This window comes from Azospirillum sp. (assembly GCF_050789165.1).
Genome location: NZ_JBOZRT010000054.1, coordinates 53,276 through 109,137 on the forward strand (window position 1 = coordinate 53,276; position 55,862 = coordinate 109,137).

The 55,862-nt window shown below is 70.1% G+C and carries 51 protein-coding genes (2 of these 51 running past the window's edge); 23 read left to right on the plus strand and 28 right to left on the minus strand.

The genetic code is table 11. From position 1 onward, the window contains the following. Positions 1-207: the 5' portion of a hypothetical protein gene (locus ACRWK7_RS13020; protein ID WP_431856659.1), read on the minus strand. Its footprint begins 57 nt before the window's first position; only the first 207 of its 264 coding nucleotides appear in the window; its start codon is at positions 205-207; its stop codon lies off the left edge, out of view. Between the two features lie 126 nt (positions 208-333). On the opposite strand from ACRWK7_RS13020, the gene ACRWK7_RS13025 reads away from it, so the two are divergent. Next, the gene (locus ACRWK7_RS13025) at positions 334-1,353 is read left to right on the plus strand and encodes an aspartate-semialdehyde dehydrogenase (protein WP_431856661.1); all 1,020 of its coding nucleotides are present in this window, start codon (positions 334-336) and stop codon (positions 1,351-1,353) included. Positions 1,354-1,389: 36 nt separating this feature from the next. Here the strand turns inward: ACRWK7_RS13025 and ACRWK7_RS13030 are convergent, their stop codons facing one another. Then, positions 1,390-2,268, minus strand: coding sequence for an NAD(P)-dependent oxidoreductase (locus ACRWK7_RS13030; protein ID WP_431856662.1), 879 nt, complete (start codon positions 2,266-2,268; stop codon positions 1,390-1,392). A gap of 3 nt (positions 2,269-2,271) precedes the next feature. Then, positions 2,272-2,676, minus strand: a complete 405-nt coding sequence (locus ACRWK7_RS13035; protein WP_431856663.1) for a tellurite resistance TerB family protein — start codon at positions 2,674-2,676, stop codon at positions 2,272-2,274. Between the two features lie 116 nt (positions 2,677-2,792). On the opposite strand from ACRWK7_RS13035, the gene ACRWK7_RS13040 reads away from it, so the two are divergent. Both ACRWK7_RS13040 and ACRWK7_RS13045 read left to right on the plus strand, forming a co-directional pair. Then, a complete protein-coding gene (locus ACRWK7_RS13040) occupies positions 2,793-3,737 on the plus strand; it encodes an AEC family transporter (protein WP_431856664.1) in 945 nt (314 codons plus the stop codon). A 303-nt stretch (positions 3,738-4,040) separates the two neighbouring features. Next, the gene (locus tag ACRWK7_RS13045) at positions 4,041-5,726 is read left to right on the plus strand and encodes a methyl-accepting chemotaxis protein (protein ID WP_431856666.1); all 1,686 of its coding nucleotides are present in this window, start codon (positions 4,041-4,043) and stop codon (positions 5,724-5,726) included. A gap of 103 nt (positions 5,727-5,829) precedes the next feature. Here ACRWK7_RS13045 and ACRWK7_RS13050 read toward each other — a convergent pair whose 3' ends face one another. Then, a complete protein-coding gene (locus ACRWK7_RS13050; protein WP_431856667.1) occupies positions 5,830-8,625 on the minus strand; it encodes an ATP-dependent DNA helicase in 2,796 nt (931 codons plus the stop codon). 118 nt (positions 8,626-8,743) lie between these two features. Here ACRWK7_RS13050 and mtgA point away from each other — a divergent pair, with 118 nt between their 5' ends. Beyond that, positions 8,744-9,415, plus strand: a complete 672-nt coding sequence (gene mtgA / locus ACRWK7_RS13055) for a monofunctional biosynthetic peptidoglycan transglycosylase (RefSeq protein WP_431856669.1) — start codon at positions 8,744-8,746, stop codon at positions 9,413-9,415. A 143-nt stretch (positions 9,416-9,558) separates the two neighbouring features. On the opposite strand, the gene ACRWK7_RS13060 is transcribed toward mtgA, so the two are convergent. From ACRWK7_RS13060 to ACRWK7_RS13070, 3 genes are all read right to left on the minus strand, one after another. Beyond that, complete coding sequence (locus ACRWK7_RS13060; protein ID WP_431856670.1) at positions 9,559-11,373, minus strand: right-handed parallel beta-helix repeat-containing protein; 1,815 nt, start codon at positions 11,371-11,373, stop codon at positions 9,559-9,561. A 119-nt stretch (positions 11,374-11,492) separates the two neighbouring features. Then, on the minus strand, positions 11,493-11,675 hold the full coding sequence (locus ACRWK7_RS13065) for a hypothetical protein (protein WP_431856671.1): 183 nt from the start codon (positions 11,673-11,675) through the stop codon (positions 11,493-11,495). A gap of 2 nt (positions 11,676-11,677) precedes the next feature. Further along, a complete protein-coding gene (locus ACRWK7_RS13070; protein ID WP_431856672.1) occupies positions 11,678-12,001 on the minus strand; it encodes a DMT family transporter in 324 nt (107 codons plus the stop codon). A 125-nt stretch (positions 12,002-12,126) separates the two neighbouring features. Here ACRWK7_RS13070 and ACRWK7_RS13075 point away from each other — a divergent pair, with 125 nt between their 5' ends. The 5 genes from ACRWK7_RS13075 (at position 12,127) to ACRWK7_RS13095 (ending at position 18,450) form a co-directional block, all read left to right on the plus strand. Beyond that, entirely contained in the window at positions 12,127-13,692 is a 1,566-nt protein-coding gene (locus ACRWK7_RS13075; protein WP_431856673.1) for a lysine--tRNA ligase, read from the plus strand. Positions 13,693-13,971: 279 nt separating this feature from the next. Then, positions 13,972-14,913, plus strand: coding sequence for a hypothetical protein (locus tag ACRWK7_RS13080; protein WP_431856674.1), 942 nt, complete (start codon positions 13,972-13,974; stop codon positions 14,911-14,913). A 119-nt stretch (positions 14,914-15,032) separates the two neighbouring features. Next, a complete protein-coding gene (locus tag ACRWK7_RS13085) occupies positions 15,033-16,223 on the plus strand; it encodes a DUF2336 domain-containing protein (protein WP_431856675.1) in 1,191 nt (396 codons plus the stop codon). A 67-nt stretch (positions 16,224-16,290) separates the two neighbouring features. Next, positions 16,291-17,337 (plus strand): phytanoyl-CoA dioxygenase family protein, encoded by a 1,047-nt coding sequence (locus ACRWK7_RS13090; RefSeq protein ID WP_431856676.1) that lies wholly within the window; start codon positions 16,291-16,293, stop codon positions 17,335-17,337. Between the two features lie 318 nt (positions 17,338-17,655). Then, positions 17,656-18,450 (plus strand): hypothetical protein, encoded by a 795-nt coding sequence (locus tag ACRWK7_RS13095; RefSeq protein WP_431856678.1) that lies wholly within the window; start codon positions 17,656-17,658, stop codon positions 18,448-18,450. Between the two features lie 304 nt (positions 18,451-18,754). On the opposite strand, the gene ACRWK7_RS13100 is transcribed toward ACRWK7_RS13095, so the two are convergent. Next, complete coding sequence (locus ACRWK7_RS13100; RefSeq protein ID WP_431856679.1) at positions 18,755-19,204, minus strand: hypothetical protein; 450 nt, start codon at positions 19,202-19,204, stop codon at positions 18,755-18,757. Between the two features lie 237 nt (positions 19,205-19,441). Between ACRWK7_RS13100 and mdh the strand changes: the two genes are divergently transcribed. From mdh to ACRWK7_RS13130, 6 genes are all read left to right on the plus strand, one after another. Then, positions 19,442-20,410 (plus strand): malate dehydrogenase, encoded by a 969-nt coding sequence (mdh, locus tag ACRWK7_RS13105; RefSeq protein ID WP_431856680.1) that lies wholly within the window; start codon positions 19,442-19,444, stop codon positions 20,408-20,410. Positions 20,411-20,609: 199 nt separating this feature from the next. Further along, positions 20,610-21,806, plus strand: coding sequence for an ADP-forming succinate--CoA ligase subunit beta (gene sucC / locus ACRWK7_RS13110; RefSeq protein WP_431856681.1), 1,197 nt, complete (start codon positions 20,610-20,612; stop codon positions 21,804-21,806). A 1-nt stretch (position 21,807) separates the two neighbouring features. Then, complete coding sequence (gene sucD / locus ACRWK7_RS13115) at positions 21,808-22,683, plus strand: succinate--CoA ligase subunit alpha (protein ID WP_431856683.1); 876 nt, start codon at positions 21,808-21,810, stop codon at positions 22,681-22,683. Positions 22,684-22,937: 254 nt separating this feature from the next. Beyond that, positions 22,938-25,847, plus strand: coding sequence for a 2-oxoglutarate dehydrogenase E1 component (locus ACRWK7_RS13120; RefSeq protein ID WP_431856684.1), 2,910 nt, complete (start codon positions 22,938-22,940; stop codon positions 25,845-25,847). Positions 25,848-25,883: 36 nt separating this feature from the next. Next, positions 25,884-27,119 (plus strand): 2-oxoglutarate dehydrogenase complex dihydrolipoyllysine-residue succinyltransferase, encoded by a 1,236-nt coding sequence (gene odhB / locus ACRWK7_RS13125; protein ID WP_431856685.1) that lies wholly within the window; start codon positions 25,884-25,886, stop codon positions 27,117-27,119. Between the two features lie 154 nt (positions 27,120-27,273). After that, positions 27,274-27,810: an HD domain-containing protein gene (locus ACRWK7_RS13130; protein ID WP_431856686.1), complete on the plus strand. Its 537-nt coding sequence runs from the start codon at positions 27,274-27,276 to the stop codon at positions 27,808-27,810. A 10-nt stretch (positions 27,811-27,820) separates the two neighbouring features. On the opposite strand, the gene ACRWK7_RS13135 is transcribed toward ACRWK7_RS13130, so the two are convergent. Beyond that, entirely contained in the window at positions 27,821-28,702 is an 882-nt protein-coding gene (locus ACRWK7_RS13135; RefSeq protein ID WP_431856687.1) for a LysR family transcriptional regulator, read from the minus strand. Between the two features lie 91 nt (positions 28,703-28,793). Here ACRWK7_RS13135 and ACRWK7_RS13140 point away from each other — a divergent pair, with 91 nt between their 5' ends. Further along, entirely contained in the window at positions 28,794-29,543 is a 750-nt protein-coding gene (locus ACRWK7_RS13140) for a sulfite exporter TauE/SafE family protein (RefSeq protein WP_431856688.1), read from the plus strand. 109 nt (positions 29,544-29,652) lie between these two features. Here ACRWK7_RS13140 and ACRWK7_RS13145 read toward each other — a convergent pair whose 3' ends face one another. The 6 genes from ACRWK7_RS13145 to ACRWK7_RS13170 form a co-directional block, all read right to left on the minus strand. Beyond that, positions 29,653-30,474 carry a ferritin-like domain-containing protein gene (locus tag ACRWK7_RS13145; RefSeq protein ID WP_431856689.1) on the minus strand — a complete coding sequence of 274 codons (822 nt, stop codon included), beginning with the start codon at positions 30,472-30,474 and terminating at the stop codon, positions 29,653-29,655. 155 nt (positions 30,475-30,629) lie between these two features. Continuing rightward, positions 30,630-31,049: a F0F1 ATP synthase subunit epsilon gene (locus tag ACRWK7_RS13150; RefSeq protein ID WP_431856690.1), complete on the minus strand. Its 420-nt coding sequence runs from the start codon at positions 31,047-31,049 to the stop codon at positions 30,630-30,632. A gap of 83 nt (positions 31,050-31,132) precedes the next feature. Further along, positions 31,133-32,578 (minus strand): F0F1 ATP synthase subunit beta, encoded by a 1,446-nt coding sequence (gene atpD, locus ACRWK7_RS13155; protein ID WP_431856691.1) that lies wholly within the window; start codon positions 32,576-32,578, stop codon positions 31,133-31,135. A 59-nt stretch (positions 32,579-32,637) separates the two neighbouring features. Further along, the gene (locus tag ACRWK7_RS13160; protein WP_431856692.1) at positions 32,638-33,528 is read right to left on the minus strand and encodes a F0F1 ATP synthase subunit gamma; all 891 of its coding nucleotides are present in this window, start codon (positions 33,526-33,528) and stop codon (positions 32,638-32,640) included. Between the two features lie 74 nt (positions 33,529-33,602). Then, on the minus strand, positions 33,603-35,132 hold the full coding sequence (gene atpA, locus ACRWK7_RS13165) for a F0F1 ATP synthase subunit alpha (protein ID WP_431856693.1): 1,530 nt from the start codon (positions 35,130-35,132) through the stop codon (positions 33,603-33,605). Further along, positions 35,132-35,701 (minus strand): F0F1 ATP synthase subunit delta, encoded by a 570-nt coding sequence (locus ACRWK7_RS13170; RefSeq protein ID WP_431856694.1) that lies wholly within the window; start codon positions 35,699-35,701, stop codon positions 35,132-35,134. The genes atpA and ACRWK7_RS13170 overlap by 1 nt, the downstream gene beginning before the upstream one ends. Before the next feature lie 318 nt (positions 35,702-36,019). Here ACRWK7_RS13170 and ACRWK7_RS13175 point away from each other — a divergent pair, with 318 nt between their 5' ends. After that, the gene (locus ACRWK7_RS13175; RefSeq protein ID WP_431856695.1) at positions 36,020-36,343 is read left to right on the plus strand and encodes a hypothetical protein; all 324 of its coding nucleotides are present in this window, start codon (positions 36,020-36,022) and stop codon (positions 36,341-36,343) included. A 45-nt stretch (positions 36,344-36,388) separates the two neighbouring features. Here the strand turns inward: ACRWK7_RS13175 and ACRWK7_RS13180 are convergent, their stop codons facing one another. Both ACRWK7_RS13180 and ACRWK7_RS13185 read right to left on the minus strand, forming a co-directional pair. Beyond that, a complete protein-coding gene (locus ACRWK7_RS13180) occupies positions 36,389-38,416 on the minus strand; it encodes a methyl-accepting chemotaxis protein (protein ID WP_431856697.1) in 2,028 nt (675 codons plus the stop codon). Between the two features lie 344 nt (positions 38,417-38,760). Continuing rightward, positions 38,761-41,004 (minus strand): primosomal protein N', encoded by a 2,244-nt coding sequence (locus ACRWK7_RS13185; RefSeq protein WP_431856698.1) that lies wholly within the window; start codon positions 41,002-41,004, stop codon positions 38,761-38,763. A 103-nt stretch (positions 41,005-41,107) separates the two neighbouring features. On the opposite strand from ACRWK7_RS13185, the gene fsa reads away from it, so the two are divergent. The 4 genes from fsa to ACRWK7_RS13205 all read left to right on the plus strand — a co-directional run bounded on the left by fsa (position 41,108) and on the right by ACRWK7_RS13205 (position 45,358). Further along, the gene (gene fsa / locus ACRWK7_RS13190; RefSeq protein WP_431856699.1) at positions 41,108-41,764 is read left to right on the plus strand and encodes a fructose-6-phosphate aldolase; all 657 of its coding nucleotides are present in this window, start codon (positions 41,108-41,110) and stop codon (positions 41,762-41,764) included. A 16-nt stretch (positions 41,765-41,780) separates the two neighbouring features. Then, positions 41,781-42,494, plus strand: coding sequence for a DUF484 family protein (locus ACRWK7_RS13195; RefSeq protein WP_431856700.1), 714 nt, complete (start codon positions 41,781-41,783; stop codon positions 42,492-42,494). 10 nt (positions 42,495-42,504) lie between these two features. Next, the gene (locus ACRWK7_RS13200) at positions 42,505-43,461 is read left to right on the plus strand and encodes a tyrosine recombinase XerC (protein WP_431856701.1); all 957 of its coding nucleotides are present in this window, start codon (positions 42,505-42,507) and stop codon (positions 43,459-43,461) included. 133 nt (positions 43,462-43,594) lie between these two features. After that, positions 43,595-45,358: a sensor histidine kinase gene (locus ACRWK7_RS13205; RefSeq protein WP_431856702.1), complete on the plus strand. Its 1,764-nt coding sequence runs from the start codon at positions 43,595-43,597 to the stop codon at positions 45,356-45,358. A gap of 118 nt (positions 45,359-45,476) precedes the next feature. Here the strand turns inward: ACRWK7_RS13205 and ACRWK7_RS13210 are convergent, their stop codons facing one another. From ACRWK7_RS13210 to rmuC, 8 genes are all read right to left on the minus strand, one after another. Then, positions 45,477-46,616 (minus strand): branched-chain amino acid ABC transporter permease, encoded by a 1,140-nt coding sequence (locus ACRWK7_RS13210; RefSeq protein WP_431856703.1) that lies wholly within the window; start codon positions 46,614-46,616, stop codon positions 45,477-45,479. A gap of 182 nt (positions 46,617-46,798) precedes the next feature. After that, positions 46,799-47,116, minus strand: coding sequence for an EF-hand domain-containing protein (locus ACRWK7_RS13215; RefSeq protein ID WP_431856704.1), 318 nt, complete (start codon positions 47,114-47,116; stop codon positions 46,799-46,801). A gap of 67 nt (positions 47,117-47,183) precedes the next feature. Continuing rightward, entirely contained in the window at positions 47,184-47,930 is a 747-nt protein-coding gene (gene truA, locus ACRWK7_RS13220; protein WP_431856705.1) for a tRNA pseudouridine(38-40) synthase TruA, read from the minus strand. A 1-nt stretch (position 47,931) separates the two neighbouring features. Then, the gene (gene fmt, locus ACRWK7_RS13225; protein WP_431856706.1) at positions 47,932-48,909 is read right to left on the minus strand and encodes a methionyl-tRNA formyltransferase; all 978 of its coding nucleotides are present in this window, start codon (positions 48,907-48,909) and stop codon (positions 47,932-47,934) included. Between the two features lie 7 nt (positions 48,910-48,916). After that, positions 48,917-49,435: a peptide deformylase gene (gene def, locus ACRWK7_RS13230; RefSeq protein ID WP_431856707.1), complete on the minus strand. Its 519-nt coding sequence runs from the start codon at positions 49,433-49,435 to the stop codon at positions 48,917-48,919. Between the two features lie 82 nt (positions 49,436-49,517). Further along, a complete protein-coding gene (locus ACRWK7_RS13235; RefSeq protein ID WP_431856709.1) occupies positions 49,518-49,874 on the minus strand; it encodes a helix-turn-helix domain-containing protein in 357 nt (118 codons plus the stop codon). Next, complete coding sequence (locus ACRWK7_RS13240; protein WP_431856710.1) at positions 49,871-50,137, minus strand: type II toxin-antitoxin system RelE family toxin; 267 nt, start codon at positions 50,135-50,137, stop codon at positions 49,871-49,873. The genes ACRWK7_RS13235 and ACRWK7_RS13240 overlap by 4 nt, the downstream gene beginning before the upstream one ends. A gap of 32 nt (positions 50,138-50,169) precedes the next feature. Beyond that, positions 50,170-51,591 carry a DNA recombination protein RmuC gene (gene rmuC / locus ACRWK7_RS13245; RefSeq protein WP_431856711.1) on the minus strand — a complete coding sequence of 474 codons (1,422 nt, stop codon included), beginning with the start codon at positions 51,589-51,591 and terminating at the stop codon, positions 50,170-50,172. Positions 51,592-51,715: 124 nt separating this feature from the next. On the opposite strand from rmuC, the gene ACRWK7_RS13250 reads away from it, so the two are divergent. Continuing rightward, a complete protein-coding gene (locus ACRWK7_RS13250; RefSeq protein WP_431856713.1) occupies positions 51,716-52,285 on the plus strand; it encodes an NUDIX domain-containing protein in 570 nt (189 codons plus the stop codon). A gap of 14 nt (positions 52,286-52,299) precedes the next feature. Here the strand turns inward: ACRWK7_RS13250 and ACRWK7_RS13255 are convergent, their stop codons facing one another. Beyond that, entirely contained in the window at positions 52,300-53,520 is a 1,221-nt protein-coding gene (locus ACRWK7_RS13255; RefSeq protein ID WP_431856714.1) for a ChaN family lipoprotein, read from the minus strand. 128 nt (positions 53,521-53,648) lie between these two features. Between ACRWK7_RS13255 and ACRWK7_RS13260 the strand changes: the two genes are divergently transcribed. Further along, a complete protein-coding gene (locus tag ACRWK7_RS13260; RefSeq protein ID WP_431856715.1) occupies positions 53,649-54,386 on the plus strand; it encodes an SDR family NAD(P)-dependent oxidoreductase in 738 nt (245 codons plus the stop codon). 134 nt (positions 54,387-54,520) lie between these two features. On the opposite strand, the gene ACRWK7_RS13265 is transcribed toward ACRWK7_RS13260, so the two are convergent. Both ACRWK7_RS13265 and ACRWK7_RS13270 read right to left on the minus strand, forming a co-directional pair. Next, positions 54,521-55,297, minus strand: coding sequence for an Hpt domain-containing protein (locus ACRWK7_RS13265; RefSeq protein WP_431856716.1), 777 nt, complete (start codon positions 55,295-55,297; stop codon positions 54,521-54,523). Positions 55,298-55,419: 122 nt separating this feature from the next. Next, positions 55,420-55,862 carry the 3' portion of a hypothetical protein gene (locus ACRWK7_RS13270; RefSeq protein ID WP_431856718.1) on the minus strand. Its footprint extends 103 nt past the window's final position, so 443 of the gene's 546 nt are visible here — the last part of the coding sequence; its start codon lies off the right edge, out of view — the gene reads right to left on this strand; it ends in the stop codon at positions 55,420-55,422.

The window sequence follows — 55,862 nt, forward strand, 5'->3', positions numbered from 1 at the left end:
CTCGGTCGGGCGCAGGCGGCCGAAGGGGATGTTGTCCTTGGCCCACTCCACCAGCCCGGGGGGCGGCTTGACGGGCGCCACCTCGTAACCGGCCTTCTTCAGCGCGGCCATCACCGCGCGCGCCTGCTTGGTGTAGTCCTCGTTGAAGATGGACTTGTCGGCGTCCTTGATCGCCTTGGCGATGATGTCCTCGAGCGGAATGGCCATACGTCGCTGCAAGATTCTGATGGAACGGTGCGAAGTCCACCGTCGCACAGCGCGCCGCCCGTTGCAATTCCGACGCAAAGCGCATAGGTCAAGCGCTCTTGCACTTCCATCACAGGACCTTCCGCCATGGGCTACAGAGTTGCCGTCGTCGGCGCCACCGGCAATGTGGGACGCGAGATGCTGGCCACGCTCGCCGCCCGCAACTTCCCCGCCGACGAGGTCGTGGCGCTTGCCTCCGAGAAGTCGGTGGGCCGCGAGGTGTCGTTCGGCGACACCGACATCCTCAAGGTGCGCGACCTCGCCAAGTTCGACTTCGCGGGCACCGACATCGTGCTGTCCTCGCCGGGATCCAAGGTCTCGGCGCAGTTCGCGCCGAAGGCGGCGGCCGCCGGCGCGGTGGTGATCGACAACACGTCCTATTGGCGCATGGACCCCGACGTGCCGCTGGTGGTGCCGGAGGTCAACCCGCAGGCGCTGGGCGGCTGGCGGAAGAAGGGCATCGTCGCCAACCCGAACTGCTCGACCATCCAGCTGGTGACGGCGCTGAAGCCGCTGCACGACATCGCCACCATCACCCGCGTGGTGGTGGCCACCTACCAGTCGGTGTCCGGCGCCGGCAAGGAGGCGATGGACGAGCTGTTCGCGCAGACCCGCGCCATCTACGTCGCCGACCCGATCGAGGAGAAGGTGTTCCCCAAGCAGATCGCCTTCAACGTCATCCCGCAGATCGACGTCTTCATGGACGACGGCTCCACCAAGGAAGAGTGGAAGATGGTGGTCGAGACCAAGAAGATCCTCGACCCGAAGATCCGCGTGGTCGCGACCTGCGTGCGCGTGCCGGTCTTCATCGGCCATTCCGAGGCGGTGACGGTGGAGTTCGCCGACCCGATCTCCGCCGACGAGGCGCGCCGCGCGCTGCGCAAGGCACCGGGGGTGACGGTGATGGACCGGCACGAGCCCGGCGGCTACATCACGCCGGTCGAGGTGGCGGGCGACGACCCGGTCTTCGTCAGCCGCCTCCGCGAGGACCCGACGGTGGACAACGGCCTGTCCTTCTGGTGCGTCGCCGACAACCTGCGCAAGGGCGCGGCGCTCAACGCCGTGCAGATCGCCGAGCTGCTGGTGGCGGAGCATCTGACGGAGTAGGCGGAGAACAACCCTCTCCCGCCCCGGGAGAGGGACCTACGAGAACAGCCGGTACAGCGCCGCGTGGTCCAGGCCGTCGTCGCCCTTGTCGACCAGCAGCTCGTAAAGCTCCTTGCACAGCGACACCGCCGGCAGGTCGATGCCGGCGTCCTCGGCCAGTGCCTCGGCCTGCGTCAGGTCCTTGAGCTGCGTCGTCGCCCGCGCGCCCGGCGTGAAGTCGCCGGACACCATCCGCCCACCGTGCAGCTCCAGGATGCGCGATTCCGCGAAGCCGCCGCGGATCGCCTCGCGCACCTTGGCCGGGTCGGCGCCCGCCGCCTTGGCCAGAGCCAGCGCCTCGGCCACGGCGCCGATGGTCAGGCCGACGATCACCTGGTTGGCGGTCTTGGCGATCTGCCCGGCGCCGGTGTCGCCGACGTGCGTGATGCGGCGGCCCAGCGCCTGGAACAGCGGCAAGGCCCGCGCGAACGCCGCCTCCGTGCCGCCGGCCATGATGGTGAGCGTCGCCGCCTCGGCCGCCACCTGGCCGCCGGAGACCGGCGCGTCCACCCACTCGGCGCCGGCGGCGCGCACGCGCTCGGCCAGCCGCCGGGTGGCGCCGACAGCGGTCGTGCCCATGTCGATGACCAGATGGCCGGCCGTCAACGCACCCAGCAGCGCGTCGGTCACCGCCTCCACCGCCGGGGTGTCGGTCAGCATCAGGATCAGCGTGTCGGCGGCCTGCGCCGCGCCGGCCGGGTCGGCGGCGGGAACCATGCCCTCCGCCGCCAGCTCGTCCACCGGGCCGCGGCTGCGGTTGTGGACGACGACGCGCACCCCGGCGCGCGCCAGGTTGCGCGCCATCGGCCGGCCCATCAGGCCGAGGCCGATGAGCCCGACCGTGCGGCCGGACAGGTCGGGGCGTTCGTCCGTCATGGGTCAGAGCCGCATGTGCCGGGCGCGCGCCCCGCGCTCGATGGCGGCGGCGCACAGGCGGTCGACGCCCAGCTTGTGGCGCAGCAGCTCCAGCAGGCGCAGCTCCTCCTGGGTCGCGGTGGCGTCGGCGGCGGCGATGTCGCAGGCGACGGCGTAGGCGGTCTCGCACAGCTTGGGCGGCAGCCAGGCCTTGATCTGCTCCAGCGTCTTGTCCAGGCCGTTCGGGTCGTCCAGCAGCTTGGTGCACTCGCCGGCCACGGCGAACAGCCGGTCGGTCTCGAAATCCTTGAAGATCGGCAGGTAGCGGACGTTCTCCGCGATGGCCTCCAGCTCAAGGTCCGTCATGTCGGCGTCCGACGCCGAGACGAGGACCATGACATAGATGAGCGCGCGGTGATGGTCGTGCATGACAGCTCCTGGGAAACGGGTACGCGCAATCTTGCCCGCCACCCCCGCGCCGTCAAGCCTGGGCGGCGCTTTGCGCAGGTCGACAGGCGCCGCCGCGTCCCCTACCTTCGTCGCGCATGTCCGTCGTCGTCAACGTCGTCCTCCCCGTCTTCGCCATCATCCTGGCCGGCTACCTGTCGGGCAAGGCGAAGCTGCTCGGCTCCGCCTCGTCGGAGGCGCTGAACAAGTTCGTCTACTGGATGGCGCTGCCGCCGGTGCTGTTCCTCGGCACCGCGCGCCGGCCGCTGGCCGAACTGCTGAACGGCCCGTTCATCGGCGCCTTCCTCGGCTCCATGCTGATGGTCTACGCGCTGGGCGCTCTGCTCGGCCGGGTGCTGCACAAGGAGAAGTCGGAGACCCTGTGCATGCAGGGGCTCACCGCCTGCTTCTCCAACACCGGCTACATGGGCATCCCGCTGTTCATCGCCTATTTCGGCGCGGACCGGCTGGCCCCGGCGATCCTCGCCACCGTGATCATGAGCGCCATCATGGTCGGCATCGCGGTGATCTGGCTGGAGTTCGCCGCCAGCCACGGCCAGGGCATGGGCAAGGCGCTCCGCGACGTCGGCAAGGCGGTGGCGAAGAACCCGCTGATCGTCTCGACGGCGGTGGGCGTGCTGTGGTCGCTGCTGCTGCCGCAGGGCTCGGTGCCGCAGCCGATCGTCACCTTCTGCGAGCTGATGGGCGCCGCCGCCGGCCCCTGCGCGCTGGTCGCCATCGGCCTGTTCCTGGCGACGCGCGAGATCCGGGCCCCCATCGGCGAGATCGCCTGGGTGGTGGCGCTGAAGCTGCTGGTGCACCCGCTGCTGTGCTGGCTGCTGATCCGCACGCTGTTCCCGATGGACGCGTTCTGGACCGCGTCGGCGATGGTCCTGGCGGCGCTGCCGACGGGTGCGCTGACCTTCGTGGTGGCGACGCAATACCGCATCTACATCGAGCGCACCTCGGCGGCGATCCTGGTCTCCACCGTGGTCAGCGTGGTGACGCTGAGCGTCGTGCTGGCCGCCTACGCGCCTGGATAAACCATTACTTAACCATACACGAACAGCGGCAATCGCCGGTTTCGTGAATTCTTTGTCATCATGGCGATCGTGGTAATCCATTCGCCGCATATCGACGTATTCTCCCGAAGAGACGGGGCCGAGCGGCCTGTGTTGCCGGCAACGCGCACCGTCCGTGTCAAGCTGGGCCTCTGAACGCGCAGGCCCCGGGCAGGGAGAGCTGGAGACAATGACGCACGACATCGGCTGCGCGGGCATGGCGCAGCCTCCCCGGAGCACCGCCGCCAGGGTTTCGACTCGAAACATTTTCAAAAGAGGTGAGGCATGAGCACCCTGTCGATCCGGTCCAAGGTGCTGGCGGCGTTCGCCTGCGTGCTGGCGGTGACGGTCGGGCTCGGCCTGTTCGCGGTGGAGCGGCTGAGCGTGCTCAACCACGACGCGGCGATGGTCCGCGACGATTACCTGCCGAGCGTCGGCATAGTCGGCACCATCGACACGGCGGCGCAGCAGTTCCGCATCCAGGAGGCCTCGCACATCCTCGCCGCCACGCCGCAGGAGATGCAGACCTACGAGGACCGCATGGCCGCGCTGCTCGACGAAATGGCCGCGCTCCGCGCCCGCTTCGAGCGCGAGGCGCTGTCCCCCGGCCGCGAGACCGAGCTTTACACGCGGTTCGCCGCGGCCTGGGACGCCTACCGCGCCATCGGCACGGACAAGCTGCAACCGCTGTCGCGCGCCAACGACAACGACAACGCCGGCCGCGTCTTCCGCGGGGAGTCACGCGAGGCGTTCCTGAAAGCCGCCGGCCTGCTCAAGGATCTCATCGACCTCAACACCGAGGAGGGCCGCGCCGCCGCCAACCACGGCGAGCAGACCTACACCGCCGGCAGGATCTGGATCGTCGCGGCGCTCGGCCTGGCGGTGGCGATCTGCCTGGCGGCCGGGCTGTTCCTGGTGCGGGCGGTGTCGAACCCGATCCGCACGCTGACCGGCACCATGGACCGGCTGGCGCGGCACGAGCTGTCCGTCGCCGTCGAGGGCACGCAGCGCGGCGACGAGATCGGCGCCATGGCGCGCGCCGTCCAGGTGTTCAAGGACGGCCTGATCGAGGCCGAACGCCTCGCCGCCGCCGAGGCCGCCGAGCAGCGCGCCAAGCTGCGCCGGACCGAGACGGTCGACCGTCTGGTCCGCGACTTCGAGGGCACCATGGCCGGCGCGCTGGAGACCGTCGGCGCGTCCGCCGGACAGCTCGACAGCACCGCGCGCGGCATGGCCGAGGTGGCGCGCCACGCCAGCGGCGAGGCGACGGCGGCCTCCGCCGCGGCCGGGCAGACCTCCGCCAACATGCAGACGGTCGCCTCCGCCACCGAGGAGATGACCAGCTCGATCCAGGAGATCGGCCGTCAGGTCTCCCGCTCCACCGCCATCGCCGGGCAGGCGGTCGAGCAGGCGGCGCACACCAACGACACCGTGCGCGGCCTGTCCGAGGCGGCGCAGCGCATCGGCGAGGTGGTGCAGCTGATCAGTTCGATCGCCAGCCAGACCAACCTGCTGGCCTTGAACGCCACGATCGAAGCCGCCCGGGCGGGCGAAGCCGGCAAGGGCTTCGCCGTGGTGGCCTCGGAGGTGAAGAACCTCGCCAGCCAGACCGCCAAGGCGACCGAGGACATCGCCGCCCAGGTGCAGGCGATCCAGACGGCGACCGGCGGCGCGGTGGACGCCATCCAGGGGATCAGCGGCACCATCGTGACGATCAACGAGATCAGCACCGCCATCGCCGCCGCGGTGGAGGAGCAGGCGGCGGCCACGCACGAGATCAGCCGCAGCGTCCAGCAGGCCTCGGCCGGCACCCAGGAGGTCACCGGCAACATTGCGCGCGTCAGCCAGGCCGCTGACGAGACCGGCGCCGCCGCCACCCAGGTCCTCGGCGCCGCGGGAGCCCTGACGAAGCAGGCCGACACCCTGCGCGGCGAGGTCGAACGGTTCCTGAGCGCCATCAAGGCGGCGTGACGCAACCTACGCCCTCCCCTGCCTCCGGCGGGGGAGGGAGGGACCCGCGGCATCGCCGCGGGAGGGTGGGGGCTACGGCGTCCCCAGAAGCCGCTGCCCCCTCCTAACCTCCCCCGCCGGGGGCGGGGGAGGGACTGGTGCCTTCCCCCAAAAACTCCCGCGTGATCGCCACCGCGTCCTTGAGCCCGACCCGCTGCACCTCGACGCCCTCCGGGAACGCGCCGAACAGCCGCGACGGCATCATCGGGTCGAGCAGCACGAACACGCCCACGTCGTCGGCCCGGCGCACCAGCCGGCCGAACGCCTGCTTCAAGCGCAGGCGCGTCAGCATGTCCTCGTAGCGGCGGCGTCCGAACGCCTCGCGGCGCGCGCGGTGCAGGATGTCCGGCCGCGGCCAGGGCACGCGGTCGAAGACGATCAGCCGCAGCGACCGCCCCGGCACGTCCACGCCGTCGCGCACCGCGTCGGTGCCCAGCAGACAGGCGTGCTCCTCGCCACGGAAGATGTCGATGAGGGTGGAGACGTCGAGCGGATCGACGTGCTGCGCGTACAGCGGCAGTCCGGCGCGGTCCAGCGGTTCGGCCAGCTTCTCGTGCACCGCGCGCAGGCGGCTGATCGCGGTAAACAGGCCCAGCCCGCCGCCCTGGGACGCCAGGAACAGCTCGCGGTAGGCCGCCGCCACCTGCCCCAGATCGTCCTTGCGCACGTCGGTGACCACCAGCACGCGGGTCTGCGCCTTGTAGTCGAAGGGCGACGGCACCTGGGCGCGCACCGCCGGCCGCGGCAGGTGCAGCGCCCCGGTGCGCGCCTCCGCCGCCTCCCAGTCGAGCGCCACGTCGCCGGTGCCGTCGGTCAGCGTCGCCGAGGTGACCACCATGCCGTGCGCCTGGGCATTGACCGCCTCGATGAAGGGGACGGTCGGGTCCACCCAGTGGCGGTACAGGCCGACATCGACGTCGCGCCCCTCCTGCCGCTCCACCGCGAACCAGTCGACGAACTGCGGCGGCGTCGCCTCCTTCAGCGAGGCCAGCATGGCGCGCCACGCCTCCACCGTCAGCGTGCCGCGGCGGTGCAGGCTGCGGGACATCGCGTCGATGCGCCGGCGCTGGTCGGCGTCCAGCTCCGCGGCCTCGTCGTCCAGCCGGCTGGCGAGGCGCTGCGACAGCGCCGCCAGCGGCTTCGACAGCGCGCCCAACGCTTCGCGCAGCTCGTCGGCGGCCTCCAGCAGGCCGTCCACCGGGTAGCCGGTGTCGGCCTCCAGGCTGTACGGACCGGCGGCGCCGTCGGTGCGGGCGTAGACCTGTTGGCGGGCCAGCAGCAGGAAGCGCTCGGTCGGGCCGTTCGGATTGTCGGCGGAGAGCCGCGCCGCCCAGCCGTCGCCCGGCAGCCGGAACGCCGCCATCAGCACGGCGTCGAGCTGCTCCTGCGCCTTGTCGTCGCCGGCCACGAGGTCCTCCAGCCGGCGCTTCAGCCCGCGCGCCCGGCCGCGGCTCTCCTCCGCGCCGAGCAGCCAGCGGCGCAGCTCCTGCGTCTCGCGCCCGGTGAGGTGGCCGGCGAAGGCGTTGTCGGCGGCGTCGAAGACGTGGTGGCCCTCGTCGAAGACGTAGCGGGTCGGCAGGCCGATGTCGTCGCCCCCGCCCAGCGCCGCCTGCACCATCACCAGCGCGTGGTTGGCGATGACCACGTCGGCGCGGCGCGCGCGGCGCACGCTCTTCTCGATGAAGCACTTGGCGTAGTGGTCGCAGGCGGAATAGACGCACTCGCCGCGCCGGTCGGCCAGCGTCATCGTGCGCGCCCGGCCCAGCAGATCGACCAGCCAGCCCGGGAAGTCGCCGCCGTTCAGGTCGCCGTCGCGCGTCGCCGCCACCCAGCGCGCCATCAGCCCGACCGCCACGGCGTTGTGCGGCTGCGTGGGCAGGCCGCGCACCGCGTCCTCCAGGTTCAGCAGGCACAGGTAGTTCTCGCGCCCCTTGCGCACCACGACCTTGCGCGCCTTGGTGGCGGGATCGTCGAACAGGCGGTCCAGCTCGCCGTCGATCTGGTGCTGGAGGTTGCGGGTGTAGGTGGAGATCCACACCGTGCCGCGGTTCTTCTCCGCCCACACCGTGGCCGGGGCGAGGTAGCCCAGCGTCTTGCCGACGCCGGTGCCGGCCTCGGCCAGCACGAGGTTCGGCGTGTCCGGCGCCGGGCGCGGCGCGAAGGCGCCGGACACCGCGCTGGCGTAGTCGGCCTGCTGCGGCCGCGGCTCCGCCACCTTGCCGGAGACCTGGGCGGAGAGCATCGCGGCCAGCCGGCGGCGCGCCTCCTCCGGCTCGACGGGATGGTGAGCGGGCGGCGGCGGCGGCGCTTCCTGGTCGACCTCCTTCAGCCGGGTCCAGACGCGGAAGCCGTGCAGGGCGCGCCCGCGCTCCGGCCCGTTCGGCGCACCCAGCGCGGTCAGCACCATTCCCGCCCACGGCCAGCCGGCGCGGCCCATCTCCCAGGCGATGGCGACGGGATCGGATTTCTCCTCGCGCGCCGGAGCGGCGATGAGCTTCAGCAGCATCCACGCGGCGCGCTGCAGCGCCACCGCCTCGGCCTCCAGCCCCTCGGGGTGCGGCAGCTGCAGCGCCTCGGCCAGTCCGCGCGGGGTGGGCACGCAGAAGGCGGCCGGCTTGACGAAGGCGAACAGCTCCAGCACGTCCAGCATCGGGAACGGATCGGTGCCCAGCCGCCGCGCCGCCGTGCGGGCGTGGCAGACCACCGGCGTCTCGCGCCGCGCCCGCTTGGCGGCGGTGGCGCGGCTGAGGGTCTCCACCTCGCCGTCGGCGCTCATCCACACGACCTGCCGAGCGCCGGCGACGATGACCGGCGCGGTGTCGAGGGACAGGGGGTGGGAGGTCGGGTGGGACGTGTGCATGCCGCGTGCAGTATAAGGGGCCGGCAGCGCCGGTACGAGCACCCCCGTTGCGCCTTCTTATAGGTTTTTTTTCGGCCGACACGATGGAATTCGCAGTCCCTACCCCCTTCGGACGTGCATGCTGCGCCGGCTGATCCGCGCCCTGTTCGCCCTGGCGCTTGCCCTGGCGGCGCTGAGCGTCGGCTGGGTGCTGCTGTACCGCGTGGCGCCGGTGCCGGCGACGCCGCTGATGCTGATCCGCGCCGCGGGCGGGTCGGAGATGCGGCACGACTGGGTGCCGACGGCGCGCATCGCGCCGGTGCTGGCGCGGGCGGTGATCGCGTCCGAGGACACCAAGTTCTGCGGCCACGGCGGCTTCGACTGGGACGCCATCGAGGACGCGTTCGACGACAACGGGGACGGCGGGCGCCTCAAGGGCGGCTCGACCATCAGCCAGCAGACCGCGAAGAACGCCTTCCTCTGGCCCGACCGCACCTGGACGCGCAAGGGCCTGGAGGCCGGCTTCACCCTGCTGATCGAGGCGCTGTGGCCGAAGCGCCGGATCATGGAGGTCTACCTGAACATCGTCGAGTGGGCCGATGGCGTGTACGGCGCCGAGGCCGCCGCGCGGCACCACTTCGGCAAGCCGGCCTCGTCCCTGACGCGCCGCGAAGCCGCGGTGCTGGCGGTGCTGCTGCCCAGCCCGCGCCACTGGACGCCGGGCACGCCGTACGTGCAGCGGCGCGCCGGAGTCATAGAGCGGCGCATGACAGTGGTGGAACGGGAACGGCTTGACGACTGCGTGCGGTGATAGGCGGAAGAAGCCCTCCCCCAGCTCCGCTGGGGGAGGGTTGGGTGGGGGCAACGGTCTCCCCGAGGAACCATAGCCCCCACCCTCCCCGCTTTGCGGGTCCCCTCCCTCACCCTGCGGGGCAAGGGGAGGGCATCACCTCCTCACCAGAAGTGCGTCAGCTCCGCCCCCGCGGCGAAGCCGCCGGCTCCCGCCGCGGCCCACGCCGCATCGTGCACGCCGTCGCCGGCGTCCGTCACCACCACATGGTCGGCGACCACGTCGGCCGCCCCCTTGGCCGGCGCGTTGTGGACGGTGTTGTGGTCCAGCGTCAGCGTGCCGGCGGTCAGCAGGGTCGCGTAGTGGTCCATCGGCTGCGTGCCCTCGATCACGTTGCCGGTGACCACGTTGTCGGCCGGCCGGCCGAGGTCGCCGGCCTTCGGCACCCACTCGACGCGGATGAAGGAATCGCTGGGGTTGTCGATCACCCCGGCGTTGTTGGTCACCGCGTTGTCGTGGCCGCCGTGCACGTAGATGTTGGCCCACGAGCTGCCGGTCACCCGGTTGCCGTCCACCGTCACGCCGCTGGTCAGGTCGTCCAGCGAGATGCCCCAGCCCTTGTGGTCGGTCAGCCACTCGCCGGAGCCGCGCGCGGTGGCCAGCCCGCCGCTGTCCTCCACCACGTTGCCGCGGATCACCGAATGGGTCTCGCGCGCGGAGCGGCCCAGCATCTCGATGCCGCCGCCGTCGGCGGTCTCCTGCCCGGCGTGGCGGACGCGGTTGCCCTCCACGAGATTGTCCTCGTTCCGCTGGCCGTCGCCCCACTCCTTCAGCGAGATGCCGTAGCGGGCGGCGTCGCTGATGTCGTTGTGGCTGATGGTCAGGTGGCTGCTGCCCACCGACGTGATGCCGCCGCCGCCCTTCACCAGGGTGCCGACGTGCTCGATCACGTTGGCGTAGACGCGGTTGCCGTCGGAGGCCTGCTCCATGGTGATGCCGCTGTCGGCGAGGTCGCGCAGCGTGTTGCCGGCGATGCGGTTGCCGGTCGAGGCGTACGCCGCCACGCCGGTGCCGACGTTGCTGAACGTGTTGCCGCCCAGTTCGTTGCTGTGCCCGCCCGACAGCACCACCGCCGCGCCGTCCCAGCGGCCGTCGGTGAAGGTCAGCCCGCTCAGCGTCACGTCATTGGTCTTATTGAGCGTCACCAGCGTGCCGAGGCGCGGCACCACCACGCCCTGCTCCTCGAAGTGCGCCGCGTCCTGCGGCTTGAGCACCAGCCGGTGGTCGGACTCGCGCCAGGCAAAGTCGCCGGCGTCGCGGATCAGCGCCGGATCGTTGAGCAGCCGGTAGGTGCCGCCGGCACGCAGGTCGTACTGCGATTCCTGCCCCAGCGTGATGGTGTGGGCGCCGCGGTCGATGGCGGTGACGTCGGCGATGCGGTCGGACAGGCGCTCGTAGTCCAGCGCCTGCACCTTCAGGCCGTCGTGCGCGACGATGCTCTCGGGCACCGTGCCGCGGGCGGTGAAGACGCCCTTCGCGGCGCCGCCCGGCGCGTCGCCGATCACCTGCCAGCCGGAGGTGGTGGGATTGGCCGGGTCGCGCACGCCGGTCTGCGCCACGTGCTGGCGCGCGCCGCCGATGGTCAGGTCGAGGTCGCTGCGCTGGGCGAGTTCGGCGGAGTACAGGCCGTTGCCCTCGTCGCGGAAGCCGTGCACCACCTCGCCGCCGCTGATCACCGGCGCCTCGCCCTGATAGGCGGCGATGGTGTGGCCGGCGTCGCGGGCGTCCAACTCCAGCGTCTGCGTCAGATGGTAGGTGCCGCCGCGGACGTAGGTGGTGTCCGCCTCCCCGGCGCGCATCGCGTCACGCGCCGCGGCAAGGCTGGCGAGCGGCCCGTCCGTTCCCTCGGCGTTGGGCGCGGCCAGTTTGCCCGACCACGTGTCCTTGCCTTGGGTCGAAACGTAAAGGGCGGTCGTCATGGATCGCTTGCCTCCGTGCTGTGTGCCGGGGAGGAAGCGCCAGTTATGGTTAACGTAAACTTACCTCACACTCTTGCCACGCTTGCGGCGAATTTTAGGGAAATCGGGAACGCCGGCCGTCACGTCCCGCCGTCGCCCTCACCGCCATCGCCGCCATCCGGCCCCCCGTCCGGACCGCCCTCCGGGCCGCCGATGGGGGGAACCGCGGCCGTGCCGCCGGCCGCCGGTTCGCGCGGGCGGTCCCGCTTGGACAGCAGGATCATCACCGCGCCGACGATCACCCCGAGGACGATCCAGCCCATGCTCACACCCCCGCGTCGGCCAGCCGCAGGCTGACCACGCCGGCGACGATCAGCGCGAGGCCCAGCAGCTTCAGCGCCCCGGCGCCCTCGCCGAAGACCAGGATGCCGATGACGGCGATGGCCATGGTGCCGACCGCCGACCACACCGCGTAGGCAACCCCGACCTCCAGGCTGCGCAGCGCCCAGGCCAGCAGCGTGAACGACACGCCGTAGCACAGCACCACGGCCAGCGCCGGCCATAGGCGCGTCATGCCGTCCGACAGCTTCATGGCGGTGGTGCCGGCGATCTCGAAGCCGATGGCGACCGACAGATAGACCCAACCCATGGAGGCGCGTTCCCCGGCTGCGGCGATGCGGTGAGGGTGGCAAGGCTCGGCCGTTGACGCAACCCCGCTTCCGCCCTAGGGTCCGCCTTCCCCTATTATGGAAGTGTGGCGAAGGAACTCGGGCTATGACGGGCGAGCGGGAACTGGCGTTGCAGGCGAAGGCGTGGCCGTTCGAGGAAGCGCGCAAGCTGGTGGCGCGCTTCGCCAAAACGCCGCCCGCCAAGGGCTACGTCCTGTTCGAGACCGGCTACGGTCCGTCGGGCCTGCCGCACATCGGCACCTTCGGCGAGGTGGCGCGCACCACCATGGTGCGCCAGGCGTTCCAGCGCATGTCGGACCTGCCGACCAAGCTGTTCGCCTTCTCCGACGACATGGACGGCCTGCGCAAGGTGCCCGACAACATCCCCAACAAGGAGATGGTGGCCCAGCACCTCGGCAAGCCGCTGACCCAGGTGCCCGACCCGTTCGGCACGCACGACAGCTTCGGCGCCCACAACAACGCGCGCCTGCGCGCCTTCCTCGACCAGTTCGGCTTCGACTACGACTTCCAGTCCTCGACCGAGTGGTACAAGTCCGGCCGCTTCGACGAGGCGCTGCTGAAGGTCCTGGCCAACTACGACGCGATCATGGCGGTGATGCTGCCGACTCTGGGCGAGGAGCGGCAGCAGACCTACAGCCCGTTCCTGCCGGTGTCGCCGTCCACCGGCCGCGTGCTGCAGGTCCCGGTGCTGGAGCGCAACGTCGACGCCGGCACCATCGTGTTCGAGGACGAGGACGGGAGACGAGTCGAGGTCCCGGTCACCGGCGGCCACGTCAAGCTGCAGTGGAAGCCCGACTGGGGCATGCGCTGGTACGCGCTGAGCGTGGACTACGAGATGGCCGGCAAGGACCTGATCCCCTCGGTCGAGCTGGCCGGTAAGATCGTGAAGATCCTCGGCGGCACGCCGCCGGAGGGCTTCAACTACGAGCTGTTCCTGGACGACAAGGGGCAGAAGATCTCCAAGTCCAAGGGCAACGGCCTGACCATCGAGGAGTGGCTGACCTACGCCCCGCCGGAGAGCCTGTCGCTCTACATGTTCCAGAAGCCGAAGACGGCCAAGCGCCTGTACTTCGACGTCATCCCGCGCGCGGTGGACGAGTACGTCGCCTTCGCCGCCAAGCTGCCGCAGGAGGAGCCGGCCAGGCAGCTGGAGAACCCGGCGTGGCACATCCACGACGGCAAGCCGCCGGCGGTGCGCGCCGACCTCAGCTTCGGCCTGCTGCTGAACCTCGCCGGCGTCGCCAACGCCGAGACGAAGGACGTGATGTGGGGCTTCATCAGCCGCTACGCCCCCGGCGTGACGGCGCAGAGCAACCCGCTGCTCGACCGCATGGCCGGCTACGCGGTGCGCTACTACCAGGACTTCGTGAAGCCCACGAAGCAGTACCGCGCCCCCACCGACGCCGAGCGCGTCGCGCTGGACGACTTGGTGAACCGCCTGACCATCCTGCCCACCGACGCCAAGGCCGAGACCATCCAGAACGAGGTGTTCGAAGTGGGCAAGGCGCATGGCTTCACCGAGCTGCGCGCGTGGTTCCAGGCGCTCTACGAGGTGCTGCTGGGCCAGACCACCGGGCCGCGCATGGGCTCGTTCATCGAACTGTACGGCGTCGAGGAGACCAAGGCGCTGATCCGGGAAAAGTTGGGCTGACGGAGCATACCTTGGGCGGAGCCATGCGCGTTGTGCAGCGCACACATACGCACTTGGTATTACCACTTGGCAGCATATCCGGGTAGGTTCCGCGGGACTACGGCACTCGTGCCGTGCGTTTCCTCCCTAGACTTCGGGCCGCTGTCGTTTGACAGCGGCCTTTTTTCTTGGGCGCGGGTAGGCCAAAGAGCCGGCCGCCCCTGTGACCGCCGTCACAGCCACGCCTCCGTCATTCGATAAAATGCGAGATAAATCCAATCCTCTCGCATCGCGGCGGCCATGAGCGACCACGACCTGCACCCCACGCGCCCCGGCGCGCTGTCCGAGGCCCCGGCGGCCGCGGCCCCGCACATGGGCGTTGGCGTTCCGTCCTTCGTGCAGCACCACGGCATCGCCCGCGCGCTGGTGCAGACCTTCCAGGAGGCCATCGGCGCGCAGATCGCCCTGCGCGGCGCGCTGACCCAGGAGGAGTTCGGCCGCGCCTTCGACCTGATGATGGAGAACTGGCCGCGCACGCTGCCGCTGTTCGCGCGCACCTGCCGCGGCTGCCAGGACGGCCGCACCGACCCGGCCGACTCCGTCACGCTGGAGCTGACGCCGGGGACCGAGGACGGGCGGCGGCGCGACTTCGTCACGCGGCTGATGTATTCCACCGTCACCCAGAAGGTGCCGGAGATCGCCGACCCGATCACCGGCAACGTCTTCCCGCGCGTCATCGTGCCGGGCCTGCAGGCCAACCTCGCCGCGCTGTTCTACGACAAGGAGTGGGAGGCGATGAACGCCGACGCCCGCTCGATATTCCAGCTCACCCGCGCCGAGCGCGAGGAGGAGGTGTGGCCGCGGGTGTCCCGCCACCCCACCCTGCCGGTGCTCAGCCACGCGCTGTTCGTGCGCGTCATGCTGCGCTTCAAGCAGTTCCACTTCCAGCGCCAGAGCTTCATGCGCCGCATGGCGACCGCCGTCGATGCCCGCACCTTCACCTTCGCCGACGAGCATTTCGAGCTGATCTTCGAGGCGCTGTTCGGCCACCTGCGCGAGGAGATCCGCACCGAGCTGGGCCGCGCCCGCATGGACGTGCGCTACGGCGACGAGACCTCGGGCCACCTGCTGCGCATCTTCGATGCCTTCGACACCCTGCGCAAACAGCGCGCCGTGCCGGTGCGCACCGTGGGCGGCGCCGTGAAGCCGCCGGCCACCGCGGCGTTGGGGCGTCGCCGGTAAAATGTATTTTAGAAAAATGCCGAATTAGCCACCCGTTAACCGAGGTGGCGTTCCGATGGATCAAACTGGTTCACTCCTCGTCGCCTCGAAATCGGGGCTTCAACCCGGGATCGAAAACCGTGACCGGCAAACCGCATCTCCTCCGGCCGCGTCCGCCGGCCACCCACGACAGCCCCGGCCCCGCACAAGGCGTGGCGCCGGAGCAGCTCGACTACCTGTTCGACGAGCCCGCCGTGCCGGAGCCGACGCCGGCCCGCGCGCTGGGCGCGCTGCTGGCGCAGTCCCGCCTGTCCGGCTGGGGCGACGAGGCGGTGCGGGCGGCGCTGGCGCGCCAGCTCTGCCGCCTGCTGCCCGACCTGCCGCCGGACGGCCGCGACACCGTCGCCAGCGTGGCGCTGCGCGCGCTGGAGCAGCTGGCGCGCGACCACGTCACCTTCGTGCGCGCCGCGCTCGCCACCGCCATCAAGGACATCGCCTGCGCCCCGCCGCCGGTGGTGCAGAAGCTGGCGCGCGACATAGAGCGCTCGGTCGCCGAGCCGATCCTGCACTGCTGCGCCACGCTGACCGACTCCGACCTGCTGACGGTGATCGCGGCGCAGCCGGCGCCCTGGGCGCTGTCGGCCATCGCCGGCCGCGCCAGCGTCAGCGCCCCGGTCTCCACCGCCATCGTCGAGGCCGGCGACGCCGAGGCGACCGGCGTGCTGCTCGACAACACCGGCGCCGTCATCCCCGAGCAGGCGCTGGAGCGCGCCGTCGAGGACTCGACTCGCCACCGCGCCCTGCAATCCAAGCTGGCGGCGCGCCCGGCGCTGCCGCCGCGCCTCGCGCTGCGGCTGGCCGACTTCGTCGACCGCTCGGTGATCGCGGTGCTGCGCTCGCGCCCCGACTTCGACGAGTCCACCGTCGCCGAGATCGCCGCCGCCGTCCGCCGCCGCGTCGAGTGGATCGAGCGCGCCCCCTCCGAAACGCCGGAGCGCCGGGCGCTGCGCCTGCACCGCGCCGGCGCGCTGGACGAGACCGCCATCGGCGACGCGCTGTCGTGGAACGAGGTCGGCTTCGTGCGCGCCGCGCTGGCGCTGCGCGCCGGGGCGCCGGTGCAGGCGGTCGGGCTGGTGCTGGACTCCGGCAACCCGCGCGCCGTCACCGCGCTGGTCTGGCGCGCCGGCTTCTCGATGCGCTGCGCCATGCAGGTGCAGGCGCGCGCCGCCGGCATTCCGCCGCACGCCATGCTGAACGCCCGCCAAGGCACCGACTTCCCGCTGCCTCCGGCCGAAATGGCGCGTCAGTTGGAGCTGTACGGGTTGCGTTGACGCGTCCGCTGCGGCAAAAAAGTGGTGTTTGTTCCCGCCACCACACCGCAGCCCGGACACGGCCACCATGGCAAAGACCCGCAGCACGTTCCGTCTCGCCGGCTTCACCGAGGTCGGAACGCTGGGGGTGGTCGGCCTCAAGCGCATCTGGTCGCGCCTGCTCTCCGGGGCTCCGCCTTCCGGCGACGACGCCCTGCGGGAATGGCGGGCCGTCCACGTGCTGAGCAGCGGTCTGCAGGTCGGGCTGGAGGAGCTGTACCGCCACCTGGGCTCCGTCCGACCCAGCTTCGAGGCGTTCGAGGACTGGATTCTCCGGCACAACGGCGGCGCCCTCGCCCCCGGGGCGGTGGAGCGCATCAACGCCGCGCTGACCGATCAGCCACCGCCGGCCGACGCCCGCGCCCGGACCGACGACATCGACACCATGGAACCGGTGCTCGACGCCGACGACCTCGCGCACTGGGAGGAGCACGGCTGGGTCGTGCTGCACGACTCGATCCCGCCCGAGGCCTGCCGGGCCACCGCGCAGGCGGTGTGGGACGAGCTGGGCAAGTCGCCGGACGACCCCGCCTCGTGGGACGAATGGACCGACCGGCAGCAATGCGTGTTCACCGGGCTGTTCCGCCATCCGGCGCTCGACGCCAACCGGCGGTCGCGGCGCATCCACAAGGCGTTCGCCCAACTCTGGGGAACCGCCGACCTGTGGGTGAGCACCGACCGCGTCGGCTTCAACCCGCCGGTGACGCCCCGCTGCGCCTTCCCCGGCCCGGGCGTTCACTGGGACGTCAGTCTCGTCCGGCCCGTCCCCCTGGGCATCCAGGGCCTGATCTACCTGACCGACACCGCGGCGAACCAGGGGGCGTTCGGCCTGGTGCCCGGCATGCACCGCACGCTCGACGCCTGGATGGACTCGCTGCCGCCGGGCGTATCGCCGCGCGCGCACGCCGAGCGGCACCTGACGCTGACGCCCATCGCGGGACGGGCCGGCGACCTGATCCTGTGGCACCACGCGCTGGCGCACGGCCCCACGCCGAACCACGCCGACCGGCCGCGCCTCGTCCACTACATCAAGATGTTCCCGGCCGACTTCCTCTGGACGCCGGCGTGGCTGTAGCCTAGCTCCCGTCCTCGCGGGCAGGGGCCTGGAAATGCCGTGGTCGGGCCGGCCGGCACGGGACCTTGAGCGCACGGTGCGCTATGAAAAGCGGGCCGCCAGCCGCCACGCCATGGCCCGCATTGGGGCAATCCGGCTACGGCTCAGGGCTTGAGAACAGAACTTTGCCAGAAGGCTCTCCTCATTGCCCAAGTGGCAAAAGGATTGGCTTGCAACTGCCTCTGCAAGGTTTAAAGGTAGCCAGCTTGTGAAGGCTGGCGGTCGAGCTTGGGTCAGGCAGGCGCAGGCCATCCAGGCAATAATTGGAAGAGGCAAAAGATGGATATGTTCGATCGCGCCTTCCAGCAAGCGAGAGGCATTCTGGAAAGCAGCAGCGACAACCATACAAAGCTGTTTAACTTGCTGCAGGTGTCTTCTTATTTTTGGTCTGTAGCGCTAAGCGAGCACGCCGTGGCGCAGCGGGGCGACGCGGTGTCATCCGGTCCATTTGAAGGACTGAAATTTCCAGTCTCAGAGGTCGAGGGATGTCTGCTTCCAAGAATACTTGGATGCTACGAGGCGGAACTTCACGAGAAGCTGGAGGATATCCTAAAGACGAAATATGATTGCATTATAAATATAGGGTGCGGCGAAGGCTATTATGCCGTTGGCCTTGCCAGACGCCTTCCGGAAGCGACCGTCTACGCCCACGACATAAACATCAAAGCACAAGAAAAATGCGCAAATCTTTCTGAATTGAACGGAGTAAGGGAACGCGTCATTGTCGGCGGCGAATTCTCGGGAGAGAATTTTAGGAAGTTCTCCGGGAAGCGAACCCTGGTGCTCTGCGATATCGAGGGCGGAGAATTGAATCTCCTACGCCCCGACCTCTATCCCGAATTGAAGCAATTCGATATCGTCGTTGAGCTTCATGATTTCATAAAGGCAGGGACCTCCCATGAGGTCATAGAGCGCTTCAGGGAAACGCACGACATTGAACTCGTAGAAAACAACCTGTTCCGCAAGCCGTTGGTGCCAGATTGGATGAAATCAATGCACGATCTTACCCTTCTCCTGGCAGTCTGCGAGTTCCGCCCCGGGCCAACGCCGTGGGCGATCATGCGAGCTCGGTAAGCACCATCTTTTGCAGGGAGGCCGCATCGATCCCTTGGCTTCCCTGGCGCGTTTCAGGTTCCGTTCTCAAGCCCTGAGCCGTAGCCGGATTGCCCCGATGCGGGCCATGGCGAGGTGGTTGGCGGCCCGCTTTTCGCAGCGCACCGTGCGCTCAAGGCCCCGTGCCGGCCGGCCCGACCACGGCATCCAGGGGGCAGCGGCGCCAGCCGATGCTGACCCCGCTCCTCTCCGCTCGTTCCATGTCCCTGCCCGCGAGGACAGGACCCAGAGCCCCCTCCCCCGCAAGGGGGGAGGGGCCTTGAGCTCAGCGCACCCGCGGGTTCCGCCGACTCGGCGTGTCGTAACCGGGCAGCGGCTGCGTCATCGTCGCCGGGTCGGCCGGCCGGACCAGGGCGTCCGTATCCTCCAGCATCGGCGGCGTGACGATCTCCTCGGCGCTGCCGGCGTTGAAGGCGATCACGCCCGCCTCGCGCACGGAGGCGCAATCGCGCCGCGCCGCGGTGGCGGCGTCGCCGGCCCACGGCGTGAAGGGCAGCAGCGAGAGCAGCCAGGGGCCCTTGCGCTCGCCCGGCTCCATCGCCGTGAACACGTAGTTCTGCAGCGGCAGGCACGCCGAGGCCACGGCCGGCGGCGGCGAGCCGGGCACCGCGGCCAGCGCCGCCTCGTAGTCCGGCACGGTCTGGGCCGACACCGGGCCCGCCAGGAACGCGACGGCGATCGCCAGTGTCGCAGCGGGCGCAAAGCGCATCATCATGACCTCCAAAGCAGAAAATCCGGTCCTTTGATACGTGGGCAAGCGTTCCATCGGCACGGTTTCACCGGATTCCTCGGACCGTTCCGGTTCCGTGCCTCCCGTCACGCTTGCCCTTCGAGTGGATTCGCGCTAGGAACCCGCCTCGAATTCTAAGGGCGCTGGATCCCTAAAGAAAGACCCATCCATTGGTTCGGTCCTCCGCTGAAGGGGGGACGCTTTTAGCGCAGGGAACGCTCCATGGCACGCAACAAGATCGCCCTCGTCGGCTCCGGCCAGATCGGCGGCACGCTGGCCCTCCTCGCCGGCCTCAAGGAACTGGGCGACATCGTCCTCTTCGACATCGCCGAAGACATGCCGGCCGGCAAGGCGCTCGACCTCGCCGAGACCGCCCCGGTCGAGGGCTTCAACGCCGCCCTGTCCGGTGGCAACGACTACTCGGTGATCAAGGACGCCGACGTCGTCATCGTCACCGCCGGCGTGCCGCGCAAGCCCGGCATGAGCCGCGACGACCTGATCGGCATCAACACCGGCGTCTGCCAGACCGTCGGCGAGGCGATCAAGACGTACTGCCCGAACGCCTTCGTCATCGTCATCACCAACCCGCTGGACGTGATGGTGTGGGTGCTGCAGCAGGCCTCGGGGCTGCCGGCGCACAAGGTGGTCGGCATGGCCGGCGTGCTGGACTCGGCGCGTTTCCGCTATTTCCTGGCCGACGAGTTCAAGGTTTCGGTGGAAGACGTCACCGCCTTCGTGCTGGGCGGCCACGGCGACACCATGGTTCCGCTGGTCCGCTACTCGACCGTCGCCGGCATCCCGCTGCCGGACCTGGTCAAGATGGGCTGGACCTCGCAGGAGAAGCTCGACCAGATCGTCCAGCGCACCCGTGACGGCGGCGCGGAGATCGTCAAGCTGCTGAAGACCGGCTCGGCGTTCTACGCCCCGGCCGCCTCCGCCATCCAGATGGCCGAGAGCTACCTCAAGGATCAGAAGCGCGTCCTGCCCTGCGCCGCGCAGCTGACCGGCCAGTACGGCGTCAAGGACATGTACGTCGGCGTCCCGACGATCATCGGCGCCGGCGGCGTCGAGAAGATCATCGAGATCGAGCTGAACGCGGACGAGAAGAAGATGTTCGACCACTCGGTGGCTGCGGTGCAGACGCTGGTCGACGTCGTCAAGAAGCAGCAGGCTGAGAAGGCCGCCTCCTAAGGGGCGGCCTTTTTGCCAGCAGGCGGAAACACGCGCTGCACCGCGGGACGGACGGTTGAAGAGTCCGTCCCAGGTGCTACAGTAGCGGCGGTCAACCATCCGGAGTGCATACGCCTCCGGATGTAGGACCGAAACGCACGGCGCCTTTCCCGCGTCCGCCCATCATCGTCAGCCGACCTACAAAAAAGATGGACGCCCGATGAACATCCATGAGTACCAGGCTAAGGGCCTGTTGAAGAAGTACGGCGTCGCGGTTCCCCGCGGCGGCGTCGCCTACACCCCGCAGGAAGCCGAGACCGTCGCCCGCGAGCTGGGCGGCCCGGTCTGGGTCGTGAAGTCGCAGATCCACGCCGGTGGCCGCGGCGCCGGCCGCTTCAAAGGCAACGAGCAGGGCAAGGGCGGCGTCCGCGTCGTCAAGTCCGTCGAGGAGGTCGGCAAGAACGCCGGCGAGATGCTCGGCAAGGTGCTCGTCACCAAGCAGACCGGCCCCGAGGGCAAGGAAGTCAAGCGGATCTACGTCGAGGAAGGCGCCGACATCAAGCGCGAGCTGTACCTCGGCATGCTGGTCGACCGCGCCTCCGGCAAGGTCATGATCATCGCCTCGACCGAAGGCGGCATGGAGATCGAGGAGGTTGCCCACAACCACCCCGAAAAGATCCTGAAGGTCGCCATCGATCCGGTCAGCGGCATCCAGGGCTTCCACACCCGCAAGGTCGCCTTCGGCCTCGGCCTGGAAGGCAAGCAGGTCGGCGCCTGCGCCAAGTTCCTGACCGCCATGTACCAGGCGTTCGTGGAGCTGGACTGCTCGATCGTCGAGATCAACCCGCTGATCGTCACCGGTTCGGGCGAGATCCTGGCGCTCGACGCCAAGATGAACTTCGACGACAACGCGCTCTTCCGTCACAAGGACATCGAAGAGCTGCGCGACGAGTCGGAAGAGGACCCGGCGGAGATCGAGGCGGCCAAGCACAGCCTCAACTACGTCAAGCTCGACGGCTCGATCGGCTGCATGGTGAACGGCGCCGGCCTGGCGATGGCCACCATGGACATCATCAAGCTGTACGGCGGCGAGCCGGCCAACTTCCTGGACGTCGGCGGCGGCGCCACCCGTGAGCGCGTGACCGCGGCCTTCAAGCTGATCCTGTCGGATCCGAACGTCGAGGGCATCCTGGTCAACATCTTCGGCGGCATCATGCGCTGCGACGTCATCGCCGAGGGCGTCGTCGCCGCGGCCCGTGAGGTCCACCTGCACGTTCCGCTCGTCGTCCGCCTGGAAGGCACCAACGTCGAGCTGGGCAAGAAGATCCTGTCCGAGTCCGGCCTGCCGATCCTGTCGGCCGACAACCTCGCCGACGCCGCCGAGAAGGTGGTCAAGGCCGTGAAGGAGGCCAAGTAAGATGGCTGTTCTCGTTAATTCCGACACGAAGGTCATCTGCCAGGGCTTCACCGGCGCGCAGGGCACCTTCCACTCCGAGCAGGCGATCGCCTACGGCACCAAGATGGTCGGCGGCGTGACGCCCGGTAAGGGCGGCACCACCCACCTCGACCTGCCGGTGTTCGACACCGTCGCCGACGCCGTCGAGAAGACCGGCGCCAACGCGTCCGTGATCTACGTCCCGCCGCCCTTCGCGGCCGACGCGATCCTGGAGGCCATCGACGCCGAGATCCCGCTGGTGGTCTGCATCACCGAGGGCATCCCGGTGCTCGACATGGTGCGCGTCAAGCGCGCCCTGGCGAACTCCAAGACCCGCCTGATCGGCCCGAACTGCCCGGGCATCATCACCCCGGACGAGTGCAAGATCGGCATCATGCCCGGCCACATCCACAAGCGTGGCAAGATCGGCATCGTGTCGCGTTCGGGCACGCTGACGTACGAAGCCGTCGCGCAGACCACGGCGGCCGGCCTCGGCCAGACCACCTGCATCGGCATCGGCGGCGACCCGGTGAACGGCACCAACTTCATCGACTCCCTGGACCTGTTCATCAAGGATCCGGAGACCGAGGGCATCATCATGATCGGCGAGATCGGTGGTGACGCCGAGGTGAAGGGCGCCGAGTTCATCCGCGCGTCGGGCACGAAGAAGCCGGTCGTCGGCTTCATCGCCGGCCGCACGGCGCCTCCGGGCCGCCGCATGGGCCACGCCGGCGCGGTCGTGTCGGGCGGCAACGACACCGCGGACTTCAAGATCGACTTCATGAAGTCGGTCGGCATCGCGGTGGCCGACAGCCCGGCAAGCCTCGGCTCGACCATGCTGAAGGTGATGAAGGGCTAAGGTGTTTGCGGGGGCGTTCGATACGCCCCCCTTTCACATCTGCCATGACGGAGGCTCTTGGATCCGATTCGACCCGCAGGTTGGGTTGAGCGACGCGAAGCCCAACATGTTCGCGATGCGGCGTGTGTTGGGCTTCGCCTGAGGCTCGACCCAAGCTGCGGAGTTCGGGATCCAAGGGCCTTTCGGCCGTGGCGTGCCCTTTTTGAAAAAGAACAAACTCTAGGGAACCGGGTGCTCAGCCCGAGGCGAAAACCATGTCGGTGAATCTGGAGAAGTCCTCGTTCCTGTTCGGCGGGAACGCACAGTACGTGGCCGAACTCTACGCCCGCTTCCTGAAGGACCCCGCCTCGGTGGATCCGAGCTGGAACGGTTTCTTCAAGGAAATGGACGACGATTCGCGCGCCGTCCTTGACGAGCTGCGCGGCGCGTCCTGGTCGCTGCCGGAGGAGATCCTCCTGGGCGCGGCCGACGAGACCGCGGCCGCCGCGACGGCGCTGCAGGGCCCCGGCAACGGCGGCCTCGTGCAGCACGTCCAGCAGGTGTTCGGCGGCGTGACGCACGAGCAGATGCGCCAAGCGGTGCTCGACTCGATCCGCGCGCTGATGCTGATCCGCGTCTACCGCGTGCGCGGCCACATGAACGCGCACTTCGACCCGCTGGGCCTGGAGAAGCGCGAGCCGCACCCCGAGCTGGATCCGGCGACCTACGGCTTCGGCCCGGCCGACATGGACCGGCCGATCTTCCTGAACTACTCGCTGGGCCTGGAAAGCGCCTCGCTGCGCCAGATCCTCGACATCCTGAACAAGACCTACTGCGGCACCATCGGTGTCGAGTTCATGCACATCCAGGATCCGGAAGAGAAGGCCTGGATCCAGGAGCGCATCGAGAGCGGCCGCAACCACACCGACTTCACCGTCAACGGCAAGCGCGCCATCCTGGAGCGCCTGACCGCGGCCGAGGGCTTCGAGAAGTTCCTGCAGGTCAAGTACACCGGCACCAAGCGCTTCGGCCTGGACGGCGGCGAGTCGATGATCCCGGCGCTGGAGCAGATCCTGAAGCGCGGCGGCCAGCTCGGCATGAAGGAAGTGGTCGTCGGCATGGCCCACCGCGGCCGCCTGAACGTGCTGACCAACTTCATGGGCAAGCCGTTCCAGGCCGTGTTCTCGGAGTTCCAGGGCAACCCGTCGAGCCCTGAGGACGTGCAGGGTTCCGGCGACGTGAAGTACCACCTGGGCACCTCGTCCGACCGCGACTTCAACGGCAACATCGTCCACCTGACGCTGAACGCCAACCCGTCCCACCTGGAGTGGGTGAACCCCGTCGTGCTCGGCCGCGTCCGCGCCAAGCAGCAGCAGCGCAAGGACCTGGAGCGTTCCGAGGTCATGGGCATCCTGCTGCACGGCGACGCGGCGTTCGCCGGCCAGGGCATCGTCGCGGAATCGCTGGGCCTGTCGGAGCTGCGCGGCTACCGCACCGGCGGCACCGTGCACGTCATCATCAACAACCAGATCGGCTTCACCACGAACCCGCAGTACTCGCGCTCGGGCATCTACTGCTCCGAGATGGCGAAGATGGTGATGGCGCCGATCTTCCACGTGAACGGCGACGACCCCGAGGCGGTGGTGCACGTGTCGCGCATCGCCGTGGAGTTCCGTCAGCGCTTCAAGCGCGACGTGGTCATCGACATGGTCTGCTACCGCCGGCACGGCCACAACGAGGGCGACGAGCCGGGCTTCACCCAGCCGATCATGTACAAGGTGATCCGCTCGCACCCGACCGCCCGCGAGCTGTACGCCAAGCAGCTGGTCGCCGAGAACGTCGTCACCCAGGAAGAAGCCGACCACATGGTCAGCGACTTCATGAAGCGCCTGGAGAACGACTACGAGGCCGCCAACAATTACAAGCCCAACAAGGCCGACTGGCTGGAGGGCAAGTGGTCCGGCCTGGAAGCCGCCAAGCTGGACGAGGAGCACCGCGGCAACACCGCCGTGTCGCTCGACGTCCTCAAGGAGGTCGGTCTGAAGCTGTGCGAGATCCCCGCCGGCTTCGCGCTCAACTCCAAGATCGCCCGCCAGCTGGACGCCAAGAAGAAGTCCATCGAGAGCGGCGAGAACATCGACTGGGCGACCGCCGAGGGCCTCGCCTACGGCACGCTGCTGGTCGAGGGCACCCCGGTGCGCCTGTCGGGCCAGGATTCGGGCCGCGGCACCTTCTCGCACCGCCACGCGGTGGTCTACGACCAGAACACCGAAGAGAAGTACATCGCGCTGAACCACATCCGTAAGGATCAGGCGCCGTTCGAGGTGCACGACAGCCCGCTGTCGGAAGCCGCGGTGCTCGGCTTCGAGTACGGCTACTCGCTGGCCGAGCCGAACGAGCTGGTACTGTGGGAGGCGCAGTTCGGCGACTTCGCCAACACCGCGCAGACCATCATCGACCAGTTCATCTCGTCCGGCGAGTCGAAGTGGCTGCGCATGTCCGGCCTGGTCATGCTGCTGCCGCACGGCTACGAGGGCCAGGGCCCCGAGCACTCCTCGGCGCGTCCCGAGCGCTTCCTGCAGATGTGCGCCGAGGACAACTGGCAGATCTGCAACATCACCACGCCGGCCAACCTGTTCCACGCGTTCCGCCGGCAGGTCCGCCGCAACTTCCGCAAGCCGCTGGTGCTGCTGTCGCCGAAGTCGCTGCTGCGCCACAAGCTGTGCGTCTCGCCGCTGTCGGAGTTCACCGGCAACAGCCATTTCCGCCGCGTGCTGGGCGAGGCGGCGACCGATCTGGCCGCCAACGACAAGATCCGCCGCATCGTGCTGTGCACCGGCAAGGTCTATTACGATCTGCTGGCCGAGCGCACCGCGCGGGGCATCAAGGACGTGGCGATCCTCCGCGTCGAGCAGCTGTACCCGTTCCCGCGCTCGACGCTGGTGGAGGAGTTCGCCAAGTACCCGAACGCCGACGTGATCTGGTGCCAGGAAGAGCCGGAGAACCAGGGCTACTGGCACTTTATGGACCGCCGCATCGAGGGCGTCCTGAAGTCGATCGAGCACAAGGCGGGCCGGCCCAGCTACGTCGGTCGCGAGCCGGCGGCGGCCCCGGCCACGGGTCTCCTGAAGCGGCACAACCTTGAGCAGGCGAAGCTCATCGACGCCGCGCTGACCGTTCGCTGACCCCAGGACATAAAAAAAGAGGACGCAAGAGGAACCATGGCTACCGAAATCAAGGTCCCCACCCTGGGCGAGTCGGTCTCCGAGGCCACCGTCGCCCGCTGGCTGAAGCCGGTCGGCGCGTCGTTCAACGCCGATGAGCCTCTGGTCGAGCTCGAGACGGACAAAGTGACGCTGGAGGTCAACGCGCCGGTCGCCGGCACGCTGGCCGAGATCGTCGCTCCGGAAGGCGCCAACGTCGGCGTCGCCGCCCTGCTCGGCATCATCACCGAGGGTGCGGTCGCCACCGCCGCCGCGGCCGCCCCGGCCCCGGCCCCGGCGAAGGCTGCCGCGCCGGCCCCCGCTCCCGCCGCCAAGGCCGGTGTCGAGCCGATGCCGGCCGCCCGCAAGATGATCGAGGAGAAGGGCCTCGACGCCTCGCAGATCGCCGGCACCGGCAAGGACGGCCGCGTCACCAAGGGCGACGTGATCGAGACGCTGGAGAAGCCCCAGGCTCCCAAGGCCGCCGCCCCCGCCGCGGCCCCGGCGCCGAAGGTCGTCTGGGCGCCGGGCACCCAGGGCGAGCGTCCGCGCGCCGCGCAGGAGGAGCGGGTCCGCATGACCCGCCTGCGCCAGCGCATCGCCGAGCGCCTGAAGGAGGCCCAGAACACCGCCGCCATGCTGACCACCTTCAACGAGGTGGACATGTCGGCGGCGATGGCGCTGCGCAACGAGTACAAGGACTACTTCGAGAAGCGCCACAAGGTGCGCCTCGGCTTCATGTCCTTCTTCGTGCGCGCCGCGATCCAGGCGCTGAAGGAGATCCCGGCGGTGAACGCCGAGATCGACGGCACCGATCTGGTCTACAAGAACTACTACGACATCGGCGTCGCCGTCGGCACGCCGCAGGGTCTGGTGGTTCCCATCGTGCGCGACGCCGACAAGATGAGCTTCGCCCAGATCGAGGGGAAGATCGGCGAGCTGGGCAAGAAGGGCCGCGACGGCAAGCTGTCGATGGACGAGCTGACCGGCGGCACCTTCACCATCTCGAACGGCGGCGTGTACGGCTCGCTGATGTCGACGCCGATCATCAACCCGCCGCAGTCGGCCATCCTCGGCATGCACAAGACCATGGACCGTGCGGTCGTGGTCAACGGCAAGGTCGAGGTGCGCCCGATGATGTACCTGGCGCTCTCCTACGACCACCGCATCATCGACGGCAAGGAAGCGGTCACCTTCCTGGTGCGCATCAAGGAGTGCATCGAGGATCCGCGCCGCCTGCTGCTGGACGTCTGATCCAGGCTCCGGCCGACACGACGAAGGGCGCCCGCAAGGGCGCCCTTTTCGTTTGCGCGCGCCTGGGGCGGATCGCCGCAGTTGATCCGTCGCAATCTCCCGGCAACATCAACGCGGTAAGCTGGTCCGACCAGAAGGAGACGGGAGAACCCGCATGACCGACACCTCCATCGTCACGTCCGCCCTGCGCTTCGCGGCGGAGACCTACGAAGGCAGCTTCCGCCCGGACGCCAGCCCGTTCGTGACGCACCTCAGCGAGACGGCCGATCTGGTCGCCAAGGCCGGCGGCGCGCCGGAAGAGGTCGCCGCCGCGTGGCTGCACGACATGGTCGAAGACGGGCACGTGAGCCTCGACGTCATCCGCGAGCGCTTCGGCGACGCCGTCGCCGCGCTGGTGGCCGGCGTCACCGACCCCGACGACATCCTCGGCGCCGCGACCATCCAGGAGCGCAAGGCGGCCCAGGCCAAGCGCCTCGCCACCGCCCCGGCCGGCGCCAAGCGCATCAAGATGGCCGAGCAGATCTCCATCCTGCGCGCCCTGACCAAGGAGCGCCCGCGCTCCTGGTCGCTGGAGCGCAGCATCGGCTACGTCGAGGGCACGCAACACGTCGCCGAGATCTGCCGCGAGGTCAGCCCCTTCCTGAACGAGCAGTTCGCGGCGGCGCACGCCGCCGCGGAAAAGGCGCTGTAACGACCGGCACTCACGCCCGCAGCTCCTCCACCAGCCGGCGGGCGTGCAGCGGCAGGTCGTCGAAGCGGCGGGCGCACAGCGTCAGCCGCCGCGGCGCCCAGGGGTCGGTCAGGCGCACGATGCGGATGGCCATGGTGCGGCGATGCCGCCGCGCCGCGGCCTCCGGCCCGATGCCGATCCCCACCCCGCGCTCCACCAGCCGGCACAGCGCGTCGAAGCCGCCGACCCGCACGCGGAAGGCCAGGGAGCGCCCGGCCCGCGCGGCGTGCTGGTTCAGGTGCTCCTGCAGCGCGCTGCCCGGGTTGAGCCCGACGAACGGCTCGCCCATCACCTCGCGGAAGGCCGCCGTGCGTCGCGACGCCAACGGGTGCTCGCGCGACGTCACCACCACCAGCTGGTCCTGGCGGAACGGCAGCGTCTCCAAATCCCCCAGCGCCACCGTGTCGGCGACGACGCCGAGATCGGCGAGGCCGCCCGCCACCGCCTCGACGATGGCGTGGCTCGGCCGCTCCTCCAGGTCCACATCGACGTTCGGGTGGGCGGTCAGGAAGCGGGCCAGCGGGTCGGGCAGGAATTCCGCCGCCGCGGCGGTGTTGGACAGCAGCCGCACGCGCCCCTTCAGCCCCTTGGCGTAGTCGCCGAGTTCGCCGCGCATGCGTTCGATCTGGTGCAGCACCAGCGTCGCGTGATGGACCAGCGCCCGGCCGGCCGGCGTCGGCTCGACGCCGCGGCGCCCCCGCTCCAGCAGCGCCACGCCCAGCGCCTCCTCCATCCCGCGCACGCGGGCGCTGGCCGAGGCGAGCGCCAGATGCGCCCGTTCGGCGCCCGCGGTGATGCTGCCGCACTCGGCGATGTGCAGGAACAGGCGCAGGTCGGCGAGATCGAAGCGCACGCGGGGCCTCCTCTAGGCTTCGGATTTCCCGAAGGCTGGCTGCGGATGTCCCACATTGTGCCGCGGCCGGCGGCGGATCAAGCTCCGCGGCATGGACAGCCTCATTCTCCTGACAGCGGCCGGCTTCGTCGCCGGCGCCATGAACGCGATCGCCGGCGGCGGCTCCTTCGTCACCCTGCCGGCGCTGATCTGCGCCGGTGTGCCTTCGGTGGCGGCGAACGCATCGAGCACCGTCGCGCTGTTTCCCGGCAGCCTCGCCAGCGCCGTCGGCTACCGCGCCGAGTTCCGCCCCTTCGAGGGCGTCGGCGTCGGCGCGCTGGCGGCGGTCAGCCTGGCCGGCGGCGTCCTCGGCGCGCTGCTGCTGCTGGCGACGTCATCGGCGACCTTCGACGGTGTGGTCCCCTGGCTGCTGCTGACGGCGACCATCGCCTTCGCGTTCGGCCGTGGGGTCGGCGCGGCGCTGCGGCGGGTGGTTCGCCTGGGGCGCGGGCCGCTGCTGGCCGTACAGTTCCTTATCGCCATCTACGGCGGCTATTTCGGCGGCGCGGTCGGCATCATGATGATGGCGGCGTGGAGCGTCTTCGGCGTCGACGACGTTCGGGCGATGAACGCGGCCAAAACCCTGCTGGTCGGCGCCACCAACAGCGTGGCGGTGCTGTGCTTCGTCGCGGCCGGTGCGGTGCACTGGCCGGAGACGCTGGCGATGCTGGCCGGCGCGGTGGTCGGCGGCTACGCCGGCGCGCGGGTCGGCCGGCGCCTGAACCCGGCGCACGTCCGCATCGGCATCTCGCTGCTGAACGTGGCGATCACCGCCGCCTTCTTCCTGCGCGGCGGAGCCTGAGGTGCGGCGCCGGCCCGACCCCGACGGCGAGATCTTCGTCGACATCGCCGTGGCGCTGGTGGTGGCGCTCAGCGCGCTGGCGTTCCTGAGCGCGTGGGGCGGGTAGGTTCTACGCCGCCCTCGCCGACGCCCGCGCCTTCCCGGCGATCAGCCACCACGCCACCTTGGTCGCCATTTTGAACGGCGTGGTGTGCGGCTTCAGCCCGCAGGCCTTGAAGACCATGGCGATGGCGCGCTCGACGTGCGGTTCCTGGTAGCGGCCCCAGGCGCGCTTGGCGTAGGCGGCGTTGAAGGTCTTGCGCTCGTAGGGCACGCCCTCCTCCGCGTTGGCGGCGTAGTAGGCGTAGGCCAGCTCGTCGTCCTCGGTCTCGCCGATGCGCGCCAGCGCGACCTTCAGGCGCTGCCACTTGCTGAGCCGCTCGGTCTCCAGGTAGCGCTTGGCGTAGCCGTAGAACAGCTTGTAGTGGCGCAGCTCGTCGGCGGCGATGTTGCGGCAGATCAGCTTCAGCAGCGGCTCGTCGGTCGAATCGGCGATGGCCGTGTAGTAGGAGCTGGTGCCGGTCTCCACCATGCAGCGCGCGATCAGCTCGCCGCTGCGCGAGCCGCGGATCGACGCGGTCAGGTCGATCGGCACGCGGTAGCCGGCGCGGAAGCGCTGCACGGCGCGCTCGAAGTTGAAGGACGGGTCCACAAGCTCGGCCCAGCGGCCGAGCGCCCGGCCGTGCTGCACCTCCTCGACCGCCCAGTCGTGGGCGGCCTGCTGGAAGTCGGGATCGTCCTTGAAGACGTTGCAGAGGTAGGCGGTGTAGTCGTCGGCGTTGAATTCGACCAGCGCCGCCGCCTTGATCAGCGGCACCAGCTCGGGATCGATCCGGCTGCGGTCCAGGCTGTCCCAGGGAAGGTCCTCGTACCGCCAGTGCAACGTCGCCATGCCCGCTCCCCTTCCCCGGATTCCGGATCCCGAAACGAAATCGCCCCCCGACGGTGTCGGAGGGCGTCGCAACCCACAAAACTATGTATGGGCTTGATTCCGCAATGCAACGGGATCGTGCCGGTCCACGGTGCCGCAGACCGGACGGCGCCCGGTCAGTGCGTCGTGCTGCCGGCGCCGGCGGCGTCGAGCTTGGCGCGGGCGATGGCCAGCTTGGCCTCCACCTCGGCGCGCTCGGCGTCGGACTTGGCGTCGTCCAGGTCTTCCGAGAGGTCCTTGACCTCCTGCTCGACCTTGCCGCGGTCGATGTCGGCGAGCGGCAGGGCCTGCTCGGCCAGCACCGTGCAGCGGGTCTCGGTCACCTCGGCGAAGCCGCCGGCGACGAAGACGCGGTCGATGACGCGGTCGCCCTCGTAGACGTCGATGACGCCCGGACGCACGGTGGAGATCATCGGCGCGTGGCCGGCCAGCACGCCGAAGTCGCCTTCGGTGCCCGGGACCACGACCATGTCCACCGGCTGCGAGGTCAGCAGCTTCTCCGGCGACACCAGTTCGAACTCGACTTTATCGGCCATGCGACAGGGGCTCCCTCGACCCGCCCTCCCGCCGTTTCCGGACGGGAGGGGGTTGCCGTTTCAACTGTGGACCAGACGAGACCTTAGGCGGCCTCGGCGGCCATCTTCTTGGCCTTGGCGATGGCCTCGTCGATGGTGCCGACCATGTAGAAGGCGGCCTCCGGCAGGTGGTCGTAGTCGCCGGCCACGATGCCCTTGAAGCCCTTGATGGTCTCCTCGATGGACACCAGCACGCCCGGGGTGCCGGTGAACACCTCGGCGACGTGGAAGGGCTGCGACAGGAAGCGCTGGATCTTGCGGGCGCGGGCGACGGTCAGCTTGTCGTCTTCCGACAGCTCGTCCATGCCCAGGATCGCGATGATGTCCTGCAGCGACTTGTAGGTCTGCAGAACGCGCTGCACGTCACGGGCGACCTTGTAGTGCTCGTCGCCGACGACGCGCGGGTCCAGGATGCGCGAGGTGGAGTCGAGCGGATCCACGGCCGGGTAGATGCCCAGCTCGGCGATCTGGCGCGACAGCACCGTCGTGGCGTCCAGGTGGGCGAACGAGGTGGCCGGGGCCGGGTCGGTCAGGTCGTCGGCGGGCACGTAAATGGCCTGCACCGAGGTGATCGAGCCCTTCTTGGTGGTGGTGATGCGCTCCTGGAGCGCACCCATGTCGGTGGCCAGCGTCGGCTGGTAGCCCACCGCCGAGGGGATGCGGCCGAGCAGCGCCGACACCTCGGAGCCCGCCTGCGTGAAGCGGAAGATGTTGTCCACGAAGAACAGCACGTCCTGGCCTTCCTCGTCGCGGAAGTACTCCGCGACCGTCAGGCCGGTCAGCGCGACGCGCGCGCGGGCACCCGGCGGCTCGTTCATCTGGCCGTACACCAGGGCCACCTTGGAGCCCGGGCCGTCGAGCTTGATGACGCCCGACTCGATCATCTCGTGGTAGAGGTCGTTGCCCTCGCGGGTGCGCTCACCGACGCCGGCGAACACCGAGTAGCCGCCGTGCGCCTTCGCGACGTTGTTGATCAGCTCCATGATGAGCACGGTCTTGCCCACACCGGCGCCGCCGAACAGGCCGATCTTGCCGCCCTTGGCGTACGGGGCCAGCAGGTCCACGACCTTGATGCCGGTGACCAGCACTTCGGCTTCGGTGGACTGCTCGACGAACTCCGGGGCCGGACGGTGGATCGGCGACACCGACTTGTTGCCGACCGGGCCGCGCTCGTCGATCGGCTCGCCGATGACGTTGATGATGCGGCCGAGCGTCTCGGGGCCAACCGGCACGGCGATCGGGCCGCCGGTGTCCACCACTTCCTGACCGCGGACGAGGCCGTCCGTGCTGTCCATGGCGATGGTGCGCACGGTGTTCTCGCCCAGGTGCTGCGCCACCTCGAGAACCAGGGTCTTGCCCTCGTTCTGGGTGTGCAGCGCGTTCAGGATCGCCGGCAGGTCGCCGTCGAACTGCACGTCGACGACGGCGCCCGTGACCTGGGTGATCCGGCCGCCGGTGTTGGTGGCCTGGGCCTCGGTGTTCTTAGCCATGGGGTAAAGCTCCCTCGGAACTCGAATGTGTCAAACGAAACCGCGGATCACGCAGTGCCTCAGATCGCCTCGGCGCCGGAGATGATCTCGATCAGCTCCTTGGTGATGTACGCCTGGCGCGTCCGGTTGTAGGTCAGCGTCAGACGGTTGATCATGTCGCCGGCGTTGCGGGTGGCGTTGTCCATCGCGGTCATGCGGGCACCCTGCTCCGAGGCCGCGCTCTCCAGGAGCGCGCGGTAGACCTGGATCGACAGGTTGCGCGGCAGCAGCTCGGCGAGGATCTGCTCCTCGTCGGGCTCGAACTCGTAGATCGCCTTCGCCTCCTCGGCAGCGCCCTCGCCGGTCGCCGTCTCCGGCACCGCGAACGGGATGAGCTGCTGGACGGTGACGATCTGCGTGATCGCCGACTTGAACTTGTTGTAGATCACGGAGCAGACGTCGAACTCGCCCGCCTCGTACATCTCGTTGATCTTCCTGGCGACCGCGTCGGCGTCGGCGAACGACAGCTTGCGGCGGCCGACGTCCTCGTAGGTCTCGACGATCAGCGAGGCGTAGTCGCGGCGGATCTGGTCGCGGCCCTTGCGGCCGACGGTCAGCACCTTCACCGTCTTGCCCTCGCCCTGCAGGCGCTGGATCTGGCGGCGCGCCTCGCGGACGATGGTGCCGTTGAAGCCGCCGCACAGGCCGCGGTCGGAGGAGATGACGACGAGGAGGTGCACCTGGTCGGAGCCCGTGCCCGTCATCAGCTTCGGACCGCCGGCGCCGTTCTGGACGTTGGCGGCCAGCGAGGTGAGCATGCGGCCCATGCGCTCGGCGTAGGGACGGGACGCCTCGGCCTGCTCCTGCGCGCGGCGGAGCTTGGAGGCGGCCACCATCTTCATGGCCGACGTGATCTTCCGCGTCGACTGGACGCTGGCGATCCGATTCTTGAGGTCCTTGAGGCTAGGCATACCGGCCCTTCATCCCGCGAGAGTTCCGCAACCGAAGATCCGGGGCCTCGCGGCCCCGGACCTCATGGTTCAGATCAGACGAACACCTTGGTGAAGCCCTCGAGGAAGCCCTTGAGCTTCTCCTCGGTGGCCGGGCTGATCGCCTTCTCGGTGCGGATGGCGTTCAGGATGTCGGCGCCCTTCGAGCGGATCTCGTCCAGGTACTTCTTCTCGAAGCGGGTGACGTCCTCGACCTTGATCTTGTCGAGGTAGCCCTTCACGCCGGCGAAGATGGAGACGACCTGCTCCTCGACCGGCAGCGGCTGGTACTGGCCCTGCTTCAGCAGCTCGGTCAGGCGGGCGCCGCGGGCCAGCAGGCGCTGGGTCGAGGCGTCGAGGTCCGAGGCGAACTGCGCGAAGGCGGCCATCTCGCGGTACTGGGCGAGCTCCAGCTTGATCGAGCCGGCGACCTGCTTCATCGCCTTGATCTGCGCGGCGGAACCCACGCGCGACACCGACAGACCGACGTTAATCGCGGGACGGATGCCGCGGTAGAACAGCGTCGTCTCGAGGAAGATCTGGCCGTCGGTGATCGAGATCACGTTGGTCGGGATGTACGCGGAGACGTCGCCGGCCTGCGTCTCGATGATCGGCAGCGCGGTCAGCGAGCCGGCGCCGTGCGTGTCGTTCATCTTCGCCGCGCGCTCGAGCAGGCGGCTGTGCAGGTAGAACACGTCGCCGGGGTAGGCTTCGCGGCCCGGCGGGCGGCGCAGCAGCAGCGACATCTGGCGGTAGGCGACGGCCTGCTTGGACAGATCGTCGTACACGATCACGGCGTGCATGCCGTTGTCGCGGAAGAACTCGCCCATGGTGCAGCCGGTGTACGGCGCCAGGAACTGCATCGGCGCCGGCTCGGACGCGGTCGCGGCGACCACGATCGAGTACTCCATGGCGCCGGCGTCTTCCAGCGTCTTGACGATCTGGGCGACCGTCGAGCGCTTCTGACCGACGGCGACGTAGATGCAGTAGAGCTTCTTGCTCTCGTCGTCGCCCTGGTTGATCGGCTTCTGGTTGATGAAGGTGTCGAGCACGACGGCGGTCTTGCCGGTCTGGCGATCGCCGATGATCAGCTCGCGCTGGCCGCGGCCGACCGGCACCAGGCTGTCCACGGCCTTCAGGCCGGTCTGCATCGGCTCGTGCACCGACTTGCGCGGAATGATGCCGGGGGCCTTCACTTCCACGCGCTTGCGCTCGACGTCGACCAGCGGGCCCTTGCCGTCGATCGGGTTGCCGAGGCCGTCAACCACGCGGCCCAGCAGGCCCTTGCCGACCGGCACGTCCACGATGGTGCCGGTGCGCTTGACGGTGTCGCCTTCCTTGATGTCGCGGTCGTTGCCGAAGATCACGACGCCGACGTTGTCGGTCTCGAGGTTCAGCGCCATGCCCTTCAGGCCGCCGGGGAACTCCACCATCTCGCCGGCGCGCACGTTGTCCAGGCCGTGCACGCGGGCGACGCCGTCACCCACCGACAGAACCTGGCCCACCTCGGCGACGTCCGCCTCGGTCCCGAAATTCGCGATCTGCTGCTTGAGGATCGCAGAGATTTCTGCGGCGCGGATATCCATCAGACTTGTCCCCCTGAGGCCTTCATGGCGAGTTGCAACTTGTCGAGCTTGGTGCGCACCGAGGTGTCGACCATGCGCGAGCCATATTTCACGATCATGCCGCCGATCAGCGCCGGATCGACGGTAACGCTCACCGTCACCTTGGAGCCGACCGACTTCTTGAGGGCGTCGGTGACCGCCTCGACCTGGGCGTCGGACAGCGGCTTGGCGGCCGTCACGTGCGCCGTGGTCTCGCCACGGCGCCGGGCCAGCTCGGCCAAGTAGCCGTTGATCATGCCCGGAAGCGCGAAGAGCCGGCGGTTCTTCGCCACCAGCCCGATGAAGCGCTTGGTCAGATCCGACACGCCGGCGCGGTCCAGAACCGCAGCCATGGCACGACCCTGCTCGCCGCGGCTGATCACCGGGCTCTGGACGAGGCGGCGAAGGTCGGCGCTCTCGGCAAGGAGTTGCTTCAGCGCGGTCAGATCGCCTGCGACCTGATCGAGCGCCTTGTTCTCATCCGCAAGCTCGAACAGCGCCGTGGAATAGCGGCCGGAGAGCTCGGAAACGCCTGTACCTTCGGAAGCCACCTGATCCCTCGAATATGAGTTCGGTAGACGGTGAATTTTCAGGGCCTTAAGGAGAGCTGATATGCTTGTTGCGACGGCCCCGGCCGCGAAAGCGAGCGGTCCAATATCACAGGAATCGCCTATGCGCAACCGAGTCTGGACAGTTTCCGTGCAACGAATGGGGGTATCCGACGGAAGCCGTATGAATGCCTCAGAAAATGGCAACTTTCGGCCGGCCGGGTCGCCACCACGGGCTGTGAACTCGGCGAGACCTTAACCCCCGCTTAACCAATCGAAGCCACCGTTCCGGCACGTCTTCCGCGATCCGTGTGCCCCACCATGACTGTCGTCGCCTTCTCCCGCGCCCGCTTCACGCCCGCCGACCTCGACGAGTTCGGGATGGTGGCGGAACCCAAGCTGCGCCTCGGCCATTGGCTGGGGATCATCCGCGAGAGCGGGCGCGACTACGACCGGCTGCTGGTGATGCTGCCGGGGGTCGAGCGCGCGGTGTTCCGCTTCGAGCGCGACGGCACCGGCCGCTACACGCTGAGCTTCAACGACCGCGCCGGCTGGTACGGCATCGGCGACGGCGCCACCGCCGCCGAGTGCCTGTCGATCTGGCGCCCGCGCAGCCGCACGGCGCGCGCCGACGCGCTGGCCTGATGCCGCTCCATGGTCGCGTCATAGGACCGGCCAGCCCGAGTCGCCTCACGCCGCCCGGGTGCGTCCCAGGCCATCGATGACGCGGCGCACCGCCGCGGAGGCGGTCTCGCTGATCTCGAAGGTGACGTGCAGGACGCCGCGCCCGGTGGCGCGGACGCGAAACGGCAGCGGCACGCCGACCGCATCCAGGCCCAGCGTCCCGGTGGCGCCGACCGCCAGGTCCGGCCCGCCCTCGATCATCGCCCCGCCCACCGACAGGTCGCGCACCACCGCCGCCGCGCCACCGACCCGGCACGGCAGTTGGACCGACACGCGCGGCGCCCGCCGGCGGTCGACGTCCCCGGTCGAGGTGCGGATGATGCGCACCACCTGCTCGCACAGCGCGTCGATGCCGGAGGCCAGCTCGGAGGCGAGGTGCTGCACCTCGGCGGCGCGCTCGCCGGTGCTGCCGGCCTCCCGCGACACCGCGCCGATGCGGACCGACACCGACTGCGCGGCGGTGGTGGTCTGACCGACGCTGCGGGCGATCTCGCCGGTGGCGGCGGTCTGCTGCTCCACCGCCGCGGCGATGGTCGAGGCGATGCGGTCGATGTCGTGGATGGTCTGGACGATCTCCTCCACCGCGCCGACCGCGCTGCCGGTGACGCCCTTGATGTCGGCGATCTGGCCGGCGATGTCCTCGGTCGCCTTGGAGGTCTGGTTGGCGAGGTTCTTCACCTCCGACGCCACCACGGCGAAGCCCTTGCCCGCCTCCCCCGCCCGCGCCGCCTCGATGGTGGCGTTGAGGGCCAGCAGGTTGGTCTGCGCGGCGATGCCGTTGATCAGGTCGGCCACCTCGCCGATGCGGCCCACCGCCTCGGCCAGCTTTCCGATGGTCGCGGCGGCCCCCTGCGCGGCGCCGACGGCGCGGTGCGACACGGCGCTCGCCTCGCCGACGTGGCGGCTGATCTCGCCGATGGAGGCGCTCAGCTCCTCGGTGGCGGCGGCCACCGTCTGCGCGTTGCCCAGCGCCTGCTCGGCCGCGGCCGCGACGTCCTGGGCGCTGCCGCTGACCGCGGTGGCAGAGGCCGCCATGCCGTCGGCGTTGGCGTTCATCTGGCGGGTGCGCGCGGCGACCTGGTTGACGGCGCCGCGGGTCTCGGTCTCCACCGTGGCGGCCATGCGCTCCAGCGCCCGGCGCTTCTCCTCCTCGGCTCCGGCGCGGGCTGCCTCCTGCTCGGCGCGCTGGCGCTCCGCCTCGCGGGCGTTCGCCTGGAAGACGCGCACCGTGTCGGCCATGCCGCCAACCTCGTCGCTGCGCCCCTCGAAGCCGACCGCGACACCCAGATCGCCGCCGGCCAGCGCCGTCATCACCGCGCGCAGGCGCAGCAGCGGCCGCGACAGGATGAACCCGAGCACCACCACGCTGGCCAACGCCGCGACCACGGAGAACGCGGTGGCCAGGATCAGCACGTCGCGGATCCCGTCGTTCGACACCTCGATCGTCGCCACGGCGCCCTTGAGCCCCTGGAAGCGGGCGGCGCTGGCCTGCCCGACCAACTCGGCCAGCCGGTCGAGCCGCTGCGCCAGCCCCTCGGCCGTCGCATCGAAGTCGCCCATCAGCGCGTTGCCGGCTTCCGGCCCGCCCTCGACGTAGGCGCGGGCCATGCGCTGGCCGGTCTGGTAGTAGGGCGTGAACCGCTCGCGCGTGGCCAGCAGCTCGGCGCGCACGTCGGGCAGGTTCAGGGCGTCGGCGCGGGCGAGCGCGAGCGTCAGGTCGGCGGCGAACCGGTCGGCGAACTCCTCCGCCTTCTTCGGGCCGTCGTCCAGGCCGTCCAGGCCGCGCGTCGCCGACACGTCGGTGAGCCACTGCTGCACCTGCGCCACGTCGTAGCGCAGATCGAGGACGCCCTGCGCCAGCGGAACCACCTGGGCCAGCACCTCCTCGGCAGCCCGTTCGATCACATCGAGCTGCCGGCCTTGTTCGCGGACATTCCGGTGCACGAGCAGCGACGACGCGATGATCGACGCCACCACCAGCCCGAACGCGAGGGCAATCTTCGAGCGAATCGACAGACGGTTGATAAGCGACATGCGCTCATCTCCTCCCAATCCAACCTAAGTATGAGATCGCAGCGGCGCCACGGACCGCCGCGTCCTCAGATTTAAAACAATTGATTCATCTATGAAAACAAATTTTATCTTCTTTTGAAATGTGCCCGGGTGGATTGGCGGAATGCTGTGCACGCGGCGCGTTGCGGGCCGTTGCGGCGCGAATTATTCGTGCAGGAATGATACCGAAGGCGCCTGACGGCTTCCATCAAGCCCCTTTGGTTCGAACCCGGCGGCACATTGCGCAGCACTGTGCGTGAGGGCCATACGGCCGCCCGGCGGGATCGCCGCTCCCCGCGTTGACGCAACGGCGGCGGCAGCCCGCCTTACAGGAAGCTGTACGGATCCACGTCCACCTGCACGCGCACCGCGGGCGGCACCTCGACCTGCTCCAGCCAGCCGGCGATGAGCGACTGAATGGGCGTGCCACGCGGCGCCTTCAGCAGCAGGCGGCGGCGGTGGCGGCCGCGCAGCAGGGCCAGCGGCGCCGGCGCCGGCCCCAGCACCGCCACGGTGTCGGAGCGCGGCGCGGCGCGGCCCAGCGCCATGGCGACGCGGTCGACCAGCGCGGCGTCCTCGCCCGAGACGATCAGCGCCGCCAGCCGGCCGAACGGCGGCATCGCCGCCTCCAGCCGCATCTCCGCCTCCAGCTGGTAGAAGCCGTCGCGGTCGCCGGCGGCCAGCGCCTGCATCACCAGGTGCTCGGGCATGTAGGTCTGCAGGTAGACGGTGCCCGGCCGCTCGCCGCGCCCGGCGCGGCCGGCCACCTGGTGCAGCAGTTGATAGGTGCGCTCGCCCGCCCGCAGGTCGCCGCCGGCCAGACCGAGGTCGGCGTCCACCACGCCGACCAGCGTCAGCATGGGGAAGTGGTGCCCCTTCGCCATCACCTGGGTGCCGATGACGATGTCCAGCTCGTGGTCGGCGATCTTGCGGATCATCTCCTGGATCGCCTTCGGGCCGAACAGCGTGTCCGACGCCATGATGGCGGCGCGGGCGTCGGGGAACAGCTCGGCCACCTCCTCGGCGATGCGCTCGACGCCGGGGCCGCAGGCCGCCAGGGTGCCGTGCTCGCCGCAGTTCGGGCAGGCCTCGGGCAGCGGCTGCGCCAGCCCGCAGTGGTGGCATTGCAGCTTGCGGGCGAGCCGGTGCTCGACCAGCCACGCGGTGCAGTTCGGGCATTGCAGCCGGTGGCCGCAGGCGCGGCACAGCGTCAGCGGCGCGTAGCCGCGGCGGTTCAGGAACAGCATGGCCTGCTCCCCCTCCGCCAGCGTCTCGGTCAGCGCCTTCTTCAGGCTGGGCGCCAGCCAGTGCCGCGGCGGCGGCCGGTCGGCGCGCAGGTCGATCAGCTTGACGTCCGGCAGCATGGCGCCGCCGTGCCGGCCCGGCAGGTGGACGCGGATGTAGCGGCGGCTGTCCGCGTTGACCTGCGTCTCCAGCGCCGGCGTGGCGGAGACCAGCACGATGGGGATCTGCCCCAGGTGCGCCCGCGCCACCGCCATGTCGCGGGCGTGGTAGATGGCGCCCTCCTCCTGCTTGTAGGCGGCGTCGTGCTCCTCATCGACGATGATCAGGCCGAGGTCCCTGTAGGGCAGGAACAGCGCCGAGCGGGCGCCGACCACCACCGGGATCTCGCCTTTCGCCACCGCCCGCCACGTGTCGCGCCGGGCCGCCCCGGTGAGGTCGGAGTGCCACTCGGCCGGCGGCGCGCCGAAGCGCTTGGCGAAGCGGTCGAGCCACTGCGCCGACAGCGCGATCTCCGGCAGCAGCACCAGCACCTGCCGGCCCTGCTCCAGGCAGGCGGCGATCGCCTCGTAATAGACCTCGGTCTTGCCGGAGCCGGTGACGCCGTCCAGCAGCACGGTGGCGTAGGCGCGAGCCTCCACCTTCTGCCGCAGGAAGTCGGCCGACGCCTGCTGGTCGGGCGACAGCGTCGGCCCGGGCCGGTCCCATTCCGGGTGCGGCGACGCCGACGCGGGCTGGAGCAGCACCGGCTCCAGCATCCCGGCCTCGGCCAAGCCGCGCACCACGGTGACGCCGCAGCCGGCCTCGTCCGCCAGTTCCGATGCCGTGCGCGGCGGCCCGTCGTCGAGCAGGGCCAGCACGCGCTTCCTCGCCTCGGTCAGCTTGAAGCCGGGCGGCGGTTCCGCCGTGCTGCGATGGTAGGCGATGGTGGGCTTCGGCGGGTCCAGCGCGGCCGGCACGCTGACCGCCATCTTCAGCACCATGCCGGGCATGGTCATGGTGTAGGCGGCGACCCAGTCGATGAAGCGGCGCTCCACCTCCGGCATCGGCGGCACGTCGAAGCGGCGCACCACCGCCTTCAGCCGGCCGGACTCCACCGTCCCGCCGCCCGGCCCCCAGACCACGCCGATCACCCGGCGTGGCCCCAGCGGCACCTCCACATAGTCGCCGGGCTGCAGGTCGAGCCCCGGCGGCACGCGGTAGTCGTACGCCTCCCGCAGCGGCAGGGGCAGCAGCACGCTGACCCGCACGTCGGGCCCCCTTTCCTGATGGAGGGGAACATGGCCGAGGAGGTCGGCGGGGGCGGAACTGGCGTGCGAAGCGCGCATACGTTAGACTGCCTCTCGGACGATGCGCCCGGTGCCGCTGTTGTGGTAGGGGGTGCGCACGCGGGCAGCCCCGCCACACCGACTCACGTATGGACCCGTCATCATGAAGTTCTTCGTCGACACCGCCGACATCGTCGAGATCCGCGATCTGGCCGATTCCGGCCTGCTGGACGGTGTTACCACCAACCCCTCCCTGGTCGCCAAGACCGGCCGCAAGTTCCTCGATCTGGTGGCCGAGATCTGCGAGGTGGTCAACGGCCCGGTGAGCGCCGAGGTGGCCTCCACCGATTTCGACACCATGCTGCTCGAGGCGCACAAGATCGCCAAGATCTCCCACCGCGTCGCCGTGAAGGTGCCCCTGACCCCGGCCGGGCTCAAGGTCTGCAAGATCCTGTCGTCGGAAGGCACGATGGTCAACGTCACGCTGTGCTTCTCGCCGGCGCAGGCGATCCTCGCCGCCAAGGCCGGCGCCAGCTTCGTGTCGCCGTTCGTCGGCCGCCTCGACGACATCGGCCAGGACGGCATGGGGATCATCCAGGACATCTGCGAGATCTACCGCAACTACGACTATTTCAAGACCGAGGTGCTGGTCGCCTCGATCCGCAACCCGGTGCACATCGTGAAGGCGGCGCGCCTGGGCGCGCACGTCGTCACGGCGCCGCCGTCGGTGCTGAAGCAGCTCTTCGCCCACCCGCTGACCGACAAGGGCCTCGCGACCTTCGTCGAGGACTGGAAGAAGACCGGCCAGAGCATCCTGTAAGCATCGGAGACCCTGCATGGCCCGCGATCCGGGACCCTCGCCCAGGGTGGCGCCGACCCTCACCGCCGAGGACGTCTGCGCCTACCTGCGCGAGCACCCGGACTTCCTGGTCCAGCATCCCGAGCTGGTCGGCCACCTCACCCCGCCGACGCACGACCGCGGCCGGGGGGTGGTCGACCTGCAGGCCTTCATGGTGGAGCGGCTGCGCGGCGACGTCCGCGCGCTGAAGGACCAGCAGCGCGAGCTGATCACCACCACCCGCGCCAACCTGAACAGCCAGAACCGCATCCACGCGGCGGTGCTGTTCCTGCTGGACGCGCAGAACTTCGAACAGCTGATCCAGACCATCGCCACCGACCTGGCGGTGCTGCTCGACCTCGACGTCGCCGGGCTGGTCGTCGAATCGAACGGGCTGGACATCCCGCACGTCCACCGCACCGGCGTGCGCGTGGTCGAGCCGGGAATGATCGACCAGTGGCTGGGCACGCGCGACGTGGTGCTGGCCTCCGACACCCCCGGCGACCCGGAGCTGTTCGGCCCCGGCGCCGGCCTCGTGCGCTCGCAGGCGCTGATCCGCCTGCAGATCTCCAGCGAGACGCCGGAAGGCCTGCTGGCCTTCGGCTCGCGCGACCCGGACATGTTCCACCCCGGCCAGGGCACCGAGCTGGTCGGCTTCCTCGCCCGCGTGGTCGAGCGCTGCATCCGGTCGTGGCTGGATCTGCCGGCATGAGCGGGCCGGCATGAGCCAACCCGATCCCGTCCTCGGCTTCTCCGCCCAGGCGGACGTGCAGGACGCACTGGCCCACTGGCACCGCTGGCTGGTGAGCGAAAAGAACGTTTCCCCGCACACGCTGTCCGCCTACGTCGGCGACGTGGCGGAGTTCCTCAAGTTCCTCACCGGCTACCACGGCCGGCCGCCGTCGATGAACGACCTGGGCGGGCTGAAGGCCACCGACTTCCGCGCCTGGCTGGCGGCGCGCGCCGGCGACGGGCTGACCGCCGCCAGCCGCGCTCGCGCCCTGGCCGCGGTGCGCAACCTGTTCCGCTGGCTCGACCGCTCCGGCCGGCTGCACAACGCCGCTATCGGCACGCTGAGCACCCCCAAGGCCAAGCGCCCGGTGCCGCGCCCGCTGACCGAACGCGACGCCGCCGCCCTGCTCGGCACCGCGGGCGACGAACCGGACGCGCCGTGGATCGGCCGGCGCGACCGCGCGCTGTTCACCCTGCTGTACGGCTGCGGCCTGCGCATCTCCGAGGCGCTCGACCTGCCACGCAAGGAGGCGCCGTTGGGCGACACGCTGCGCGTGCTCGGCAAGGGCCGCAAGGAGCGCATGGTCCCCGTCCTGCCGGCGGTCAACGAGGCGGTGCGCGCCTACCTCGACGCCTGTCCGTTCGACCCCGGCCCGGAGGGCCCGCTGTTCCTCGGCGCCCGCGGCAAGCGGCTGCAGTCGGCCATCGCGCAACGCCAGATGCAGCACCTGCGCCGCCTGATGGGCCTGCCGGAGACGGCGACGCCGCACGCGCTGCGCCACAGCTTCGCCACCCACCTGCTGGCCGGCGGCGGCGACCTGCGCGCCATCCAGGACCTGCTGGGCCACGCCTCGCTGTCCACCACCCAGCGCTACACCGACGTCGAGGCCGAGCAGCTGCTCGCCGTCTACAACGGCGCCCATCCCCGCGCGCGCAAACGCGACTGAAAAGACCGTACACAAACGAGCGTGAGCTTTCGCCCTCCGGCGCAACCAAGGGTCTGCAGATGTCCCTTGGTGGCCGTGCCGCGACCGTCTAGTCTTGCCTCCCGACGAAGCTGCGAAGAACTGCTCCCGCCGCATGCACACCAAGCCCCGCATCGCCGTCGTCGCCTTCGCGCTCATGGTGGCGCTGCTGGGCGGCCTGCTGTGGGCCGGCGAGGCGTGGATCGACCACCGGGACTCCGTGGGCGACGCCGAGCGCACCGCCCAGGACGTGACGGCGCTGCTGGAGGAGCACGCCAAGCGTACGGTCGAGGCGAGCAACATCATCCTCATCCACATCATCGACCAGATCCGCGAGCACGGCTACGAGGAGGTCGTGACCTCCGAGCGGATGTGGATCGACATCAAGGAGATGGCGGACCACCTGCCGCAGGTCGGCTGGATCTTCATGACCGACGCCGCGGGGCGGTTCGTCCTGTCGTCCCTGCAGCGCCCGGTGCCCGAGGGCAGCGTCGCCGACCGCGCCTACTTCAGCGCCCACCGCGACAGCGGGGCGGCCGTGGTGGTCGGCCCGGCGGTGCTGAACCCGGTGACCGAGCGCGTCGTCTTCACCGTCAGCCGGCGGCTGACCGCGCCCGGCGGCGGCTTCGCCGGGGTGGTGCTGGCGGCCATCGACTCCGGCTACTTCAGCGACCTGTACCGCTCGCTGAACCTCGGCAACGGCCCGACGAAGGCGGAGCTGGCCATCCTGCGCGACGACGGCGCGCTGCTGGTGCGCCACCCCATGGGCCCGGCGGACATCGGCGCCAGCCTGCACGACAGCCCGCTGTTCCGCACCCACCTGCCGCGGGCCGCCTCGGGCGTGTTTGTCGAGGACGGCCCGGACGGCGAGCAGCGCCACGTCGCCTACCGCCGCGTCGCCGGTCTGCCGCTGGTGGTGACCGCCGCGGTGGCGCACGGCGACGCGCTGAGCGAGTGGCGCGAGCGCGTGCTGTGGACCAGCGCGCTGTTCGCCGCGGCGCTGCTGTCTGTGGGCGGCTTCGTGGCGTTGGCGCTGGGCGCCATCAACCGCGAGGAGACGGCGCGCCTCGCGCTGATCCAGGCCAACAACAGCCTGGAGCAGCGCGTCGCCGAACGCACCGCCGAGCTGACCGCCGCCAAGGAGGACGCAGAGCGCGAGAGCCAGGCCAAGTCGCACTTCCTGGCCAACGTCAGCCACGAGCTGCGCACGCCGCTGAACGCCGTCATCGGCTTCTCCGACCTGCTGGCGAGCGGCCACCCCGGCCCGCTGACCGACAAGCAGCGCCAGTACCTCGACACCATCCACGCGTCCGGCAGCCACCTGCTGAGCATCATCAACGACATCCTCGACCTGTCGAAGATCAGCGCGGAGCGGTTCGAGCTGCACGAGCAGGAGGTGAACGTCGCGCTGCTCGCCGCCGCCTGCCTGGACATCGCCCGCGGCCGCGCCATGGGCCGTTCCCTCCGGCTGGAGACGGCGGTGCCGCCCGACCTGCCTCTGCTGTGGGGCGACGAGCTGCGGTTGAAGCAGATCCTCATCAACCTGCTGTCCAACGCCATCAAATACACCCCCGACCCCGGCACGGTGACTGTGCGTGCCGAGTTGGGCCACGGCGGTGGCATGGTGATCTCGGTCGCCGACACCGGCATCGGCATGAGTGCGGAGGAGATCCCGCGGGCGCTCAGCATGTTCGGCCAGATCGAGACCGGCCTCGCCCGCACGCACGAGGGCACCGGGATCGGCCTGCCCATCGCCAAGGCACTGACCGAGCTGCACGACGGCCACCTGCTGGTCGACAGCGCGCCCAACGTCGGCACCACCGTGTCCCTGCACTTCCCGCCGGCGCGCGTGGTGATGGCGGGGCAGATGACGGAGTAGGCAGGTTTGCCCCCTCCCCGACCCTCCCCCGCTGCGCGGTGGAGGGGGCCTTGGCGCAGCGTCGGCAGTGCCCTCCACCGCGCAGCGGGGGAGGGTTAGGGAGGGGGCAAAAGCGACGTCAATCCCCCCGCCGCCGCTCCTGTCCCAGCAGCCCCTGCGGGCGCAGCACCAGGAACAGCGCCAGCAGGCCGAAGGCGACGATGTCCTTGTACTCGATGGCGAAATAGGCGGACCAGAAGGTCTCGACCATGCCCAGCAGCGCACCGCCCAGCATGGCGCCCGGCACCGAGCCGATGCCGCCGATCACCGCTGCGGCCAGCGCCTTGAAGCCGACCAGATAGCCGGTGAAGAAGTTGATGCCGCCGTAGTACAGCGCGATCACGTAGCCCGCCGCCGCCGCGTACGCGCCGCCGATGGCGAAGGTGGTCGCCACCGTGCGGTTGACGTCCAGCCCCATCAGCGCCGCCGCGCCCACGTCGTCGGCGCAGGCGCGGTGCGCGCGGCCGAACGCGGTGCGCTTCATCACCCAGGCGAGCAGCGCGTACAGCCCCGCCGTCAGCGCCAGCACGATCACCTGCGAGGTCAGCGCGGTCAGCGTGAAGCCGCCGGCGCTCGCCAGGTCGTGGCGGGTGGCGAACACCGGCTGCGGCCACCAGTCGCGGGCGCCGTGCAGCAGCCGCACCGCCTCCTGGTAGGCGATGGCGAGGCCGACCGCGGCGATCAGCGGCGTGTGCGTGCGCATGCCGCGGAACGGCCGGAACACCAGCCGGTCCATGGTCCAGCCCTGCACCGCGGTGAACCCCATCACCGCCAGCAGCACCGCCAGCAGCGCCGGCGCCGCCCCCTGCGCGCCCAGCATGACCAGCCCGGCGCTCGCCACCGCGGTGGTCATGGCGCCGATCATGGTCAGCTCGCCCATCGCCAGGTTGATCTGGCCGAGGATGCCGTAGACCAGCGTGTAGCCGATGGCGAGCAGCCCGTACACGCACGCCACCGTCACCGCGTTGATCACCTGCTGCAGAAAGAACAGCACCGGCGTCCACGGCGAGGGCGGGGGTGCCGCGGCGCGCTCCGGCGCGTCGGGCAGCTCCCAGCGGTTGCCGAGGCCGGCCCAGATGCGCAGCATGACCATCTGCAGTTCGGTCAGGTCGCCGCGGTCGGTGGCGACGTGCTCCACCTCGTCGCGGCCGGCGTCGAAATGGCGGCCGGCGAAGCGGCAGGCGATCCGGTGCTCCTGCCCGTCCGCCGCGTAGCGCACGGTCAGCGTCCGTCCGTCGGCGGCGTAGGCCTCGTCGAGGACGCGGACGCGCTCGGGGTTCGGCTCGAACGCCGGGATCAGGCGGCGGCACAGCGCCGACTGCTGCGCATCGACGCCGCAGGCGCCCAGCAGCGCCGCGGCGAGCGTCAGCAGCAGCAGGCGGCGGAGCAGGGAACGCTCCCCTACTGCTTGGCGTGCGCCGGGCCGCGGCCGGCGCCGATCAGCTCGCCGGGGGTCAGGGCGCCGTCGCCGTCGCCGTCGAGCTGGCGGAAGCGGGTCTCCAGGTGCTGGCGCGACTCGGGCGCCGACGCCGTGCCCTCGCCGCGCGACCCGGCCAGGAACTCGTCCAGCGAGATCTTGCCGTCGCCGTTGGTGTCGAGCGCCTTGAACATCGGCGTCACACGCCCGGCGGGCGCCGCCGACTGGGCCGACGCCGGCGGGACCAGCGCGAGCATGGCGGCCAGCGCCGCGGCCACAGGGATAAAAGTCTTCGTCGCCATTCCCGCCATCCGTTCTGCACAAAGGACGGGCATCATCCGGCGCAAGCGCGGCCGGGGGCAAGCGTTTTCACGACGAAAGGTAGCGCGCCTCGACGAAGTACAGGCCGTCCGGCGGGGCGGTCGGTCCGGCGCGGCTGCGGTCGCGCGCCTCCAGCGCGGCGCGCACGTCGGCGGCGGTCCACTTGCCGATGCCGACCAGCTCCAGCGTGCCGACCATGTTGCGCACCTGGTGGTGCAGGAAGGAGCGCGCGGCGGCGTACACCCGCACCTCCTCGCCCTCGCGCACCACGTCCAGCCGGTCCAGCGTCTTCAGCGGCGACTTCGCCTGACACAGCGCGGCGCGGAAGCTGGTGAAATCGTGCTGGCCGACCAGCACCTGGGCGGCCGCGTGCATCGCCTCGGCGTCGAGCGGCCGCTGCACGTGCCACACCCGCCCGATGTCGAGCGCCGGCGGCGCCCGCCGGTTGAGGATGCGGTAGACGTAGGAGCGCCCGATGGAGGTCAGGCGGGCGTGGAAGTCCTCCCCCGCCGCCTGCACGGCCAGCACCGCCACCGGCCAGGGGCGCAGGTGGAAGTTCAGCCCGTCGCGGATCTTGTCGCCGGCGAACGGCTTGTCCAGGTCGAAGTGCACGACCTGCCCCAGCGCGTGCACGCCCGCGTCCGTGCGCCCCGACGCGTGCACGCGCACGGTCTCGCCAGAGAGCTTGAGGACCGCCTCCTCCAGCGCCTGCTGCACCGACGGGCCGTTGTCCTGCCGCTGCCAGCCGGAGAACGGGCGGCCGTCGTACTCGATGGTCAGCTTCCAGCGCGCCATGTCAGGGAGTCGTCACGGCGCCCGCGATCGAAACCGAGGTTTCGAGCACCGTGCCGGGCGGCAACGCGAAGCCGCGCAGGAACGCCGCGCCATCGACCGGCGCCTTGCCGGGCCGCTGCACCAGCGTCAGGCGCACCGCGCCCTCGTTGCAGGCGATGGTCAGCCGGTCGTCCATGATGGTGCCCGGCGCGGCGGCTGGGCCGGTCGGCGCCAGCTCGGCCTTCAGCACCTTGATGCGCTCACCCCCCTGGGACGCCGGCGCGTCGAACCAGCAGCCGGGCCATGGCGTCAGGGCCCGCACCTGCCGCTCGACATAGGCGGCGTCCTTCGACCAGTCGAGCCGGCCGTCCTCGCGCGTCAGCTTGGCGGCGTAGGTGACGCCGTCCTCCGGCTGCGGTTCGGCGGCCAGGCGGCCGGCGGCGAGCCCGCCCAGCGCCTCGACGATCAGCCGCGCGCCGAGGTCGGCGAGCGCGTCGTGCAGGCTGGACGCGGTCGTCTCGCCGGTGATCGGCACCGCGCCCATGAGCAGCATGGCGCCGGTGTCCAGCCCGGCGTCCATCTGCATGATGGTGATGCCGGTCTCCGCGTCGCCGGCCAGGATGGCGCGCTGGATCGGCGCGGCGCCGCGCCAGCGCGGCAGCAGCGAGCCGTGCACGTTCAGGCAGCCCAGCCGCGGCGCGTCGAGCACCGGCTGCGGCAGGATCAGGCCGTAGGCGGCGACCACCGCGGCGTCGGCCCCGAGGGCGGCGAACTCCGCCTGCGCCTCGGCGTTGCGCAGCGACTTCGGCGTGCGCACCGGGATGCCGCACTCGTCGGCGAAGCGGTGGACGGGGGATTTCTGCACCTGCTGCCCGCGCCCGGCCGGGCGGGGCGGCTGGCTGTAGACGCAGACGACGTCCTGCCCCGCGTCGAGGAGCGCACGGAGGCTGGGCACGGCGAAGTCCGGCGTGCCCATGAAGACGAGGCGGAGCGGCGTCATCGAGCGGTCAGGCCGTGGCGCCCTGGCGCTGCTGCTTCTGCAGCTTGCGCAGGATCATGTTGCGTTTGAGCATCGACAGGTGATCGACGAACAGCACGCCGTTGAGATGGTCGATCTCGTGCTGGATGCAGGTGGCCAGCATGCCGTCGGCGTCCAGCTCGCGGATCTCGTTCTGCTGGTCGAGGTAGCGGACGCGCACCGCCTTGGGACGGGTCACCTCGGCGTAGTGCTCGGGCACCGACAGGCAGCCCTCCTCGCACGGCACCAGCTCGTCCGACGCCCAGACGATCTCCGGGTTGGCCATGCGGATCGGGTTGGCGGGCTCGTCCTTCTCGTGCACGTCCACGACGATGACGCGCTCCAGCACGCCGATCTGGGGCGCGGCCAGCCCGATGCCCTGGGCGTCGTACATGGTCTCCACCATGTCGTCCATCAGCCGCGCGATGCGCGCATCGACCTTGGCGACGGGCTTCGCGGTCTGCTTGAGGACGGGGTGCGGGGCGACGAGGATCGGCAGGAGGGCCATGGGTGCTCGGGCGTTCGGGGGACGGGTTATAAAGTTGCAAAATATGGATGGTGGGCCGGGAGGTCAAGGAAGGCGGCTGCGCCTACACCAAGTCGTCGAGGTCCACCGCAAGCACGTCCGCCAGAGCCTTGACCGTATCGACCGACGGCTTGCGCGCGCCGGTCTCCAGCTGGGAGAGGAATGGCTTGGCGATCCCGGCACGGGCGGCGAGCTGCTCCTGCGTCAGGCCGCGGTGCTCGCGGTAGACGCGGATCGGGTTCTCTCCATCGATCAGCCGGTTCGCCACGGCAGCCGGCAGGAATTCCGGGGGCGATGCCTTCGCGCGATCGTAGGCGCGGATATCCTCCAGGTCATCCAGCGCGTCCCGAAGCCGCTGGAACTCATCCTCCGGCACCAGCACGTAGCGCGTGCCGTCGCGTTCGATCCGATCAAGCGTCATTCGTAGACACCTCCCCGTGGAGCAACCCTCTCGACGGCGAGGATGCGCAGCCCATCGTCGAGATCGTAGATCACGCGCCAATCCCCAACCCGCAACCGGAAGCCCGGACGCCCGACCAGTGCCTTCACGTTGTTGTTGGGCGCATGTGGATCGGCCGCCACCCCTTCAACCTTGCCGCGGATCGTCGTCGCGACGTTGCGCGGCATGCGCCGAAGGGTGCGCGCCGCTTCGCGGCTGTAGTGGATGGCATACACACCGCCCATGTTAGCCAATAGCTAACAAGCGGACAAGCACCCTACTCCGCCGCCACCGGCCCCACCCGCAGTTCCGGCGCCTGCAGCTGCCGCGGCGCGTGGTCGAGCGGTTCCAGCAGCGGCAGCTCCACGCCCTCCGGCGCCGCGTGCAGGTCGCGGAAGCGGCGGGCGCTGACCAGCACGCGGGATTCCAGGCTGCCGACCGCGCCGTTGTAGCTGTCCACCGCCTTCTCCAGCTGGCCGCCCAGCCGCTCCATGTGGCCGCCCAGGTCGCACAGGCGCTTGTACAGCTCGGCGCCCAGCGCGCTGATGTCGCGGGCGTTGTCGGCCAGCCGTTCCTGCCGCCAGCCGTAGGCCACCGCCCGCAGCAGCGCGATCAGCGTCGTCGGGGTGGACAGGATGACGCCGTGGTCCATGCCCGCCTCGATCAGCGCCGGGTCGTGCTCCAGCGCCGCGGAGAAGAAGTTCTCGCCGGGCAGGAACAGCACGACGAACTCCGGCGTCGCGTCGAACTGGTCCCAGTAGGCCTTGCCGCCCAACTGCTTCATGTGCTCGCGCACGTGGCGGGCGTGGCGCAGCAGGGCGTCGCGCCGCGCGCCGTCGTCCGCCGCCTGAACCCCGTCCAGGTACGCCTCCAGCGGCGTCTTGGCGTCCACCACGATGGTCTTGCCGCCGGGCAGCCGCACCACGAGGTCGGGGCGCAGCCGGCCGCCCTCGGCGCTCACGCTCGCCTGCTCGAAGAAGTCGCAGTGGTCGAGCATGCCGGCCATCTCGACCACGCGCCGCAGTTGGATCTCGCCCCAGCGGCCGCGCGCCACCGGCGTGCGCAGGGCGCGCACCAGGTTGCCGGTCTCCGCGCGCAGCTGGTTCTGGGTGTCGAGCAGCGAGAGCACCTGCTGCCGCAGCCCCTCGTAGGCGCCGGCGCGGGCGGTCTCCATGTCGCGGATCTGGCGGTCCATGGTCTCCAGCGTGGCGCGCACCGGGGCGACGATGCCGTCGATGGCCTGCTGGCGCTTCTCCAGGTCGCCCTTCGCCTGCTCCTGGAAGCCGGCCAGGGTCTCGCGGGCGAGGGCGAGGAAGCTCTGGTTGTTCTGCCGCAGCGCCTCCGACGACAGCGCCTGGAAGGCGTCGGACAGCTGGGCCTGCGCGCTTTCCAGCAGCGCCAGCTTGTCGCGCGCCGCGACGCGTTCCTTGTCGAGCGTGGTGACCAGTTCGGCCTGCTTCTCGCGCGACGCCGCCAGCTCCGCCTGGAGGTGGGCGACCTGCCGGTCGCGCTCGGCCACGCCCTCGCGCAACTCGCGCTCGATCCGGCCGCGCAGGTCGATGTGGGCGATCAGCGCGCCGCGCTCGGCCGCGGCGCGGGTGGCGGCGCGCGCCGCCGCGGCCCACAGCCACACCGCCGCTCCGGCGGCGCCGAGCAGCCCGCCGATGGCCAGCGAGATCCCGTCGAACGCGAACTGCATGCCCCACCCTTCCCGTGCCAGCCGATCCACCCTAACCAAACCGCGGCCGGATGAGAACAGGCAATGAACGGATGCGACGCTATGCCGGCTTGCCGGCCGGCGCGGAATGCGCCATATCCGACGCATGTCGGAGGAGTCCCCCAGCCAAGGACCACGCGTCCGCGCCGTGCCGCCCGGTGACGACCGGGAGCGGCTGCTGTGCCCGGACTGCGGCTACGTGGCCTACCAGAATCCGCTGATCGTGGTGGGGTCAGTGGTCACCTGGCCGGGGGACGGGGAAGACCGCATCCTGCTGTGCCGGCGCGCCATCGAGCCGCGTAAGGGCTACTGGACGCTGCCCGCCGGCTTCATGGAGGAGCACGAGACCACCCAGGCCGGCGCCATGCGCGAGGCGTGGGAGGAGGCGCGGGCGCGGATCGCGATCGACGCGCTGCTCGCCGTCTACGACATCCCGCGCATCAGCCAGGTGCAGCTGATCTTCCGCGCCCGCCTGACCGCGCCCGAGTTTTCCGCCGGCCCGGAGAGCCTGGATGTGGCGCTGTTCCGCTGGGACGAGATCCCCTGGGGCGAGCTGGCCTTCCCCACCGTGCACTGGGCCCTGCGCGAGCATCATGCCCGAATCGGGCAGACGGCCTTCGCCCCGGCGGTGAACCCGACGCCGGACGCGCTGGCGCGGTGGGAGACGATGCTGTAGGGGGCAAAGAGCCCTCACTCCGCCGGGAACTTCGCCACCAGATCCTTCGTCTTGCCGCCGCGCTTCACCGTCACCGGCAGCCAGGTGCCCGGCCCGGTCTTCTGCACCGCGCCGGTCAGGTCGCCGGCGACGCGCACCGGCTTGCCGGCGGCGGCGGTGACGATGTCGCCGCGCTTCAGGCCAGTGGCCTCGGCGACGCTGCCCGGCAGCACGTCGGCGATCTTCACCCCGGCCTTGTCCGGCTCCAGCATGACGCCGAAGCGCGGCTTGGGCGTGCCGGAGGGCTCGCCGCCGCTGTCGATGCCGAACACCGCGTCGGCGATCTTGCCGTCCAGGTCCTTGCACGGCCGGTCGGCGTCCCAGGGCAGCAGCACCAGCGAATCGGGAATGCCGAGGTCGGCCAGTTGGTGCGGGATGCCGAAGCGGTTCTGCACGTGGCCGGCGCCGACGATGGTCACCACGGTGCGCCCGGTCTTCCGGTGGGTCTCGGCGATGCGCTCGGCCATGGCGCGGTCCCACACCGACTGCGCCTCGATGAAGTTCCGGAAGCGCTCGGAGTCGCGGTCGACCGCCTGCTCCTCCGGCCCGTGCTGCCCCAGCACCTTGGCGAGGAAATCGCGGTACTCGGCCGTGGGCGGCGCGGCGGTGCCGACTCCCTCGCGCTCCGCCTCGGGGATCGAGGCCCAGCCGCCCTTGCTGGTGCGGCGGACGAGGTCCTGCTCGACGTTGAGCGCCACCAGCGGCAGGCGGTTCATGCGGGCGAAGTGCAGGATCGGCAGGTAGAGCTGCGGGTCGAAGCCCCACACCGTGCGCCAGTCCACCTCGCGCAGGAAGTCCGCCTCGCTCAAGCCGCCGTCCACCCAGCGGTCGAGCACGGCCTGCTTGGAGCGCGGGATCATCTCCATCGCCACCGCCAGCCTGGCGTTCAACCCGTAGAGCTGGCTGAGCGTCTGCAGCTGCCAGCGGTGCTGCTCGGCGCTGTCGTGCCGCTCGCCCAGCAGCACGGCCGGCGCCTTGGCCGCCCGCTCCAGCAGCGCCTCACGCGGCATCGCCTTGCCGGCGGCGTCGGCCCAGCTGCCCGGCGGCACGCACTTCGCCGCTTCGACGGGCGCGGGCGCGGCCTCAGCCGGCGGCGCCGGGGTGGGCGCCGAGTGGGACTCGGAGACGACGCAGGCGCCCAGCAGCGACAGGGGCAGCAGCAACAGGGGCAGCAGGGCATACGGGCGACGCGGCACGGGGATTGTCCTCAGGCGGAAAGGGCTTTTGTCTAGGTTGGGCTGGCCCCCGCCACGTTCAATCGGTCGAACGGCGGGCAACCGGAAGGGCATGGCGCGCCCCGGCGATCCGCGCTATCGTGCGTCGCATGCCGCACCGTAAGACCGTGATCCTCACCGGAGCCAGCCGAGGCATCGGCCACACCACCGTGCAGCGGTTCAGCGCCGAGGGCTGGCGCGTGATCTCCTGCTCGCGCGAGGATGTGCCCGACCATTGCCGCCGCGACCCGAACTGGACACACCACATCACCGCCGACCTGTCGGACCCGGAGAGCCGCACCGCCTTCGTCAAGGAGGCCTGCGCAGCGCTGGACGGCGACCCGCTGCACGCGCTGGTCAACAACGCCGGCGTCTCGCCGAAGACCCCGATCAAGGAGCGCCTGGGCTGCTTGAACGGCGACATCGCCGGCTGGTACCGGGTGTTCGAGCTGAACTTCTTCGCGCCCCTGGTGCTGGCCCGCGGCTTCGCGGCGCCGCTGGCGCGCGGCAAGGGGGCGATCGTCAACGTCACCTCCATCGCCGGCCATTCGGTGCACGCCTTCGCCGGCTCCGCCTATTCGACGTCGAAGGCGGCGCTGTCCGGCCTGACCCGCGAGATGGCGGTGGAGTTCGCCGAGATCGGCGTGCGCGTCAACGCCGTGGCGCCGGGCGAGATCGAGACGTCCATGACCGGTCCCGAGTACGACGTGCTGATCCCGCGCATCCCGCTGAAGCGCATGGGCACGCCGGAGGAGGTCGCCTCGGTGATCTTCAGCCTGTGCGGCCCGGACTACCAGTACGTGACCGGGACGGAGATCTTCATCACCGGCGGGCAGCACCTGTACTAGGAACTTGGCCCTCCCCCAGCCCCGCTGGGGGAGGGTTGGGTGGGGGCCGCAGCTTCGCGGGAACACCTTGCCCCCACCCTTCCCACTGCGTGGGCCCCTTCCCTCCCCCATCAGAGATGGGAGAGGGCTGAGAATCACCCCAGATTGAAGCGCGTCACCGCCGCGGCGAGGTCGTCGCCGAAGTGCTCGCCGACGCGGATCACCGCCACGCCCGGCGGGATCTCCTTGAGCGCCGGGTTGTCCAGGCTCATGGAGGTCAGCAGCGCCGCCGGCACCTCCTTGGTCACGCTCATGGCGCGCAGGCCGCGGATGAGGTCGAGGCCGGACAGCCCGTCCATCACCATCGACGCGATCAGCATGTCGGGCGGCACGCGCACCGCGTGGCTGATCGACTCGATGGGGTCGTTCACCGTCACCGTGCGGAAGCCGCAGGCGGCCAGCTCGTTGCCGACCTTCTTGGCCACCACCTTGGACGGCGTCACCAGCATCACCTCGACGTTGCGGATCTCCACGTCCGTCACGTCGAAGCGGTAACGCACCGGCAGGGCGCGGATGATCTGGTTGGTCTCGCCGATCGCCGGCTGCTCGGCGCGGTCCACCACCTCGGCGATGCGGTCGAGGAAGACCGGCAGGTCCACCCGCTCGCGCGGGTCGAGCCGGGTGACGCCGCTCAGGTAATCCTCCAGGCGGTGCGCGATCAGGCTGACCGTCGGGAAGCCGAAGGAGGTGCCCATGCCCTTGAAGTTGTGCGCCTCCAGCCGGAGCACGCCGATCACGTCGACAGCGCTGCGGGCCCCGTTCGCAAAACCGTCGAGCGCGTCGTACATGGTCTGCAGACGGTCGCGGGCGTCGTCGACGAACTCGACGCGCAGCTGGGCTTCGAGGTCCTCGGTCAGCTTGCCTTTGGCCATGGGGAACGATTCCGGGTCGGGGGACGGGCTTTATTGCCCGCCGGAGGTTACACCAGAATCGTTAAGCGAAACAAACGCTCGCTGCCCGGACGAAACGACGCGGCCCCGGCGAAAGGACCCGCTCAGACTCGCGCCAGCAGGTCGTTGAACCACGCCAGCCGCGCCTCGGCGACGGCGATGTCGTGGTCGAGGAACGCCGGCAGGTAGCCGTCGTCGCCCGCGTGGCGGCGCTTCAGGTCGCCCAGGCGCGCCAGCTCCATCTCATGCATGGAGACGAGGTTGTCGATCTGCTCGCGCTGCGACTCGGCGTCCAGCAGGTGCAGGAAGCGCAGCTTCAGGCTGATGACCAGCTTGTTCAGCCCGTCGGCCGAGGGCGTGCGCACGTTGGCGCGCATCAGCGTGTCGAACTCCGTCCGGCCGGCCACGGTGGGCCCGAGCAGCGCGTTGTCCTCCATGCCGGTGCCGTCCAGCGCCTCGATCAGGCCCTCGTAGCGCAGCATCTCCAGCGAGGTGCCCATGAGGTCCAGCGACGGGCCGACGATGCGGTCGAGGAAGTGGCGGATCG

Coding starts and splice junctions, on each gene's coding strand:
- ACRWK7_RS13025 (WP_431856661.1), top strand. CDS start 334: ATGGGCTACAGAGTTGCCGTCGTCGGCGCCACCGGCAATGTGGGACGC.
- ACRWK7_RS13030 (WP_431856662.1), bottom strand. CDS start 2,268: ATGACGGACGAACGCCCCGACCTGTCCGGCCGCACGGTCGGGCTCATC.
- ACRWK7_RS13035 (WP_431856663.1), bottom strand. CDS start 2,676: ATGCACGACCATCACCGCGCGCTCATCTATGTCATGGTCCTCGTCTCG.
- ACRWK7_RS13040 (WP_431856664.1), top strand. CDS start 2,793: ATGTCCGTCGTCGTCAACGTCGTCCTCCCCGTCTTCGCCATCATCCTG.
- ACRWK7_RS13045 (WP_431856666.1), top strand. CDS start 4,041: ATGAGCACCCTGTCGATCCGGTCCAAGGTGCTGGCGGCGTTCGCCTGC.
- ACRWK7_RS13050 (WP_431856667.1), bottom strand. CDS start 8,625: ATGCACACGTCCCACCCGACCTCCCACCCCCTGTCCCTCGACACCGCG.
- mtgA (WP_431856669.1), top strand. CDS start 8,744: ATGCTGCGCCGGCTGATCCGCGCCCTGTTCGCCCTGGCGCTTGCCCTG.
- ACRWK7_RS13060 (WP_431856670.1), bottom strand. CDS start 11,373: ATGACGACCGCCCTTTACGTTTCGACCCAAGGCAAGGACACGTGGTCG.
- ACRWK7_RS13065 (WP_431856671.1), bottom strand. CDS start 11,675: ATGGGCTGGATCGTCCTCGGGGTGATCGTCGGCGCGGTGATGATCCTG.
- ACRWK7_RS13070 (WP_431856672.1), bottom strand. CDS start 12,001: ATGGGTTGGGTCTATCTGTCGGTCGCCATCGGCTTCGAGATCGCCGGC.
- ACRWK7_RS13075 (WP_431856673.1), top strand. CDS start 12,127: ATGACGGGCGAGCGGGAACTGGCGTTGCAGGCGAAGGCGTGGCCGTTC.
- ACRWK7_RS13080 (WP_431856674.1), top strand. CDS start 13,972: ATGAGCGACCACGACCTGCACCCCACGCGCCCCGGCGCGCTGTCCGAG.
- ACRWK7_RS13090 (WP_431856676.1), top strand. CDS start 16,291: ATGGCAAAGACCCGCAGCACGTTCCGTCTCGCCGGCTTCACCGAGGTC.
- ACRWK7_RS13095 (WP_431856678.1), top strand. CDS start 17,656: ATGGATATGTTCGATCGCGCCTTCCAGCAAGCGAGAGGCATTCTGGAA.
- ACRWK7_RS13100 (WP_431856679.1), bottom strand. CDS start 19,204: ATGATGATGCGCTTTGCGCCCGCTGCGACACTGGCGATCGCCGTCGCG.
- mdh (WP_431856680.1), top strand. CDS start 19,442: ATGGCACGCAACAAGATCGCCCTCGTCGGCTCCGGCCAGATCGGCGGC.
- sucC (WP_431856681.1), top strand. CDS start 20,610: ATGAACATCCATGAGTACCAGGCTAAGGGCCTGTTGAAGAAGTACGGC.
- sucD (WP_431856683.1), top strand. CDS start 21,808: ATGGCTGTTCTCGTTAATTCCGACACGAAGGTCATCTGCCAGGGCTTC.
- ACRWK7_RS13120 (WP_431856684.1), top strand. CDS start 22,938: ATGTCGGTGAATCTGGAGAAGTCCTCGTTCCTGTTCGGCGGGAACGCA.
- odhB (WP_431856685.1), top strand. CDS start 25,884: ATGGCTACCGAAATCAAGGTCCCCACCCTGGGCGAGTCGGTCTCCGAG.
- ACRWK7_RS13130 (WP_431856686.1), top strand. CDS start 27,274: ATGACCGACACCTCCATCGTCACGTCCGCCCTGCGCTTCGCGGCGGAG.
- ACRWK7_RS13140 (WP_431856688.1), top strand. CDS start 28,794: ATGGACAGCCTCATTCTCCTGACAGCGGCCGGCTTCGTCGCCGGCGCC.
- ACRWK7_RS13145 (WP_431856689.1), bottom strand. CDS start 30,474: ATGGCGACGTTGCACTGGCGGTACGAGGACCTTCCCTGGGACAGCCTG.
- ACRWK7_RS13150 (WP_431856690.1), bottom strand. CDS start 31,049: ATGGCCGATAAAGTCGAGTTCGAACTGGTGTCGCCGGAGAAGCTGCTG.
- atpD (WP_431856691.1), bottom strand. CDS start 32,578: ATGGCTAAGAACACCGAGGCCCAGGCCACCAACACCGGCGGCCGGATC.
- ACRWK7_RS13160 (WP_431856692.1), bottom strand. CDS start 33,528: ATGCCTAGCCTCAAGGACCTCAAGAATCGGATCGCCAGCGTCCAGTCG.
- atpA (WP_431856693.1), bottom strand. CDS start 35,132: ATGGATATCCGCGCCGCAGAAATCTCTGCGATCCTCAAGCAGCAGATC.
- ACRWK7_RS13175 (WP_431856695.1), top strand. CDS start 36,020: ATGACTGTCGTCGCCTTCTCCCGCGCCCGCTTCACGCCCGCCGACCTC.
- ACRWK7_RS13180 (WP_431856697.1), bottom strand. CDS start 38,416: ATGTCGCTTATCAACCGTCTGTCGATTCGCTCGAAGATTGCCCTCGCG.
- ACRWK7_RS13185 (WP_431856698.1), bottom strand. CDS start 41,004: ATGCGCGCTTCGCACGCCAGTTCCGCCCCCGCCGACCTCCTCGGCCAT.
- fsa (WP_431856699.1), top strand. CDS start 41,108: ATGAAGTTCTTCGTCGACACCGCCGACATCGTCGAGATCCGCGATCTG.
- ACRWK7_RS13195 (WP_431856700.1), top strand. CDS start 41,781: ATGGCCCGCGATCCGGGACCCTCGCCCAGGGTGGCGCCGACCCTCACC.
- ACRWK7_RS13200 (WP_431856701.1), top strand. CDS start 42,505: ATGAGCCAACCCGATCCCGTCCTCGGCTTCTCCGCCCAGGCGGACGTG.
- ACRWK7_RS13205 (WP_431856702.1), top strand. CDS start 43,595: ATGCACACCAAGCCCCGCATCGCCGTCGTCGCCTTCGCGCTCATGGTG.
- ACRWK7_RS13215 (WP_431856704.1), bottom strand. CDS start 47,116: ATGGCGACGAAGACTTTTATCCCTGTGGCCGCGGCGCTGGCCGCCATG.
- truA (WP_431856705.1), bottom strand. CDS start 47,930: ATGGCGCGCTGGAAGCTGACCATCGAGTACGACGGCCGCCCGTTCTCC.
- fmt (WP_431856706.1), bottom strand. CDS start 48,909: ATGACGCCGCTCCGCCTCGTCTTCATGGGCACGCCGGACTTCGCCGTG.
- def (WP_431856707.1), bottom strand. CDS start 49,435: ATGGCCCTCCTGCCGATCCTCGTCGCCCCGCACCCCGTCCTCAAGCAG.
- ACRWK7_RS13235 (WP_431856709.1), bottom strand. CDS start 49,874: ATGACGCTTGATCGGATCGAACGCGACGGCACGCGCTACGTGCTGGTG.
- ACRWK7_RS13240 (WP_431856710.1), bottom strand. CDS start 50,137: ATGGGCGGTGTGTATGCCATCCACTACAGCCGCGAAGCGGCGCGCACC.
- rmuC (WP_431856711.1), bottom strand. CDS start 51,591: ATGCAGTTCGCGTTCGACGGGATCTCGCTGGCCATCGGCGGGCTGCTC.
- ACRWK7_RS13250 (WP_431856713.1), top strand. CDS start 51,716: ATGTCGGAGGAGTCCCCCAGCCAAGGACCACGCGTCCGCGCCGTGCCG.
- ACRWK7_RS13260 (WP_431856715.1), top strand. CDS start 53,649: ATGCCGCACCGTAAGACCGTGATCCTCACCGGAGCCAGCCGAGGCATC.
- ACRWK7_RS13265 (WP_431856716.1), bottom strand. CDS start 55,297: ATGGCCAAAGGCAAGCTGACCGAGGACCTCGAAGCCCAGCTGCGCGTC.